Here is a 57,671-nt window from a genome sequence, read left to right on the forward strand (position 1 = left end):
GCGATGGCGGTTAGGTTTTCTAACCCTAACCCGCGTTGAATCGGCGTGGCAGCGCTGTGGTTAGGCAGCGCTGCCACGAAACGAGCGACTCTGACGACTAGTCGTAAAACGCCTCAACCGCCACCCGGCTACCGACAAAGAAACTGTCCGCCACCAGGCGCAACGGCTGCACGTCCAGATCACTGGCCTTGGCGCCGATCAACTGCTGGAAGTGTCGATACACTGCGGCGTATTCGCCCTCTTCCGACACCGTCTGGCGCACGCCGTCGATGCTCAGCAACGCACCGCCGTTGTCGAGGCGCAGTACGCCCTCGGCGCAGCGCACTTCGATGCTCCAGAGTTCATCATGACCATGGTCAAAATCGAATTCGGCGCGGACGTCGAGGTGGCGTGCGTCGGACATTTTGATCGAGGCGGCAATCGGCGACTGGCAGTTGTTTGGCACGCGCAGCTCGGCGGCTTCGACAAACAGCGGCAGCGCCAGCAGGTGGGTGACGATCGACAAGGCGTTGATGCCCGGATCGAACACGCCGAGGCCGCCGGGTTGCCAGATCCACGTCTGGCCGGGGTGCCATTTGCGCACGTCTTCTTTCCAGTCGATCTGCACGCTTTGCAGGGTGCGCGAGGCGAGCCAGTCGCGGGCGGCTTCGATGCCAGGGGCGTAGCGCGAGTGCCAGGCGAACAACGCACTGACGCCTTGCGCCTGCGCCTGATCGACCAACGCCAAAGCCTCGCCCAAGGTGGCGCAGGGCGGCTTTTCGACCAGCACGTGTTTGCCCGCCGCCAAGGCTTCCTGGACCAGCGCAAAGCGACCTTGCGGCGGCGTGCAGAAGGCGATCGCATCCACCGCCGGGCCGTTGGCCAGCAGCTCGGTCAACGATTGGAAGTTTTCGACGCCGGCGCAGGGTTTGCCCTGGGTGGCGACCGCTACCAGCTGGAATCCGGAATTGGCCTTGATTGCCGGTACGTGTTGATCCTGGGCGATTTTGCCGTAGCCCACCAGACCGAGACGGATTGGTTGCATCAATGACTCCGCTTTTGTTTTGTTTTAGTCAGCTGACGCGTTTCTGTCAGCGCGTCGGCAGATTACCTGCAAATCGCCTGAGCGTCTGTCGGCGCAACGTCACAAGCTGACAAGGCCACTGGCGCCTCGCAGGATCAGGCAAGCATCGCACAGGATTGCACCATGACCGGACGCCACCGCTGCGCAAGAATAACTTCACGATAAACCAACGGAGGATGTTCCCATGCTTGTCCACGCTTACGGTGCCCATGCCGGCGACAAACCCCTTGAGCCGTTGCAGATCAAGCGCCGCGCGCCGGCCGCCCACGACGTACAGATCGACATCGCCTTCTGCGGCATCTGCCACTCCGACCTGCATCAGGTCCGGGCCGAATGGGCCGGCACGCAATTCCCTTGCGTACCGGGCCATGAAATTGTCGGCCGGGTTTCGGCGGTGGGTGCGCATGTTGCGGACTTCAAGGTCGGTGATCTGGTCGGCGTCGGCTGCATCGTCGACAGCTGCAAACACTGCGACGACTGTGAAAGCGGTCTGGAAAACTACTGCGACGGCATGATCGGCACCTATAACTTCCCGACCCCGGACGAACCCGGCTGGACCCTCGGCGGCTACTCGCAAAACATCGTCGTGCACGAGCGCTATGTCCTGCGTATCCGTCACCCTGAAGCGCAACTGGCGGCTGTCGCGCCACTGCTGTGCGCCGGCATCACCACCTACTCGCCGCTGCGCCACTGGAACGCCGGCCCGGGCAAGAAAGTCGGAGTGGTCGGCATCGGCGGGCTGGGGCACATGGGTATCAAACTGGCGCACGCGATGGGCGCGCATGTCGTCGCCTTCACCACTTCCGAATCCAAGCGCGAAGCGGCCAAAGCCTTGGGCGCCGATGAAGTGGTGGTGTCGCGCAACGCCGAAGAAATGGCTGCGCATGCCAAGAGCTTCGATTTCATCCTCAACACCGTCGCCGCGCCGCATGATCTCGATGCGTTTCTGGTTCTGCTCAAGCGTGACGGCGCCCTGACGCTGGTCGGCGCGCCCGCCTCGCCGCACCCCTCGCCCAACGTGTTCAATATGATCACCAAGCGCCGCACCATCGCCGGTTCGATGATCGGCGGGATTGCCGAGACTCAGGAAATGCTCGATTTCTGTGCCGAGCGCGGCATCGTTTCGGACATCGAACTGATCGGTGCCGAGCAGATCAACGACGCCTACGAGCGCATGCTCAAGGGCGACGTGAAGTATCGCTTCGTGATCGACAACGCAACGCTGGCCGACTAACCCCGCGCGCCCATCTCCAGCCTGGCGCTGGCGATGGGCGCAACGATTCTGTCGGCGCGATTTGACAGCTAAAGCGCAGCTCGCCAGAGTCGCACCCCTTTGCCTGCCGTCGAGCCGCAGGTTGTTGTTGAAAGGGGTTGCCGTTGAACGAACAGACATTGTCCCTGCGCCTTGAGCGCGTGGCTGCACACGTGCCGGTCGGTGCACGGCTGGCCGATATCGGCTCGGATCATGCTTATCTGCCGGTCGCCTTGCTGCGCCGGGGGCTGATCAGCGCAGCGGTGGCGGGCGAAGTCGCGTTGACGCCGTTCCACGCTGCGCAACGCACGGTGCGTGAAAACCACCTGCAGGCGCACATCAGTGTGCGTCGCGCCAACGGACTCACGGCAATCAGCGCCGACGACGACATCACCGCTGTCAGCGTCTGCGGCATGGGCGGCGAGACCATCCGCGACATCCTCGAAGCCGGCAAGGCCCACCTCAGCGGCCGCGAACGCCTGATCCTGCAACCCAATGGCGGCGAACAGCCTTTGCGTGAATGGCTGATGGAGAACGATTACCGCATCCTCAGCGAAGAAGTGCTGCATGAAAACCGTTTCGACTACGAAATCATCGTGGCCGAGCGCGACGGCCCGGTGAGCTACACCGCTCAGCAACTGTATTTCGGCCCGGTGCAGATGCAGACGCGCAGCCCGGCCTTCATCCGCAAATGGCAGCACCGACTGCGCCTCAAGCAGAAAACCCTCGCCCGCCTCACCCACGCGCGGCAGACCGTGCCGCAGGAAAAGCTTGAAGCCCTTGCGCAACAGACGCACTGGATCGAAGCCCTGCTCGCCTGAAATCCTCCCCGTTCGAACCGTGATCAGCACGCTTCGATTAGATACACCGCATCACAAATGAAGTACCGCAAGCCCCATTTATCAATTCAACCCTGCCCCCTAAAGTTCACTCCAACAGCGGCCCTTCACTCCGACGGGCCAGCGACTGGAGATAGCTCACATGCCTTTCATCAGCGTTCGTATCACCCGCGACGGCGTCACCCGCGAGCAGAAAGCCCAGGTCATTCAGGAAATCACCGAGACCATGACCCGCGTGCTGAACAAGGACCCGCACCTGACCCACATCGTCATCGAAGAAGTCGACACCGATAACTGGGGCTACGCCGGCATCAGCACCACCGAGTACCGCAAGCAGCTGGCGGATTCGCAGTCATGAGCCGCACGGTAAAAATCGATTTCGTCTCGGATGTCGTCTGCCCCTGGTGCGCCCTCGGCGCCACCGCGCTGGAACAGGCGATCAGCAATCTGGCCGGTGAAGTCCAGGTGCAACTGACCTACAAACCGTTCGAGCTGAACCCGGACATGCCCGCCGAAGGCGAGCACGCCATTGCCCACATGATGCGCAAATACGGGCGCAGCGCCGAGCAAGTGGCGGATCGCAACGCGATGATCATCGAGCGCGGCGCGCAGATCGGTTTTCTCTTCGACCTGGAAAAACGCAGCCACTTTCACAACACCTTCGATGCCCATCGCCTGCTGTTCTGGGCCGCAACACAAGGGCTGCAACGCCAACTGAAGCAAGCGCTGCTCAAGGCTTACTTCAGCGACGGCAAGAACCCGAATGACCACGCCACGCTGGTCACTCTGGCCGGCGCGGTCGGCCTCGACAGCCAGCGTGCGCAAGCCGTGCTGGCGAACGGGGAATTCGCCAAAGAAGTGCGCGAGCTTGAGCGGTTCTACCAGCAACGCGGCATCGACTCGGTTCCGGCCATGGTCATCGACGACCAACAGCTGATCGCCGGTTCGCAGTCCGTCGCTTATTACGAGCAAGCGTTACGCCAGGCCGCGCAGGTTCCGGCGCACGCCTGAGATTTTGCCAGTCGTTATCCAACCCATTCAGATTGCATAGAGGAAACATCATGAGCACGTCCAACAAAGTTGTGGTTATCACTGGCGCCTCGCAAGGCATTGGCGCAGGTCTGGTAAAAAGCTTCCGCGAGCGCGGTTATAAAGTGGTCGCAACCTCGCGTTCGATCCAGCCTTCGACAGACCCGGATATTCTCGCCGTCGCCGGTGACATCGCCGACCCGCAAACCGCCGAGCGCGTAATCCGCGAAGGCGTCGCCCGCTTCGGCCGGATCGACACGCTGGTCAACAACGCCGGGATCTTCGTCGCCAAACCGTTCACCGAATACAGCCACGCCGACTACGCCCAGGTCGTGGCGACCAACATGAGCGGCTTCTTCTACATCTCGCAACTGGCCGTCGCCGAAATGGAGAAAAATGCCAGTGGGCACATCGTCAGCGTCACCACCAGTCTGGTCGATCATGCGATTGACGGCGTGCCGTCGGTCCTTGCTTCGCTGACCAAGGGTGGCATCAACGCAGCGACCAAATCCTTGGCCATCGAGTACGCCAAACGCGGCATTCGGGTCAACGCGGTATCGCCTGGCATCATCAAAACGCCAATGCACGGCGAAGAGACCCACGCCGCCCTCGGCAGTCTGCATCCGGTCGGCCACATGGGTGAGATCGATGACATCGTCCAGGCGATCCTGTACCTCGACACGGCGAACTTCGTCACCGGCGAAATCCTCCACGTCGACGGCGGCCAAAGCGCTGGCCACTGATCGCTCCCCGCTTCACCGCCGGTGTGTACCGGCGGTGCTGCTTCGTGAGATAACACCGAGGATCACATGTCAGGCAAACCTCGGTGTACCCACATGAAGCGCCATTTTGATGACCTGCAACTGGGCAGTATCGAGCTGTTCTGCCTCGCTGCCGAGGCCGGCAGCTTCACCGCTGCTGCGCAACTGGCCGGGGTCACCCCCGCCGCTGTCAGCCGGTCGATTCTGCGGCTGGAAGAACGTCTGGGTTCACGCCTGTTTGCCCGCACCACACGGAGCATTCGCCTGACAGAGGCCGGGCGCAACTTCTTCCTCCAGTGCAGCCAGGCCCTGACCCAACTGGTCGAGGCACAGCAAGAAGTGATGGGCGCGCAGACCACGCCGTCGGGCTTGTTGCGCATCAGTCTGCCGACTACCTACGGTCATCACCGCATCCTGCCGCTGCTACCAAAATTCCGTGCGCTGTATCCGCAGGTCAGCGTCGATATCCACTTGGGCAACCGCAACATCGACTTCGTCGGCGAAGGCTATGACCTGGCGATCCGCGTCCGCGCCCAGCCCGATTCGAGCATGATCGCGCGCCTGCTCGAAGACGCGAAACTGGTGGTAGTAGCCTCCCCCGATTACCTGCACAAGGCCGGGACACCGCAAACCCTCGAAGATCTCGTGCAACATGACTGCATTCAGTTCGAACTGCCGAGCAGCGGCCGGCGCATCTCCTGGCTGTTCCAGGAAAACGGTGAGGACCGCGAAGTCATGTCCGACGGCGGCTACTCCTGTTCCGACGACGTCCTCGGCGGCGTGACCCTGGCCAAGCATGGCGCCGGGGTCTTTCAGACCTACAAGTTCATCGTCGAAAAAGAGCTGGCCGACGGCAGCCTGATCGAGGTATTGCAGCCCTACGCCGGGCGTTCACGACCTTACACCCTGCTCTACCCGCACGGCCGCTATGTGCCGCAACGGGTGCGCGCGTTTGTGGATTTTCTGTTGCAGTATCGCCAAGAGTGGGCGAGCGACTAGGCCGGCGAATTGAATGGATTCAGCCTGCAGATCAGGCCGCCCCCGGTCCGATCAACATGCTCTCAATCTCGGCGCCGGGCATCATTTGCTGCAGACCTTCGATGAGTTTGTCGCCGGCTTCGGTCAGTGCTTCCAGCGGCATCTCGGGCAGGCTCTCGAGGATGAACCACATCTGCTGCGCGTGTGCATCAAGGCGGGTTCTGACGCCCTGGCGCCAGTTCCAGCGGCGGCAGGTCACGCCTTGGTCGTCGCGCCAGACCACTTCGCCGGCGTCGGGAAATTCATGGGCCGGGGCGCCTTCCTTCATCGTGTCGAACGGTTCGCTGCCGTCGGCCACCACCAGGCGCGGCGCGCCGACGTAGGCCTGGGCATTTTCGCCACCGACCGGAATCGCGTAAGCCAGGCTGATGGCGTTGTAGAGATCGACCACCGGGTCGATGCTCGGCAGGCTGCCATCGCGCAACACGCGTTTGCGCAAGGCTTCGGCCGAACACGGCGTACGTTGCGGCTTGGCGCCGAAGCTTCGGAACACCTCGGCCCACGCCTGCAAGTGTGCCGCCGCCCAGTGCGGACCGCCTGCCATCACGGTTTGACAGGCGTTTGCCAGCGCTTCGCCAGCAATCAGCGGGCGGGTAATCGGCGCCGCTTGCACCACGATACTCAATGCTCTGAAGCCCGGCGCGAGTTGCGCAACAGCCGGATCGATTGACGGCACGACAGACAGCATCCCAGAATCCCCTCATCTGAATTTCAACCGATGCTAGCGACCAATGACCAAAAAAGTCAATATATCGACCGAGGCAGGCGCCGACGTGCAGACCGTGAGCGAAGCGGTTGCGCGGACCCTCAAGCACGCCCGTAAAACACAGAACATGACCCTCGACGAACTGTCGCGACGCGCCGGCGTGAGCAAAGGCATGGTGGTCGAAATCGAAAAATGCGCGGCCAACCCGAGCATCGCCATTCTGTGCAAGATTGCTGCTGCGCTGGGGCTTTCCGTGGCGGACTTCGTCAACGTCGCCGACACGCCCGCGGCGCACCTGATCGACAGTCAGGACATTCCCACGCTCTGGCACGGTGAGCTGGGCGGCTCGGCACGCTTGCTGGCCGGCACCAGCGGGCCGAACATGCTCGAATTGTGGCGCTGGGAAGTGTTTCCCGGTGAAAGCTACAGCTCCCCGGGCCACCCGCAAGGCACCACCGAACTGTTTCATGTCGAGAAAGGCACGCTGCGGCTCCAGGTTGGCGCGGTTGAACTGATCATCGGCCCAGGCTGCTCCGCCGTGGCCAGAACCGATGTGCCGCATCAATATGCCAATCACGGAAAATCGAAGCTGGTGTTCACCATGTCGGTGACGGAGATTCATCCGCCTGTTCGGGTGATGTAAGCGGGCTGTTATCAGCCCCCAATCCCACCAGATACTCCCACGGATAAATTCCTCGCTGATGTCCATCACTGAACACCAGTTGCACCCCATACCCCTGAGCGTTCACCTCGACCAGACGCACCCGGTCATCAACCACAGGCGCCATTGCGCGTAGCCGAAACGCCCGGCATTGCGAACATGGACACTGTCGGCGCAAATCAGCGTGACCAAACAGCGACTCGCGGCCATCCGGCCAGCTCAGGCGCAACGTCCGCTCGCGCTGCGAATTAGCCACCGACAACGGACTCATTGCAGCTGACTCAAGGCGATGCGCACGGCCTTGCGCACTTCCGGGTCGCCGTCGTCCTGTGCTGCCTGCAAGGCCGCCACGGCGCCGCGATCGTTCAGCTCGCCCAAGGCCAGCGCGGCTTCCTTGCGCAAGTTGCTGATGCCATGCCCCAGCGTATCGATCAACGCCTCCAGCGCCGGCACAAAACGCAAACGACCGAGGCTGCGGGTGGCACGCAGACGTACTTGCCAATAGTCATCGCTCAGGGCTTCGACCAGCGCGGGGCCGGCATCGCCATGGCCGACCTTGCCCAACGTCGTTGCAGCTTCTTCGCGCACTTGCCAGGCGCTGTCCTGCAAGGCCTGGCGCAAGGCTGGCAACACCTCGGCACTGGACGCCAACCCCAGCGCTCCGGTGGCCGCGCGGCGCACTTCGGTGTCGGGGTCATCACTGGCCAGACGCGCGAGCGCCGGCAGCGCGTCGAGTTGCTTGAGCCAGCCCAACACGCCGACCGCTTCGCGGCGCACATTGGCGTCGGCATCGTTCAGCGCCGCGAGAGCTGCGGGCGCCGCGTCGGCAAACCGCAACTCACGCAAGGCGCGAAACGCAGCCATTCGCACGCTGGCATTGGCGTGCTGCGTCCAAGGCAAAATCACTCGCCCCGCCGCTTCGGACTTGAGCAGACTCAGAGTTTGCGCAGCAGCAGCCTGCACAGGCGCTGACGGATCGGTCAGTGCCTCGCACAAGGCCTGCACGACCGAGTCATCCTCCCAGGCCTCAAGCAATCGCGCAGCTTCGGTGCGCACTTCTTCGGCAGGGTCATGACCAAGACGATCAACCAGCCAGAGCAAGCCATCAGGCTCTTCCAGATCGGCCAGCTCGATCAGGGCGATGCGCCGCACGCCAGGGTCGGCAGCGGTCAGGCGCGGTTGCAGGGTGAGGATTTCATCAATATCGGTCAGAGCAAAAATAGAGGTCATGGGCAAATCGCGGCAAAGGGTTTTCAGGAGGCAAACCGAGCGGGTTGAGGCGCGGCAGCGGTCGGTCGGTGTCGTGGCGCAGCAGGTCGAGGCAATGGCGTTTGAGACGGGCGAACTCGGCGCTGGTGACCAGCTCGCTGGTACGCGGGCGCGGGAAATCCAGACGCAGATCTTCGATGATCCTCCCCGGCCGTGCGCTCATCACCAGCAAGCGGTCGGCGAGGAATAGCGCTTCGTCGATGTCGTGAGTGACGAACACGACGGTGGTACGAACGCGCGTCCAGATATCCAGCAGCAGCTCCTGCATGTTCAGGCGGGTCAGCGCATCGAGCGCACCGAACGGCTCGTCCATCAGCAACAGCCGCGGGCGATTGACCAGCACCCGAGCGATTTCCACCCGTTGCTGCATGCCGCCGGAGAGTTGATCGGGCCAGCGCTCGGCAAAGCCTTCCAGACCTGCCAGTTTGAGCATGTCATCGGCCGCGCGATGCCGCTCGGCCTTGCCGATCCCCCGCATTTTCAAGCCAAAGGCAATGTTGTCGCGCACCGTACGCCACGGAAACAGCGTGTGATGCTGGAAGACCATGCCGCGCTGCGGCGACGGCCCGGACACTGCCGCGCCGTCGACTCTCAGACTGCCGGTGCTGGCCTTCAGGTGTCCGGCCAAGGCGCCGAGCAACGTCGATTTGCCGCACCCGGACGGGCCGAGGATGCACACGAACTGGCCGGGTTCGATCTGGCAATCGAGATTCTGCACTGCTTCGAAGGCGTCGCGACCTTCACCGAGCACGATCGACAACTGGCGAATGTCGATCCGCCCTTCCGGGGTTTGCATCACGCTCATCAGGCTTTTCCTCGCGGTCGATGCCAAGGCGTGAACACACCGCCCAGACGTTTGATCAGCAGGCTGCAGCCCATGCCCAGCACGCCGATCAGCAACATGCCGACGACAATGTCGGCGTAGTTCTGAATGGTGTAGGACTCCCAGGTGTAATAACCGATGCCGAACTGGCCGGAGATCATTTCGGCGGTCACCAGACAGAACCACGACGTGCCCATGCCGATGGCCAGACCGGTGATGATGCTTGGCGCCGCGCCGGGCAAAATCACTTCGAGCAGAATCGCCCGGCGCCCGGCGCCGAGGCTTTTCGCCGACGCGATCAGCCGTGGATCGACGCCTTCGACGCCGTGCACGGTGTTCAGCAAGATCGGGAACAACGCGCCGGTGAAGGTGATGAAGACCATCGACAGTTCCGAGGACGGGAACATCAGGATCGCCAGCGGAATCCACGCCACGGCGGGGATCGGGCGCAAAACTTCCAGCGGTGGCAGCAACACGTCTTCAGCCCATTTCGAACGGCCGATGGCCAGGCCCAGAGCGATGCCGATAACCAGCGCGGCGAGGTAACCGGCGAACACGCGGCTGAGGCTGGCGGTGAGGTGCTGCCAGAGTTTGCCGGAGTCGCCGAGGCCCAAAGCGGCTTCGATCACCGCGAATGGCGTGGGCACATTGGCGAAGGTCACCAGGCCGAGATTCCAGTGATGGCTGGCGGCGAGTTGCCAGAAAAGCAGGCAGAGCAGCAGTGAGGCGGCTCGGGGGATCCAGCGTGAAAACATATATCACCTCTGATCGTTCCCACGCTCTGCGTGGGAATGCATCCCGTGACGCTCCGCGTCACATCCAAAGCGGACGCAGAGCGTCCATTGAGGCATTCCCACGCAGAGCGTGGGAACGATCTACGTTTGAGTTAGCGGGCGGCGACTGCCTGAGTGGTGGCATCGCTGAAATCGAAAACCTTGCCACCCTGTGCCGAGGCATATTGCTGCGCCTGCCCCTTCAGCAGAAACGCACTCAACCGCCCCTTGGCATCACTGGCAAACCAGGCCTGTTCGGCGAGCAACTTAATCCCGCTGTCACTGGCCTGCGCATACACCGCACGGATGGTTTTGCCCTCTTGCTTCAACGCGGCGAGCGCGGTGAAGGCTTCTTCCGCCGAGGCGTATTGGCGCACCTTGTCCTCGCCGCGCACCCAGATTTCAGCAACGTGACTGAAGTCAGTGATGGCTTTACCGGTCGCCGCATCCGTGCCCTTCAGCGGCGTTTGTGTGTAGTTCGCCAATTGCGCGCTGTAATCCAGATTCGACGCCTTGAACGCCGCGCGGATGTATTGATCGTCTATGAAGTTGTTGAGATCGAGCCCGCGATCGGCTTTCTTCAGCAACTTCAAGGTGTCGATGGCGGTGCCGACGGCCTGGCGATATTCGGGTTTCCAGCTCAGGTCGCGGGTCTGCACGCCGAGCGGTCCGTGGAACAGGTAGGCGACCTCGGCATCGACTCCGGTGACCTTGGCGATCAGGTCGCTGTATTTCTCAGGCTCGGCCGCGAGCAGTCGATTGGCTTCCAGACTTGCACGCAAATAAGCGACGACGATCTCCGGGTATTTCTTCGCATAGGCCTGATCGACCAGCGCACCGTGGAATGTCGGCGCGTTGGCCTGAGAGCCGTCGTAAATCTTGCGAGCGAAACCGCGGCTGGTGAACAGTTCGGCGAACGGCACAAAATCCGCGTGGGCGTCGATCTTGCCGGCCTGCAACGCCGAGCCAGCGACTTCCGGTGGCTGGGCGGTGATGTTCACATCTTTGAGCGGGTCCCAGCCCTGCGCCGCCACCGCACGCAGCAACATCCCATGGGCCGTGGAGGCGAACGGCACGGAAATGGTCTTGCCCTTGAGCTCGGCCAGTGACTGCACCGTGGACGCGCTCGGCACGACGATGCCGTTGCCGCTGCCCTTGATGCTCCCCGACAACACGCTGATGAACAGGCTGTGTTTGCCCGCGGTTTCAAACGCCACGCCGTTGAACGCACCGGGGAAATCGGCCATGGCGCCGAAGTCGAGTTTGCCGGCGACCATCTCGTTAGTTAGCGGTGCGCCGCTGGTGAAATTCTTCCACTGCACGTCGTACGTGGCGTCTTTGTAGGCGCCGTCGTGGGGCAGGTATTTGTCGAGCAGACCGAGTTCACGAATCAACAAACCGCCGGCGGCGCAGTTGATGGTGGTGTCCTGGGTGCCGATGGCGATGCGGATGGTTTCGGCTGTCGCCGACACGGTGAATGAAGCCAGTAGCAGACCGGCGATTGCTGCACGCAACATGGGTATTTCCCCTCGAATCGTTTATTGGATGTTCGTCTCCGCCGCGATCAGGGCGCGGTGGGAAACGAGGGGTGTTGCTGGATTTAGCGTCCGGTGTTTCCGGGTGGCTATTGGATAATCACAATCGCAATGTGGGAGCGAGCCTGCTCGCGAAGGCGGCGGGTCAGTCACCATCATTGTTGAATGAACGATTGCTTTCGCGAGCAGGCTCGCTCCCACAGTGGATTTGGGGTCAACGCAATAAATAGGGGATGTCGACCTTGACGGCCCCGGTCGGGCAATCCTTCTCGCACGGCATGCAGTACCAGCATTCATCGAACGCCATGTAGGCCTTTTGCGTGGCCGGGTTGATCGCCAGCAAGTCCATCGGGCACACATCGACACACACGGTGCAGCCTTTTTCGGCGATGCATTTGTCCTCGTCGACGGTGACGGGGGCGTTGGAGCGGAAGAAGATTTCCTGAGCTTGATAGGCCATGGTCCGGACTCTCTTTTTAGTGGTGCATCAAGCGGCGAAGGCGCCCACGCGCAAGCGGTCGTAAGCCTGCATTTCTTCAGCATCGAGCGGGATGATGTAAGGCTCGACGGCTTTCTTGAAACTGGTCATCTGGCCGTCCTCGCCCTTCTTCAGGTGGCAATGGCAGAACCACTCGCTGTCGTCGCGTTGCGGGTGATCGACGCGGTAGTGATACAAGCCCCAGCGGCTTTCGGCGCGGAACAACGAGGCGCGCGCGGCCATTTCGGCGCAGTCGCGGATCACGCTGGTTTCCATCGCGCGCATCAGCTCGTGAGCGTTATTGGCTTTCATCTGCTCGAGATCGCGCTCGATGTCGCTGAAGCGTTGCAGGCCGATCTGCATCTTCTTCGTCACTTTCGGCGGTTGCAGGTAGTCGTTGACGAAGCGCCGCAGCTTGTACTCGACCTGCGCCGGCGGCAGTCCGTGTTCGCGATCCAGTGGTGCGTAGACCCGAGCTTTTTCCCTGGCGATCTGCTCGGCATCCAGTGCCGAGAACTCGCGCCCGGCAACGAATTCCGCCGCGTTGTGCCCGGCGAACCAGCCGTAAGTGAAGGCGCCGAGCATGTAGTTGTGCGGCACGGCGGCCATATCACCTGCCGAGTACAGGCCTTTCACCGAGGTTTCCGCGCGTTCGTTGACCCACACGCCAGACGCCGAGTGGCCGCTGCAAAAACCAATTTCGGAAATGTGCATCTCGACCATTTGCGTGCGGTAATCAGTGCCACGATTGGCGTGAAACTGGCCGCGACTCGGGCGCTCGTTGCTGTGCAGGATCTCCTCGATGTTCTGGATGGTTTCCTCGGCCAGGTGATCGAGTTTGAGGAACACCGGGCCATTGCCACTTTCCAGTTCCTGGTGAAACTCCCACATCATCTGCCCGCTCCAGTAGTCGCACTCGATGAAGCGCTCACCCTTGTTGTTGGCGGTGTAGCCGCCCAGGGGACCGGTGACGTAGGCGCAGGCCGGGCCGTTGTAATCCTTGATCAGCGGGTTGATCTGGAAGCACTCGAGGTTGGCCAGTTCGGCGCCGGCGTGATAGGCCATCGCGTAGCCGTCGCCGGCATTGGTCGGGTTCTCATAGGTGCCCATCAGGTAGCCTGACGACGGCAGACCGAGGCGCCCCGCCGCACCGCACGCCAGGATCACCGCCTTGGCCTTGATCACATGGAAATCGGCGGTGCGGCAATCGAAGCCCATCACGCCATTGACGGCGCCCTCCTCGTCGGTCAGCAAACGCGTGCAGACCAGGCGATTGGTGATGCTCACTCGCGCGCGTTTCAACTGCCGATACAGGACTTTTTTGATGTCGTGCCCTTCCGGCATTGGCAGCACATAGGCGCCCATGTGGTGGACCTTTTTCACCGCATAATCGCCGGTCTCGTCCTTCTCGAATTTCACCCCCCAGCGGTCGAGCTGTTCGATCGTTTCGAAACTGTGGGTCGCGTACGCATACACCGCTGCCTGATTGACGATGCCGTCGTTGGCGATGGTGATTTCCTTGGTGTACTGCTCCGGCGTCGAGTGCCCGGGAATGATCGCGTTGTTCAGGCCGTCCATGCCCATGCTGATCGCGCCACTGCGTTTGACGTTGGCCTTGTCGACCAGCAGAACGCGCAAGTCGCGATTGTTCTCTTTGGTCTTGATTGCCGCCATCGGCCCGGCGGTACCGCCGCCAATCACGACGATGTCGTATTCCTGTTCGAGCACATTGCGGGTCATGCCTGCTCCCCCTTTTGCCGGTCGATCCGCAGACGGTACTGGAAGGCATCGCCACGGTAGTAAAGGTGTTCGAAGTCCAGCGGCTGGCCTTGGGCATCGTGGGTCAGACGCTCGATACGCATGATCGGCGAACCGGCCTCGACGTTGAGCGCCTGGGTCAGGTCGCTGTCGGCGAGCACCGCATCAATGGCCAGATCGGCGTGGCCGAGGGCGATGCCGCAGTCGTTTTCGAGGATCAGGAAGATGTCGCGGGTGACCAGATCGGCCTTCTCCAGGCGCTCGCCCAGCGCTTTGGGCAGGTAGGTGATTTCCAGCGAAATCGGCTCACGGTTGATCAGGCGCACGCGTTTTATCTGCGCTACGGTTTCGCCTTCCGCCACCTGCAAACGCTCGGCGACACGCTTGTCCGCGGCAATGAATTTGAAACTGCGCAAGCGGTTGATCACTTCGTAACCGCGGCCGGTCATCGACTCGGCGAGGCCTTGCAAGCTGCTGACGTTCTGAAAGGTTTTCGGCTTGGCGACGAAGGTGCCTTTGCCGTGGATCTTGAAGATCAGCCCTTCCTTCTGCAGATCGCCGAGTGCCTGGCGCACGGTGATGCGGCTGACTTTGAACGACGCGCCGAGTTCGCTTTCGGAAGGCATCTGGCTGTCTTGCGGGTATTCACCGTCGAGAATTCGTGAGCGCAGCACATCGCGCAACTGGGTGTGCAGCGGGACGCTGCCAAGGGAGAGAACGTTATCGGTCATCTTCGGATCACTTGTCATAACGAGTTATGGGGTGATCTTAGAGTTGTTATGACAAGTGTGGGAAATATTGTTTGGGCATAACCTTAGATGCTTCACACGGTCGCTTTTGTAGGAGTGAGCCTGCTCGCGATAGCGGTGGGTCAGTCATTGAAGTGTTGTCTGACACACCGCTATCGCGAGCAGGCTCACTCCTACAGGGAATCGCGGTACAGCAATTGATCAGCCGATGCGCAAGGCGCGCAGATCGAGGTGGCCGTCCTTTAGTGGCGGGCACCAGTAGTATCCGCCGGTGATCGGCCGGCTGATGCGATACAGGCCGTCGGTGATGCCGTCTTCCAGGCCGCTCATGCGCCGCAGTTGCGCTTCGAAGGCATCCAGCGAGAAGCCGAACGCGAGGAACATCAAACCGGCGCGATCGCCTTCGATCCACGGCATCGAGCGGCGCACGACGAAGGCTTCCGGGGCGAAGCTTTCCTGCGCGGTGCGCTTGACGTGAGCCGAGACCGGCGCATCGTCGATCTCTTCGTTGTCGCTCAGGCGCCGGCCCATGATGTTGTCTTTGTCCTCGGCAGACAATTGGTGAAAGCCCTTGAGGTCGTGCTGCCATTGCTGGATCGCGGCGAAACTGGCGCCGACATGGCCGTCAGCCCCTTGGCTGAGCAATGCTGCGGCGATGGCGGCGTCATCGTGCGGGTTCTCCGTGCCGTCTTCGTAACCGGTGAGGTCGTGGCCGTCCTTGTGGCGGAAGGCTTCCTGACGATCAACCAGACGCAAGGCCGGTGCGAGTGCCGCTTCAAGGGCATTGGAGCGGTTGAGCAGTTCGCCACGGTCGACGCCGTGCAACCAGACCCACAATGCGTGCTGGGTCGCAGGGTTTTCGACGCCAACGCCGGCCAGTGCCGGGAAGCTGCGCAGGCCGTCGATCTGCACGTTGAGCACCTTGACCAGCGGTTCACCGAAACCGACCACCGCCGACGCGCCATCCACCTGATTGAGCAGGTTATCGAGCGCCTGCGGCAGCGCTTCCACCGACTCAAGGGTGAAGAACAGGTGACGTGCCTGCGCAGGAACTGGGGTGGCGAGAATGCCCGGCTGGTAGTAACTCATGTGAACTCCTTGAAAAAGTGCGCGGAGTTTACCTGTGGGCGGTGGGTTTGTGGGGGTTTGGTGAGTGCAGGAGCCCCAAACCCTCACCCCAGCCCTCTCCCAGAGGGAGAGGGAGCCGAATGGGGGATATTGAGGTTCTGCGCCGACTCGAATCTACTGCTGTGAATCCATGATCAAAAGCCCCGTCGGACGCCGCCCGCCTAGCGAATCAACTGAAGATCTCAAGCCATGCGGTGCTTCTCCACTCAACAATGAGCGTTAGCTCGCGTGCTTTTGATCTTGCTTTTGACTCACCGGCGACGTCGGAAGGCTGAGTGGAGGGATTGATCCGGGCGTGGGAGCGCAGCGACCGTACGACGCAGTCGTACACAGCGGAAGGAGGTGCAGCGAAGCAAACCGTAGCCGCTGCGCCCGGATCGATCCCGGAGCGAAGGGACCCGAGCTTGCGAGGGCCGAACGTAGGAGCAAGCGTTTTTTTGCTTACTTTTTTTAGGCGTTTGTAAAAAAAGTGAGTCGCCGTCAGGCGAAACCATAAGCGGCCGTTACCGCAGTAACGGATATGCTCTGAATCAGAAAAATAAGGGCGACCCAACGGTCGCCCAAACATACCGCACGAGAGTCCTTTTACAACGTCAGTTGCCCACGCTCCTCCTCGGTCAACTGCTGCCTGGCCTGCTCATCCAACGCCCCCGCGCCCAAGACCTGCACCGGGCTGTCCGGGTTGTAGCCCGGGGCCGGTGCGCGGCTGGCGCCATCGCGCGAGGGTGTGAGTTGTTCGTTGCCGAAGCTCAGCACCTGCACGGTAAACACCGAAGCCTGATTCTGCCGCGCCGCCGCTTGTTGCTGCCGCGCCACGTCTTCGGCGGCTTGCGTGGCAGACGATGCCGCCGAGCTGGCCGAGGTGATCGCGCCGGTATTCACCGCCGATACCACTGGCACACCGGTCGCCTTGCCTTGCACCGAAATGTTCGCGGCGTTGACCACCGTCAGCGCGGCGATGTTGACGTTGCCCGACACACGAATCCCCGCCTCGCCTGCATCAATGGTACCCAGCGGCGCGATCAGGTCGATATCGCCCGGCGCCACTTCGGCAATCGGATTGAGCGTGGCAATACCGGCGCCGGTGCTCGGCACCGACGGCGACAGGGTTACGTTGCCCCAGGTGTCGTACACCCGTTTCGGCGGGGTGTAGACCACGGTGGTTTTCGAGCCGCGACCAGCGTTGATATCGCCCTCGGCCGACCAGCCGAGAATCGAGCCGCCAAACGTGGTCATGATGCGGCTTTGGCCGAGCAGAATGCTGCCCTGCGAATACAGCTGAATATTGCCCGAGCCCTGGGTGATGATCCCCGCTGTCGAGGGTGGTGCCGCACCCTCGATGCCGAACACCTGACCGCCGCCCGGCGTAAGCATCTGGATGTCGCCGCCAAACAGGGTCTTGACCCCTGCTCCACCGTACAGCGTGATATCGCCGTCGTAGCGGATCGCGTTGCCGGCGACATCGGTGGTCGGGAACAACGCCGCAATAGCATTGCGACCGCGCAGATAGCTGCCTTTGCGCGGGCCGTCGGCGTTGTTGTACTCCAGGCCACCGGCGCGCAGTTCAGCGAAGTACACCTGCCGGGCGAAGATTGCCTGCTCGACACTTGGCAGCGCGGTGAAAAAGGCTTGCGCCTGTTCTGCGTTGCCGCTGAAGCCGTAACCGAGGGTCAGCCAGCTCTGCAGCTCGTCGAGGTACGTCTTGATCACCTTGCCCGGTTGCGCGCTCAACGAGGTATCCGGATTGGCCAGATTTTGCGGATTCAGGTAATGCGCGATGAACCGTGAATAATCCGGCCCTTGCGCGCCGGTGCCGGCCTGCAAGACCACGCTGGCGCCCGGCCGCTGATCACCTGCCAGCAACGAACCGAGGCTGGTAATGCTGGCCCGGTCTTCCATGAGAATGTTACGCCCGGCACTCACCTCCAGGGTTCCAGGGCCGGCGATGTCGAAGCTGCTGTAGAGGATGTCGCGACCGGCCGATACTTTCGACACGTCCCTTGGATCGTTATGCACGAACAGGTTGCCGGTGGAGTAGATCGTGTCCTTGGTGGTGCCGACGCCATCCTTCGGCGACGTCGTCGGCTGGCCCAGATAGGTGCCAGAGGCGACGATGTCGCGACCGGCCATCATCCACACGGGCCCGGCGGCTTCGTACCAGGTGCGCAGCGAATCGCTCGCACGCAACGATTCGCCGCTGCGGATGCCAACCAGATCGCCGGTCAACGCGTAGATTCGCGCCGGGCCCATTACATCGCTGAGGCGGGAGTACGAGTTGCTGCCGAAAGCGAACAAGGGATAACGCAGATTCGGTTCTGCGGCGACACCATCGCTGCCGCTGTTGGAGATGAACGGGGTTTGCGCCGAGTTGCTGGCATAGCCGTTGAACGCCGGGGCAAACGGCGTGGCAATCGCCAATGGACTGGCCCCGGACTGGTTGATCGCATAGCCGCCGGCATAAATCGAGTCACCGGCCAACAGCTCCAGTTGACCTGAGGCCGACGGCGCCAACAACAGCGACCAAGCGGTCGCGGGAGCGGTGTTGCCGACGCTGTAAGCCGCCGACGAACCTGCGTAAATCGAACCCTGCCCCGCCACTGCGCGCAGAATCGATGGATAGACGAAACGGCTGTCGGTGGGCGAAGTGTTCTGCCCTTTGACTGGCCCGTTGGTATCGGTCTCGGCTAATTGAGTACTCGGGGTGAGATTGCCGCCGGCAGAGAACAGGTCGATCGCCGTGTGCTCGGTCCACAGCGAGAAGCCGCTCAATATCCCGCCCTGAGTGATGTCCCCCGCCTCGTCAAACAATGGCGTGGCGTTCTGCAGACGCACGCGGCCCGGGTCTGCCGCACCGCCGAGCACCAGATCGCCACGGGTGTTGATGCGCATGCCCGAGTCGCCGGGAATCAGCACCAGCCCGCCGGATGCGTTGCTGGTGGTCGCGGTGAACGGGTCAAGCGCACGGGTTTCACGGGCGTCATGCAGCACGCTGTTGGCGCCATATTGCAGATTGATGCCGCCGACCGCGCTGCCGCTCATCTGGGCCGCGCCGCGCAGGTTGATCAGTGCGCCTTGCAGATCATGTTTGGGCGGCGTGATCCCATCATTGCCGGCCCGCGCTTGAAGGGACGGGTTGAGCGTGCCACCGATGCGGATATCCATGTCACCGCCACCGGTCAGTTGCAGGCTGCCGTCGTTGCCGACGCGACCAGTGCTGCCCACCGCCACGATCAGCCCTTGACTGCGCGGATGGGTCCGCGAATCCCCCAGCGGTCTGAGCATGCCGGCGTCTTCGCCGGCGCGCAGGCGGATATTGCCGCCGCCCAGCGTACCGAAACCGGTGAAGCCCACCAGATACGGCGCAGCGTCCATGTCGGCATCCGGTAATGGCTGAGTCACATAACTGCCGAAGTTGATCCACCAGGCGGTCGGCACGTCAGTGTTGCCGGCGCCCTGACGCCATAACCAGTTGCCCACCGCCACACTCGGCACCTGCTCACGGTAGCCGCCGCTATTGGCGGCCTTGCGCCCAAGGGTATCGCCAGAAACCGAACCACCGGCACTGATCGTCAGGTTGCCCCCCAACTGTGGATACCAGGCCTGATAAAGACTGTCGCCGCCGCCGTTAACCCATTTTTCGACATCGCTGCCGGCGCTGCCCAATACCGAATCCTTGTCCGACAAGCGCCCACGCATCTGGTTGAAGCGCGGATCGACATCGGCCGACTGAGTGCCCGCGGTGTACACGCCAAATGGCGAGGCCATGCTCAGATTACCGGCGGCGATCAGATCCAGATCGCCAGTGCCGGTGCGCAAGACGCTGAACATCTGACTGTGGATGGCAGCGCTCTTCGCCGGATTGCTTTCGACGCACACCTCGGGATAACTGTCGCACAGCGTCAGGTATTCCTCGGGAATCGGCGCGTAATCCTGGAAACCGAACTGGTTGCCAGGCGCCCAGGTCCAGCGCGCCATGGGTGCACAGGCACCGGGATCGGTGTCGCAGAGAATCAGGTATTCCTCGGGCACCGGTTCGAAGGCAGGGAAACCATACTGGTTGGTTTCCGACCACACCGCGCGTGGGTTGCCTTCGGTGATCTTCGCCCCGTAATGGGTGTCCGCCAGGCGCAGATTGCCCTCGGCGGTGAGCGGTTGCACCGCACGACTGTCGGCTGCAGAAAGATCAGCTCCCGCCACCGCGCGGATCGACCACGACGCACTGCCGGACGGCAACATCGGCGCGAGCGCCCAGTTGGCGCCTTGGCTGGCGCCGTTCAAAGCGCGCAATTCGATGAACGCGACACCGTCAGCGAGTACCACATTGGTCATCGACGGAATCAGCGAGCCGCGCAACAGCGCCAGTGAACCGCTCAACATCAAATTCTTGCTACTGCCCGTGTCGGCATCGAAAGCGCCCGGCAACGGCACGCCTTTGGGCCAGTTCATGGCATTCAATGCCGTGTTGCGATTCAAGCGAATACCGGCGCCCAAACGGCTGTTGGCCGGTACCGTGACATCGTCGCCGAGCAGCGTTCCGGCGGCATACAACAGATTGCCCGAGGCGTCATGCACCGCCCCCGCCAGCACCGTGCCGGCGCTGAAGGTATAAGGTGCGGCCAGTTCTACCTGCACCGGCAGCAGCGTGCCGCTGACCAGCGTCGTCGCCTGAATCGGCAAATCGTAGTTGAGGGTCACGCCCGACGGAAACTGCGTACCCGGCGCCAGCGTCACCCCGGCTCCCGGCACAATCAGATCGCCGCCGAACGGCTGCACGCCCGGCAACAGCTTCCAGCCAGCGTCGTCGACGGTTTCGGGTGGCGGCGCGAAACCGTCGTTGATGCTGCCGTAGATATCCAGGTTGCCGCCGGCGCGGATCACCAGGCTGGCGGACTCACCAGAGCCATAAACACCAGCGACCTTGCTCGTGTGCGGATTGAGGCTGTCATAGCGGTAGCGCGACAGATCGATATCACCTTCCACCACCAGGTCACCGTCCGCTGTCTTGCTGGCGATTTCGACGCCGGGACGCAGGTGGAAAGCATCGGCGTAAGCCGCGTTGTTCAGACCGGCCAGTTTGCGTTGCAACAGGTCGGCGTTACTCAACGCAGCTTCGATGAAAGTCGTGCTGTCGCCGTCGATGCGGGTAAAGAGCGCCTGATCGATCACCTGATACGGCCGGCCACTGACTGCTGGATCGACGCCATCGCGCGCATCGGTATAGCGCCGCGTGCCATTGAGACCGATGGAACGCGCGCCTTGAATATTCACGGTGCCAGTCGCGTCGATGGCGATGTCACCGGCGCCCAGACGCGGTGCGTTGAGTTCCAGGGTACCGCGCAGCATCTGATCGTGCTGACCGGCGAGCACACCCGGCACCGCATCGGTACCATGCCGCAGGTCAATGCGCGTACCCGACGCCAGGGTCAACAACCCGGCGCCTGAATTCAGCTCGACCATGGCACGGTTCGGCGCGTCGATGATCTTGCCGTGACTGTCGACGCGCAACACCCGACCATGGGCATCGAGCACGCTGTCGCCGGTGAGCGTCAGGCCGTTTTGCGCCGACAGGCGAATGCTGCCGACCCGCTCGCCGCTGGCATCGATCAAACCGTTGACCGTCAGCCTGCCATTGTCCACCGAGACATTGACCTCGCTTGCCTTGAGCCCGTCGCCAATCCGCAGATCGCCTTGTTTGAGTTGCAAGCTGCGACTGCCGAACACCTGCCCGGCGTTCAGGCGCTGGTTGAGTGCCGCGAACTGCACGCTCGCGTCACCGCCCAACTGCTGCGCGCGAATATCCACGCCAGCGGCGTTGTACGGTACCCGCGTACCACCGGCGTCGTAGTAGCCGCTGCTGGCGCCGATGATTTCGCCCTGCAGATCGACAATGCCGGCATCGGTGGCCAATGCCACGGCGCTAAGGTTGCCGGCCTGATTGTTTTTTGCCGACAGGTCGATGCGCGACCCGGCAAGCTGGCGGATATTGCCGTTATTGCTCAACAAGGATACGTCGCCGCCCCAGCTGTATTTGCTGACGTCGTTGAACGGCAACGTACGCCCGGACATGTCCAGTTGCGCACCGTCGGCCAGCGTCAAGTCATGTTCGGCTTTGGCCGTGAGTTTGCCGCTGGCCAGCGCAATGCGGCTGTCGAGCACGATATCGCGGGCTTGCAGATTGAGCTCTGCGCCGAGGGCATCGGCCACACCCGAAGCAGCCGCACCGCCGAGCGTCAAGCGATTGCCGGCTTTGAGCAGATTGACCGACGCCGCCTCACCGGTCAGCAACGGTGTGCGCAGTGTGAGGTTGCCGCCCGTGTAGGCGTAACCCTTGAGCGGGTCGTAAGCGCCCTGCTGCTGATACACCGCCAGGCTGCCTTTGTGATTGGCGGTGATACGTTCGCTGGCGCTCAGGTTAACGTTGGCAAACCCCAGCGCCAGACGATTGTTCTGATCGAGGCCATTGGGTTGTGGCATAGGGCCGTAACCCAACTCGATGCGTTGTGCCTGAATATCCAGGGTACCGCTGCCGGTACCGGCGCCGCCGCTGATCACACCACCGGGGGCCTGAGTGGCCCCGTTCCAGATCAGGTTGGCGGTGCGGATCGTCGCGATATCCTCGGCAACGCCTGCGCCATAAATCGCCGGGGTGGCGAGCACGAGGTTTTGCAGCTTGCTCTGGCCTGTCTGCGCATCGAAGGTGTCGAGGGTCACGCTGCCGTAGAGATTGAAGGCATCACGCGTGGTCAGGCTGAGTGTCTCCAGAGCCGGCGCGCCGAACCGGGTATCACCGCGCAGCAAACGATCCAGAACATTCTGGTTCAAGGTCAGACCGGCCGGTACGCGATCGCCTGCAGCCGCCAGTGCCTGGGCACTGCCAGCGTTGAGCGCACCTACCGCCAGCGCCAGATGACGCGTGCCAAAACGCACGGCTTCACCAAGCTCGAACTGGTTATCCGTCGCGGCGGTGATACTGCCGTTTGAATACAGCAGCGCCGGGCTGGCACAAACCGTCGTGGTGCAAGTGCCGATCCGAATGCTGCCGGCACCGGTGAAACCGCCGCCCGTCTCCGGCGCCAGCACATTCGTCCAGCCGTTCGAGACCACCACCACACTGGACGCGCCCGGCTGGTAAATGTACCCGGCCGTCGAGTCATAAGCGGCGTTGCCAAGCCCCAGGGCGTTGATCCCGGCGCCCGCTTCGACGGTGATGCCGCCACTGATCGAGTTGGTGCGCAGCAACACTTCCGGCGCCGCCAGCAACGCTCCGTCACGCAGGACGATGCTGGAGGTGTCCCCGATGAATCCGATGATGTTGCCCGCCGTGCTGTAACTGACGGTCGGCATCGCGCCGAGGGTCAAACGTCCGGCGTTGAGGTTATTCAACGTTTCGGCGTATAGCGAGATACCGTTGAAGCCCTCGGTGGGCGTCTGCCCGCTGCCGAGGATTTCGAAGCTGCTGCGGGCGTTGCCACTGCGCACCACTGCCGTGCCCACCAGGCCACCCGCGGCGGCGCCGAAGCGCGCCTGTCCGTTGAACTGCAATGCGATGTCCTGCTCGCCACCGTCAATCAGACGCAGGTCCAGCGTCTTGCCGTCCTGCGGGGCCAGCGCCCGAGGGACTCCACGGCGCACGGCATCGCTCTGAATGAATTGGCCGAGACTGGTTTCGTTGTACTGCGAGTAACGGCGCAATACATCCGCCGGCGTCAGGATGATTTGTTGGGCGAGGCTGTCACGCAGGGGGGTGTTGGCAATCGACATTTGTCCGCTGCCAGTCCACGAACCATTACGCATCGGCAACGCACCCTGGCTTGCGCCCGGCGTTGCCTGACCGTTGACTTCGACCCGGAACGCCCCGGGCAGCAAGGCAAACGTCGACGGCAACAACGTGTATGTACCGGCCGCCAGACCCGGCACTCCGGCGCCAATAGTGACCTGCTGACCGATACGCGGATCGACTGCGCCGGCCTCGGCCAACACCGGTGCGTAAGTGCTCTGGTTGCCCGGAACGATTGCGTAAACAGGGTTGCTCGACAACCCCGGCAAGCTGAACGTGCCGTCGGTAGCGTTGCGCACCAGCGGATTGAAACGGGCATCTGTGGAACCGCCGCGCCCGGAAATGAAACCGGCACCGCGCAGGTCGCCACCCCCCGACAAATCGATGATTGCGCCGCTCTGCACATCGATGAACCGGCTGCTCATCGACACCCCGGTCGCTTCCCCGGTGACGCCGTTCAACACCACCGATCTGCCGCCGTAGCGGTAATCGATGCCATCAGTGGTTCCGCCGTATGGCATGACCAGCCCGGCACCGCTGACCGACGTCACGCTGCCCGGCAACAAACGAACCTCACGGGTGGTGGTCAACAAGTCGTCGCCAAGGACAATCTTGCCCAGCGGTGCACGCAACACACCGCCCTGCTCGATAGACGTCGCCGAGAAGGTCAGCTTGCCGAACGCCGAAAAAGGCGCAGCTGCCGGCGCCGCTCCGCGGCCGCTGATGCGCAGGGTATGTTCGGCCGGCGACTGCGCGCCCTGATAACCGACACGCACTTCTGCCTGAACATCACTGGCGGGATAAATCTGTGCCGCACGCAGGTTCAAATCACCTGGGGTCCACAGACGGCTTTTCTCCGCGCCATCGGTTGGTGCCAGAAAGCGCAGATCACCGCTGCTGTCGAGACTCACCTGGGCAAAACCACGGCGACTGTATTCGGCGGCCGCTGCCTTCAGTTGCAGGATCGAACCCTGAGCCCCGAACGACAGACCATTGCCCAGATCCATCAGGTTGGCCGACGCCGTGAAGCGGGCATCCGCCAGCCTGGCGGTCGGGCTGTTCGTCAGGCGCGGGCGCACGCTGCCGACCACGCTGTAATAGCTGCCGACGCCGGACAGGCGCAGATACGGCGCGCTCAGATCGACCCGTGCCGTGTTTTTGGCTGACTCGGCCAGGGACAACGCCCCGGCGTACAGGCTAAGGCTCTGCTGCATGTGCAGGTTGACGTCACCGTCGAACGACAACAGTCCGTTACTCAACAGGCTCAGGGTGTCGAAGCCGCCCGCCATCAGGCTGTCGGCATGCACACGAGCCTGACCATAGCGCAAACCGTCGTCAGCCTCGCCCGGGCGCAGGTCGGCGCCAAGCGTCAGCCCGGTCGATGTCTGGTCGATGATCAACTCGCGTGGCGCGCGCACACTGTTGTCCGCCGAATCGACGTACAACGGCGTCTCCAGCGCCACCTCCAGACGACCACCGGCTGCCCCGGCACCGCCGGCCAGTGCGCGCAGATCACCGTCAATGAACAGGCCGTTGTAAGAGCCGATCGCGATGCGTCCGCCATCCGTGGCTACGCGCGTCGGTCCCTGCCCGGCGATGTCCAGCAGCGCCTCGGCGCCCGAAGCATCGAGCTGCGCGCCCTGGCGCACCACCACGTAAGCATCGGCGGCAGTGGCCGTGGCGAGTTTCGCGTCGATCTCGCCACCGAGGATGATGCTGCCCCCCTTGCCGACCTGCCCATAGGTGCGACCCAAAGCGTCCACTGCGGTGTTCACGCGCCCTGCCACATCCAGCCGCGCGTGTTCACCGATCCAGATCGAACGGTCATGCGCGTTCGGCTCCGCGAGTTGATCGGAGGTGGCCGGTTTGATCGAGCCGAACTGCTGCTGGCGGATATCAATGGTGCCGCCCCAGGCATTGAGTTCACCGTCCACGGTGATCTGCCCGGCGCCGCGCAATGTGATGCTTTGCCCCGGGTCGACGCTGATGCGCGAGCCACGGCCAAGTGTCAGGCTGCTGTTGGCCGCATCGATCAGGCTGAGCAGGCTGGCCCCGCCTTGCAGCGTCAGGCTGGCACCGGCGCGTTGCGTCAGCACGCCCTCAGTCGGGTTTTGCTGGAACAGCGCCGGCGTCCACAACTCCAGCGCCGCTTGTGGATCGGCGCCGCTGAGCTGATTCGGCGCGGCATCGCTAAAACGGTACAGCGGCAGACTGACGTCCACGACACTGCCTTCAACCACGTCCAGACCGCTCAAGCCAATCAGGTTGTAAGCGGAGAAACCTTTGTTGAACAGATCGGCAGACAGTTGCAGGGTGTTGTCGGCCAACGGTTTGTCGCTCTGGCCGATCAGGATCTTGTTGGCCTGCACGGTCAAGGTGCCGCCACCCGTTACACCGTAGCCACGCAACTGGCCATCGAGGCGCAGGTGCGATTGGCCGGGCGTAGATATCGCGCTGGATTCCAGCGTCAAATCACCGCCCTTGCCGCCGCGGGTCTTGCCGTTGGCGAGGATCGCGCCACCGGACGACACATCGAGCACGCTGCCGGCACCGATATTGATATCGCCGCTGCTGCGGATCGACACCCGCCCACCGTTGAGCGAGGCCAGGCTCGCGCCATCGTCCGGCCGGGTACGCAGATTGCTCCAGACGCCGCGGGTATCGAGGTGAACGTCTGCGGCCACAGACACTTGCGTCGGCTTGCCGGTTTTCGCCGTGAGCCGGGTGTCGCTGCTCTGGGTACCGTTGAACTGATTGAGCACGTTGCCCAGACGCAGGCTGCCGCTACGCGCGGTCAGGTCTGCGCCGATCTGCACATCCGGCGCATACAGCGTGATGTCGCCAGCGGTATCAACGGTGATCGCGCCGTCGACGACGACTTGATCCCTGGCCGCCACCTTGAGCGCACCGAGACGCAAGCCGTTGAGCTGCTCGTTATCGACAAACAGCTTGCCCTTGCGCGTCTCTGACACTGCACTGGCGAGGTCCAGGTCATTGCCGGCCAGCGGCCTGTCGCCACCGATCTGCACCTGATCCAGCAACGGATTGAGCGTGTACAACACGCCGCCCGCTGCCGCGACATACGCCGGGTCATAACTGCCGACGATCAATTGCGCGCGACGTGCCAGTGCGGTCTGGCTCTGCTCATACCCGTCGAGCACCGGTTTGGGCGCCTGATTTTGCCGCTCGCCCTGATACACCTCGCCGAGCATCTGCCCGTCAAGCATGGCGTTGGCCGTGGCGATCACCAGTTGCCCGGCGTCACGCCCCACGGTGTAACCCGACTCGATACGCGAGCGCGGGGCAATCAGCGGGTTGTAAAAATAGCGGGTCTGACCCCAGCGTTCGCTGCTGTCCTCGAAACCGTTGTACAACCCGGTGTAAAGCAGATCGCCCGGCGCACGGGACACTTCATACAGCTTGCCGTCCGCACCGCGCAGCCAGCTCTGGCGAATCTCGCCGCTTTGCACATCCAGGGTGCCGCCGGACAAATTGATCAACGAGCCCTTCTCGGTGACCACATCGTTGCCGGCAAAACTCACCGTCCCACCCTGCGCCATCCATTCGCCGACGCTGTGCGTCTGGGTGCCGAGATAACCACCGACTTCAAGCAAGCCGCCGGCGGTGTACCAGCGATCCGTGGCATAGCCGTTGGTGCCCGCCGGCACGTAGACCAGTTCGCGTACATCCACCCAGATGTCATTGCTGTTGAGCGCGCCCTTCTCGCGGTTGACCGAGGCATCGCGCTGCTCGTTGCCTTGCACATTGATCTTGATGTTGTTGTTTTCCATCGCCACCTTGACGCCGAGTGCGCCCGACACGTCGATCATCGCCCCGTCGCGCACCAGGCTGCGGCGCTGCGCCGTCACTGCCACTTGCCCGCCGGTAGCGAGGGTGATCGAGCCGTTCTGGAACTCGACGCTGCCACCGCTCTGAATCTCGATACGCGACTGATCGCCCCGAATCCGGTTGTTCGCAGTGACCGCGCTGAGGGCCGCCTGATGCTGACTGTCGAGCGCGGTCAGGTCGCTGCTGTCGAGCATGATCGCCGTGACACTGCCTTGCGCCAGCGTGACGCTGCCGTTGGTGTCGCTGGCGGGGTTGGACAGGTGAACGGTGCCGCGAGCAGCCACTGAGGTGCTGGCGAGCAATACGCCGTTCTGCACGACTTCATGGCCGGCCAGAGTGATGTCGCCAGTGGCGGCCTGGATCAAGCCGTTGTTGCTGACCTTGCCGCTGATATCGCCGGCCTTGAAGCCCGGGGCGACTTCGTTGCCGAACGTGGTCGACAGCGCATTGCCCTCGGTGCCCGCGCCCTTGCGGATATAGAAGCGGTCACCGGCGCCGAGCACGGTCTGGCCCTTGGCGGTGCTGATGCTGCCGTCGTTCTGCACTTCGCTGCCGAGCAGCAAGGCATAACCACCGCCATCAGTAGACGTCGCGGGTGGGTGCGTGGCAATGCTCGCGCCGCGTTCCACCAGCACCTTGCCCGCGGCATCGGTAAAGGTCGGCTGCGTGGCGCTGCTGTCAAAGTACAGACCACGCTCGCGGAACTGGGAATCGGTGATGCTGGCCGCCGCTGCCACCAGGTTGCGCACATTGACCTGACTGCTGCCGCTGAAGACGATGCCGTTGCGGTTGATCAGCATCACCGTGCCGTCGCCCTTGATCTGCCCCTGGATCTGGCTCGCCCGGGCATTCGGATCGTTGACCCGGTTGAGCACCGCCCAGTTCGCTTGCTGGTCAAATTCAACCGTGGTGTTGCGCCCGACGTTGAAGGTTTGCCAATTGAGAATGGCCTTGTCGGCGGTCTGTTCGATCGTCACCGTGGTCTTGCCGTCGGCCTGGGTTTGCTGCGGGCCCTTGGCATTCTGCCAACCTTGGGTGAGGCTGTTATCGACTTTCAGACCGCCCTCGCCCAGACCGTCCGGGACAAACTGCACCGAGCCCAGCGCAGCGGCCCGACCCGCAGCCTGAGCCGCCTGCTGCGCGGCAATCGCGGCGACCGTATTGTTCAGGGTCTGAATCGAGCGCTGCAATTGCTGGTTGGCTTTTTGCTGCTGTGCCAGTGGCGGCGTCATGCCCGGCAAGCCGCCGCTGCTCGGCCGCGCGGCTGCACCTTGCTGCGCGGCCCCCTTGGCGGCGAACCAGTTCGAACTGAACGCCGTTGCCGCCTGCGCATTACCCGCCACCAGACACAACGCCACCGCTTGGGCCAGCGGTTTGAGCAACCACAGCGCCGGCTCCGCGGCTTCACGTTTGAACGGCTGGACGTTGGTACGACGGGATGGGCGAGCGAGCATCACTACGAGATCCTTTTGGGTTGCCACACTTTGGTTGCCACACAGGCCGCAGGCGTGCAAAAACCTGCTGTTACGTCATAGGCAGTTGGCGGCGGTCGCGACCGAACGGATGTCACACAAACTTCATGTTTGCGGAGTATCCGCGGTGTCTGTGGTTGTTTTGCAGGCAAAAAAATGGCAGCCCAGGGGGCTGCCATTGATTGGCACGCCGCTGTTTCAAAGAGGACGGCCAATCCCGTTGCACACGGAAGGGTTGTTGATGTCGAGGTTGTAGCCAGTGGTGTTGGTGATGAAGTTGGCGGTGACGGCGTTTTTCCAGCTCAGTGGCATCACCAGTAATTTGTGCGCCACCACCGCGGCATTGTTACCAGGATTGCTGTAGTGGGTGGTCAGGAAGGCGCGAATCTCGTTGGCCACGTTGGCATCCCTGTAGCACTGCCCGATGATCAAGTTGCTGTAGGCGACCATTTTGTAGCCGTTGAAAGGGTTCGCCACCACGGGCGACCAATTGGCGGGATTGGCTGCCTGAGACTCTGACGCCGGTGGCGCAACGGACGACAGTCCGAGCGCGACGTTGATCAGGGTTGGCAACACACCATTAAGACGCGCAACGACAGTGTTATCGCTCACCAGTACACCGTCAGGGCCGGAGTAACCGATCGAGCCGTCGACCTGATTGATCGTAGGCAAGACATCTCTGTCGCTCGACACCCCGACCCAGTTGCTCGGCAGTGTCGAACCTGACGGCTGGCGCGCCGTCGTGAACAACGAACTGGTCGAGAACTTTGTCGGGCAAACGGAATTGAGGTGGCGAGTGAGGATTTCCGAGGTGCCGCTGGCGTTGTTCCGGTAGACCACGCGAATCGGTGTGGTGTCGGCAGTGCCCATGAGATGGCCCCACGTTGGGGCCTCACCCGACAGCGCCCAGCACAACTGGCTGCTCGTCAGGTTGAGATTAGTGATACCGCTCTTCTTATAGGACACGGCGATTGCAGTGCCAACGGATGGCAGTTGAATCAGCGGACCATAACTGGCGTTAAAAGCGCTCTGGTATTGGCGGATTTCGCTTGCCGTCAGGATCGAATCGCTGCCAGTGAAATGCACAGTGCCTGTAGTGCCGAACGGCGCAGCATTGTTGCTTAAAAACGCGGCTTTGCCTGCCCCGCTGCCAACACCGACGTAGCTGAAACTGGCCGGCAAAATGCTGTCAGCCGAACCCTTGTACAGCGCGGCTGGCAACGTCGCCCCGCCACCGGTCACCGCCAGCACGTGGCCCGACATCAACGCCGCCGCCGACAACAACGCAACCTTCGCAATGTGTTTGTACATGTTCAATCTCCTTATCGAATGCCCCGCGAACGGGAGCCAAAAAAAATGGCAGCCCCGAAGGCTGCCATTCGTGTCGCAGAGTGAATCGAGCGCCTTACTGAGGACGACCGATGGTGTTGCAGACGCTGGTGTTGTTGATGTTCAGGTTGTAACCGTTAGCGTTGGAAACGAAGGTCTGATACACCTTGGTTTTCCAGGCCGATGGCACCGTCACGAAACCGTGGTTCTTGATGGCCAGGTCGTTGGTGGTGGTGTTGTAGTGAGTGGTCAGGAAAGCCTTCACGTCGTTGGCCACAGCTGCATCCTTGTAGCACTGACCCACGATGAGGTTGGTGTAGGCAGCCAGTTTGTAACCGATGGCCGGGTTAGCCACCACTGGCGACCAGCGAGTCGGATCAGCGGCCAGAGCAGCGGTCGCCGGTGGAGTCACCGAAGCCAGTGCCAGGGCAACGTTGGCCGAGGTTGGCTGGACGTTGTTGATGCGCGAAACCAGGGCGTTGCTGGTGGCGTCTACACCATCCGGACCGACATAACCGAGCGAACCATCAACGGCTGCAACGGTAGGCGCAACGTCAGCAGTGCCAGCGACACCGACCCAGTTCGAAGGCAAGGTGGAACCGGCTGGACGTGCGTTGACGAACGTCGAGTTGGTGGTGAACTTGGTTGGGCAGACAGCATTCAGGTGACGGGTGAGAATTTCCGAAGTACCGCTGGAAGTGTTGCGATAAACGATGCGGATCGGCGTGGTGTCAGCAGTGCCCAGCAGGCCGCCCCAAGTCGTCACGGTGCCCGAGAAGGCGTCGCACAGTTGAGCGCTGGTCAGGTTCAGAGCGGTCTGGCCGGATTTTTTGTAAGGGATGGCAACCGAAGTGGCAACCGAAGGCAGTTGGATCAGCGGACCGTATGAACCGCCGAAAACGCTGTTGTAGGTGCTGATTTCCGAAGCGCTGAGCACCGAGTCGCTGCCGGCGAAGTGCACAGTGCCGGTGGCGCCAAAGCCAGTGGCGACGTTGGTCAGGAAAGCCGTTTTGCCGGCGCCGCTACCCACAGCCGCGTAGCTGAAATTGGCTGGCAGGATGCTGTCGGCAGAACCTTTGTACAGAGCGGCAGGCAGCGTTGCACCACCACCGGTAACGGCCATGGCTTGTGCGGAAGCCAGAGCGGCGACGGTCAGGGACGCGGCGATCAGAGTGCGCTTGAACATGAAGAATCTCCTTTTCAACTAGGTTGTGAACACAGGTTTTCGGATGACTTGCATGACGCTTTTATTGAGGACTCACCGGGCCCTCGCTGGCTGGCCTGGGTTAAGTCGCACTGAGAAATTCGCAGTTTCCGGTGACAGATAAAGGAAAAAACCTCGGGAGCTGCGAGGTGTTTCCGAAGGGATTTTCTCGGGTGTTTGCAGGGTTTGGCGCAGTGTCTGGACCGCGGGTTTGGCGCAATCGGGCTGGAGCCGTTGGCGGGTGGTTGCAAATGACAGAAAGGAGAACCCGAGGATGGGGGAATTGAGGATCGGGTGATGCTGAAATGCTGGAAGAAAAATCCGAATTTAGTGATTGAACTGGCCCTTCGCGAGCAGGCTCGCTCCCACAGGGATTGATGGTGTTAATGCAATTTACTTCACAACACCGAACACTGTGGGAGCGAGCCTGCTCGCGAAGGGGCCGGGCGAGCCCCCCAGAAAACACCAGGCACACCGCTACTGGACCAACTGATTGATCTCAATGATCGGCAACAACACCGCCATCACAATCACCAGCACCACCCCGCCCATCACCACAATCATCAGCGGCTCCAGCAGTGCGGTCATGCCCATCGCCCGGCGCTCGATGTCGCGCGACAGGGTCTGCGCCGCACGCTCGAGCATGGGCGGCAACGAGCCGGTTTTTTCGCCGCTGGCGATCAAGTGAATCAGCACCGGCGGAAACACGTTTTCGACGCGCAACGCCGCGGCCAGATTCGCGCCCTCGCGCACTTTCGCGGTCGCCTCGCTGACGCTCAGGCTCAAGCGCTCGTTGGACAACGTCTGGCGCGCCGCCTCCAGCGCGCGCAACAGCGGCACCCCGGCGCCGCCGAGAATCGCCAGGGTCGAGGCAAACCGTGCCGTGTTCAAGCCCAAGATAAATCGCCCGAACAGCGGCAACTTCAGCACCCGGTGATGCCAGCTCAACCGTGCCGCCGGGTTGCGCAAATACAAGCGCCAGCACCAGAACGCCCCGGCCATGAGCGCCGCACACAACCAACCCCAGGCACGAATGAAATCGCTCGCGGTGAGCATCGCCAGGGTCAGCCCCGGCAAATCCTGGCGCGCCTGGGAAAACGCACTGACCACCTGCGGCACCACGTAACTGAGCAGGAAAATCACAATGCCGATCGACACCAACCCGACCACGCCCGGGTAGATGAACGCGGTGAGAATCTTGCCGCGCAGGTTGTTACGCTCCTCGATGTAATCCGCGAGGCGCTCCATGACCTGCGCCAGATCGCCGGATTCCTCCCCCGCGGCAATCAGCGCCCGGTAGATCTCGGGAAAGTCCCGTGGTCGCGCCGCCAGCGATTCCGCCAGGCGCATGCCGCTGCGCACATCGGCGCGCACGGCGCTGAGGGTGTGAGCGATGTGTTTTTTCTCCGCCTGCTCGACCGTGGCACTCAGCGCCGCTTCCAGTGGCAGACTCGCGCCGAGCAGGCTCGCCAGTTGCCGCGTCGCCCAGGCCAGATCGTTGTCTGACAGCCTGGCGCTGAACAGTCCACCGCCGCCATGCTGAGCAACGTTGCTTTCCTTGTGCACCGACAATGCGGTCAAGCCACGCCCGCGCAAGGCACTGAACGCGGCGCCCTGGCTGTCCGCCTCCAGGTGCCCGGACTCGATCTTGCCGCTGGCATCGGCGGCCTCAAAACGATAGCGATTCATCAGGCGTCCCGGGTCACACGCAGGATTTCTTCCGGCGCGGTGGCGCCGCTGCGGATCCAGCGCTCACCGTCCTCACGTAAACTGAACATCCCCGCTTTCGCGGCCGAAGCGCGCAGAGCCTGCTCGCCTGCCCCTTGGTGAATCAGCGTACGAATGTCGTCGTCGATGCAGAACAACTCGTGGATGCCGGTGCGGCCGCTGTAACCGGTCTGGTTGCACGCGGCGCAGCCGATCGGGCGCCAGGTGCCGGGCGCTGCCGGATCTTCCTGTTTGCATTGGTTGCACAGGCGCCGCACCAGTCGCTGCGCGAGTACGCCGAGCATCGATGAGGCCAGCAGAAACGGCTCGACACCCATGTCGATCAAGCGGTTGACCGCCGACACCGCGTCGTTGGTGTGCAGCGTCGCCAGTACCAGGTGACCGGTCAGCGAGGCCTGCACGGCGATTTGTGCGGTTTCCAGATCGCGGATCTCGCCGATCATGATGATGTCCGGGTCCTGCCGCAGAATCGCTCGCAATGCCAGGGCGAAAGTCATGTCGATCTTGGCGTTGACCTGAATCTGGCTGATCCCGGGCAAGTCGTACTCGACCGGATCTTCAACGGTGAGAATGTTGCTGGTGCTGGCATCCAGTCGCGCCAGTGCCGCGTAGAGACTGGTGGTCTTGCCGCTACCGGTCGGCCCGGTGACCAGCACGATGCCGTGGGGCTGGCGGATCAGATGATCAAGCTTGGCCAGCACCTGCGCGTCCATGCCGAGGGTTTCCAGTTGCAGGCGCCCGGCCTGTTTGTCGAGCAAGCGCATCACCACGCGCTCACCATGGCCGGTCGGCACCGTCGACACGCGAATATCGATCGGCCGCCCGGCCACGCGCAAGGCGATCCGGCCGTCCTGCGGCAGACGTTTTTCGGCGATGTCGAGCTGGGCCATGATCTTGATCCGCGACACCAGCGCGCCGTGCAGCGCCTTGCGCGGCGAGACCACATCACGCAGGGTGCCGTCGACGCGGTAGCGCACCACCGAATGGGTTTCGAACGGCTCGATGTGAATGTCGCTGGCCTCATCGCGCGCCGCCTGGGTGAGCAAGGCGTTGATCATGCGGATCACCGGCGCGCCGTCCTGGGTGTCGAGCAGGTCGGTGATTTCCGGCATGTCCTGCATCAGGCGGTCGAGGTCGACTTCGTTTTCCGCAGCACCGACCACCGCGGCGGCACTGCCAGTGTCGGAGTACGCGGCGGCGAGCAAGCCGTCGAGTTCGTCATCGCGCACTCGCTCCAGCCGCGCCACGCCAAACTGGCGCCGCGCTTCGCTGATCGACCAGCCCGGCGTCGACGGGCACACCGTCAGCACGTCATCACGCAGCAGAATCCGCTGCGCCTTGGCCCAGGCGTACGGCAAGCGGCTCAAGACACACACCTGCCCGTAGGAACTTGATCGTTCCCACGCGCAGCAAAGGAATGCAGCAAGGGACGCTCTGCGTCCCAAAGCCGACGCAGAGCGTCGCAAGAGGCATTCCCACGCAGAGCATGGGAACGATCAACATCGCAACGGGACGTGGTGTTCATCGGATGGGCACTGCCTTGATGGTCGCGCGCGGGCCGGAGGCGGGTAAGAGCGCCGGCACGCCTTGCGCTGCCGAGGGCAACTGCGGCGCCTGCATGTCCGGCATCGCCCAGCTGCGCTCAGGTTGCAGACCGCCCTGCGCGCGGCGCATGAAGTCGTAGCGGTTCAGCGTAATGCTGCGCCCCGCTTCGCTGTCGCGAATGATGTACGGGCGCAGGAACACCATCAGGTTGGTCTTGGTGATCGCCCGGCGCTCGTTGCGAAACAGCGCGCCGATCCCGGGAATCGTCGACAGCCACGGCACCGCGTCGTTGCTCTGGCTGTAGCCGTCCTGCAGCAGGCCGCCGAGGACCATGATCTGCCCGTCGTCGAGCAGAATGCTGGTGTCGATCGCGCGCTTGTTGGTGACGATGCCGGCCGCGTTAGCGCTGGCGGAAGCGCGTTCGTCGATGCTGCTGACTTCCTGATAAATGTCGAGCTTGACCGTGCCGCCCTCGGAAATCTGCGGGCGCACGTTGAGCTTGAGGCCGACCTCTTCACGGGTCACGGTCTGGAACGGGTTGTTGCTGGTGCCACCGCCGCCGGTAACGTAACTGCCGCTGACAAACGGGATGGTCTGGCCGACGAAAATGCTCGCCGCTTCGTTGTCCAGGGTCAGCAGGTTCGGCGTCGACAGCACGTTGGTGCCGCCCTTGCTCTTCAGCGCGCGGGCCAGCACTTTCAGGTCGAGAATCTTGCCGATGCCGGGGATGTCGACGGTGCCGTTGACGTAGCCGAGATTCAGCCCCTGTGGCAACACATCGAGGCTGGTCTTGCCGCTGAGGTTGATCCCCGAGCCGCCAAGATTGGCGCCGCCGATCACGCCTTTGCCGCCGAGATCGCCGGTCTGCCATTGCACGCCGAATTCGCTGGCATCGTCCTCGCCGACTTCGACGATCAGGCTTTCTATCACCACTTGCGCGCGGCGCTGGTCGAGCAAATCGATCACCTCGCGCAGGTTGCGGTACAGCGGCTCCGGCGCGGAAATCAGCAAGGTGTTGGTGGTGGCGTCCGCTTGAATGGTCACGCCGCCAGCGGTGAACGCGACGTTCTGCTCGCTGCTCTGCGCCCCGCCACTACTGCTGCTGGCGCCGCTGCCCTGAGCGTAGCTGCCGCCGCTGCTGCCGCTGTTGGTGGTGGTCGTCGCTGTGTTGCCGCTGCTGGACGCGCCGTTCTGGCCACTCTGCCCGGCGTTGCCACCGGTGCTGCTGCCCATGCTGCTGAGCACCGAGCGCGCACTGTCGCTGCTGCCGCTGTCGCTCTCACCGGTCAGCAGGCCGCGCAGGGCTTGCGCCAGTTTCGCCGCTTGCGCGTTGCGCAGGTAGACCACATGCAGGTTGCTCGGATTGCTCTGCGCGTTGTCGAGTTTGTAGATCAGGTTGCGCGCCAGCTCGGTGCGCTCGGGGCTGCCGGCGCGAATGATGATGCTGTTGGAACGCGGATCACCGATCACGGCGATTTTCTGCGTCGGATCGTTGCCCTGTGCGTCGAGCAGGTCGGCAACCATCGGCGCGATGTCGGCGGCGATACCGTTCTGGATCTGCACCACGTCGGTGTCGATCGCGCTCGGCGAATCAATGCTGGCGATCAACTGCGCGACGCGCTTAAGGTTTTCAGCGTAATCGGTGATGACAATGGTGTTGTTACCGGGATAGGCATTGATCGGATTGTTCGGCGAGACGATCGGCCGCAGCACCGGAATAAGGTTGACCGCGTTCTCGTATTGCAGGCGAAAGGTGCGGGTGAGCATGCCGTTGCCGGCCGGTTTGGCAGCGTTGTACACCGGCCCGCCGAGCAGCTTCGCATCTGCCTCCGGGACCACCTGCGCAACGTCGCCGACGTCGACCACGCTGAAGCCCTGCATGCGCAGCGCGGCCAATAGCATGTCGTAGGCTTGCCACGCCGGCACCTGCCCTTCGGACACCAGGGTCAGATTACCCTTGACCCGCGGATCGACCAGAAACTGCTTGCTGGTCGAACGCGACAGCGCGCGCACCACAGCCTGGATATCAGCGTCGACAAAATTCAGCGTCACCGGTTGATCGCCCAACGGGTTATTGGCCGCCGGGTTGCTTGCCGGCGCTGCGCCCGTGCGGGCGCTTTTGCTGATGTTATGCAGCTGTTTGGGTGCCGAGCGCGCCTGCGCTTGGGCGCGTTCGCGGTCGAGCACCGGATCACCGCTGCGCTGGGTGCTCGCCAGTGGTCGCCCCAATTCACTGTCGACCAGCAACGGCGGTTGATTCTGTGGCGACCCGGTGTTGCTGCATGCACTCAACGCCATCAGCAACAACGGCAACGCCAGTTGTGCCGGTTTGGATCCTGACCCCTTCATGAAGCTTCCTTAGCGCCCAGCGCCTGATCCATGCGAACGGTGCCTGACAACGTGCCGGCCGTGACTTCGGTCGAGGGGCTGTCTGCGCGTTGCAAACGAGCCTCGACCACTTGCAGAGAAAGTTGCGACGGCGTGCTCAGCAGCCAGTCAATTACGGCGTCCGCTGGCGCGCCATCGAAGCTCAGTTGCCAGGCACCGGCCTCGCCGGGTTGCAATTGATAGTGCCCGGCCAGGCTGCTGGCCTGCAGGGTTTGCTCCAGCGCCTGGGCCACGCTTTGCCCCTCCGGACGCACATTGACTTCGCGCAGCAGCACTTCCAGCGCTTCGGTCTGCGCGCGCAGCTTCGGCGTTTCGGCTTGCCAATAGCTGATTTTCTTCAGCGGCGGCTGAATCAGCGCGACCCACAGCAGCAAGCCGAGCAGCGCCACAGCCATGCCGCCGACCATGCGTTTCTCGCGCGGTGCCAGCGGCTGCCAGCGCGCCTGCAACTGAGCGTTGAAGCGCTGCCATTTGGCGCGGTAAGGCGCGAGCTTATTCATCTTCTTCCGCTCCGCTGCTGTCGTCGCTGTCGCTTGGTGCGGCTTCGCTGGACGGGCGCAAAATCCAGCCCTCCTCGTCAGCGGTTACGCTAATGCCGGCCTGCGCCAACGTGCTTTGCCACTCCTGATTGTTGGCACTGCGTCGGGCTTCGCTGAGCAACGCCAATTGCAACGTGCCGTCGGCAAAGGTCAGACGCTCGACCGTACCGGCCATGGACGGCATGCCGCTGCCAGCCTGCAACACCAGACGATTGAAGGTTTGCGCCGGATCATCGGTTGCGCCCTTCTGCCGCTCGGCCAGTTGCTGCCGCGCCTGTTGCAGCGGGTTCAGGATCACCGGCAATTGCGGGAAAGCCTGTTTGACCCGTTGACTCATCTGCGCCTTGAGCTGCTGGCCCTGACTGGCTTCGCGCGCGGCGTACAGATTCAGGCCGACCACCCACACCGCGACGGCCAGCGCCGATAAGCCGATCGCCCGGCCCCAGCCACGATGTTCGGTGGTTTGCGACTGCACCGCGCCATGCAAGCCCCAACCCGGCAACGGTCCGGTCCAACGCTGGGCATCGGCCATCGGCACCTCGGCAGTCGCCGGCGCTTGTTCGCCAATCCAATGCAGCGTGGTGCCCGGCTCCCACATCGCAGTGTCCACGTCCTCGCCGAACAATGGCTGCACCCGCGCCGCCTGCACACTGTCGCGCAGCAGCAGATGCCCGTCCTGCACGCAGGCGACGGTGCCCGGCAACACCGGCAAGCTGTAGGCCGCCGGGTAAAGACCACGCAGGTTCAGATTCGCCTGTTTCAACAACTGCGCCAGTTGTAGCAACGGTTGCCGCGGTGCCCAGGCGATCTGCACCCGCCCGGCCTCGTCGCGCGGCCCGTGGGCAACGTGCATCTCGCTGAGGTCGCCAAGCACCAAGGCCTGCGCCGCGCACTGCACCGCCGCTGCGGTTTTATTGGCCGGCAGCGGCGGCAGGTCGATACTCGCCAACAGGCTGTCCGTCGGGTGCAGAAAACCCAGCAGCGGCGGCAGTTTCGGCACTTGGCTCAACTGCCTCAATGTCATGGATTGTTCACGACTGACCTGACCGGCACGGTCCAGCCAGGCAACGTGCAGCTCGCTGTCCAGATCAAGATTCGCCAGTGGCGGCAGCGCAACTCTGAGCTGAGTCATGCGCCCACCCGCGACCAGATCACCTGCGGCAAACGGTCCTGACTGCGATGCAGCAACGCCTCAAGACTGACCCGACGCTGATCGCGCCGCGCTTCGCCGCGCAGGCGAAACCAGTCGCTGGTGATGCCAACGCGCACAGTGGTCAGCTCCAGCTCAGGCATGCGCAAGCGGTTGACGAAATCGCCCCGGTTGATGAACCAGCGCCCGGCATCGCGCTCATTGATCAGCGCCTGCGCGCGCTCCAGCGACAACCCCGGCACGTACGCCGCCAACACTGGCGCGGTGGCGGTGTTGCCGTTGAGCCAGGTCGTCGCCGGAATCACCGTCAAGTACGCCGCGAGTTTGCCGATCAGCGCGTCATTCACCCCCTCGACGCTGCGCAAATCCTCGAGGCTGCGCAGCATCGGCAGTGTCGGGTTTTGTGGTTTGCGTGAAGCGTTTGGCGAGGTCAAGCGGCCGCTGTCGAAGGTGTTTTTCGTCGTCTCGGCGATCTGCGCATTGAGCAGTCGCGGGTAAGCGCCGATCACCCGCTGGATGATGCGCTGGCTCAGCCCGGCGTTCACACCGAGCAACCCGCACAAGCGCTCGAACGCTTGCACCTGCTCATCATCAACGCGTTCGTTGGCCACCAGATTGCGCAGGTTGAACTTGCCCTGCTCATCCTCCAGCCGCCCTTCAAAACCCTGCGCATTCAAGCGGTGCGCCCACGGCTGATCGAGCCGGGTCAACGGGTCTCGCTGGCGCGCATCCCAGAGCAAATGGCGGCTGATCTCCAGCCCGCCCTGCGCCAGCCAACGCCCCTGAATCCGTTGCTGATCGGCTTCCAGCGCACGGGTCGACACGCTCTGGCGCGTCAACATCCCTGCCGCGATCACCGCCACCACGGCAGCAATCAACAACGCGCTGATGATCGCCATGCCTCCCTGCTTCGCCCCCTTGGACGAACGGCGATTCATGACCAGCCTTACAACTGCCAGGAACCGATATCGGCATTCACGCCGTCACCGTCCGGCTGACCATCGGCACCGAGGGAAAAGATGTCGATCTCGCCATTGGCGCCGGGGTTGAGGTACTGATAAGGACGGCCCCACGGATCGTTCGGCAAGCGCTCCAGGTACGAACGCCAGTTGCTGTTCTTCGCGTCCGCCGGCCGCTCGACCAAGACTTTCAGCCCCTGATTCATGCTCGGGTACGTGCCGTGGTCGAGGCGATACAACTTCAACGCCTGCATCAAGCCGCCAATGTCCTGCTTCGCCGCCGTCGCCCGCGCCTGATCCGGCCGATCAAGCACCTTGGGCACCACCATCGCCGCGAGAATCCCCAGAATGACCACCACCACCATGATCTCGATCAGGGTAAAACCCTGCTGACCACGCGGCGTGCGCAGCGGTTGTTTGCGCGAAGTGAAAGGTGCGATATCCATCTCGACAGTCCCTGGCTTGGTTCGATTCGACGCGCAGTGTTGCAAGAAGATATGTCAGGGATGTTGAAAATCCTCGGGAGTTTTCGTCGTCAAGCCGTCAAGGACGCGGGTTAGCGTCGAGGGCTGTTTTTTGCTTTTGGGCCTTTTATGCCTGCGCGCTCCCGAGAATCCGGATTCACCCTGATTGAAGTGCTGGTGGCGCTGGCGATCATCGCCGTGGCGATGTCCGCGGCCGTACGTGTGGCGGGGTTGATGACGCAGAGCAATGGGCTGCTGCGGGATCGGTCGATTGCGCTGGTGGCGGCGCAGAGCCGGATGGCGGAGTTGCGGTTGGAGGGGCGGTTGCCGACGGGCATGAAAGCCGTTGAGTGTGATCAAGGGCGGTTGTTGTTGCGCTGCGAGCAGGTGATCGCGACCGCAGAAAACGGACGGCTGCTCAAGATTGGCATTCAGGTGTTTGACCGTAGTCAGGATGCGCCGCCGTTGGCCAGGCTGGAGACATTGTTGTCACGGACGGACAGCCCCTCACCTTAGTCCTCTCCCTCAGGAGAGGGAACTGATTCGGGGATATTCGAGGGTTGCGGCGGCCTGGACGTGGCGCATTGAATCCATCATCGACACGGTCATTCAGGTCGATGTGCAGAGACCGCTCATCACCCGATTAATCTCCCCAACCACCCGCCTCGTCGCCTCCCCAATCGTTCCCTCATTCCGGCATAAAAACCAACCCTGATCCGCAACCGCTTGCTCAAACGCCTGAGTACACGCGACATGTTCCTCCAGCCTGCGAAGCACAGTACTACTCAAGCCGCGCCGTCGTGCAGCCGCCCTCGCCCAGGAAACCTCTGCCGCTGTGACCACGCCGATATGCAGGTCTGGCACCTGGACGTCGCGATCAAGATTCAACTGCAGGATTTCGGCGAACGGGACTGTGCGGCGAAACGCGGCCTCGGACGGGTACCAGCGATCGATCAGGATAATGCTGTCGATGGGCTGTCTGGTCAGCACGTGCTGGGAAATCCAGCGGCGGCTATCAGCCATGCGCTCGCAAACTTGAAATTCCAGATCCCGGTCAGGCTGGCGAGCGAGCCGGTTCACCAAGTGCATGGTCTCGCCCCGGAACGGGTCGCTTTTTTTCTCGCAAAGCCGGATGACTTTCTGGTTGTCGGCCCTCAGGACTTCGGTGATGGCCTCCAACAGCGAGGTCTTGCCGACGCCTTTGGGGCCATCCAGCGCGACAAACAGCGGACGATTCATTATTCACGGGCTTCAACGGGGATGAGTGAGCACTGTAACGGATTTTCAGGTTGAACCTCTGTTGCTCAGGCGTACTCCGAAACCTGAATACAGGAGAAAGATATGACTCAGACAGCTTTGGTCGTGGGCGCCAGCGGTATCGTCGGCAGCGCCATCACGCAATTACTCATCGACAACCAGTGGCAGGTCGCCGCGCTGTCGCGCCACCCCTCGCAAGCGTCAGGCGTGATCCCGGTCGCGGCTGATCTTCAGGATCCGGCTTCACTGGAACGTGCACTCGCGGGGTTGAAACCCACCCATGTGTTCATCACCACATGGTCACGACAAGCCACGGAAGCCGAGAATATTCGCGTCAATGCCGCCATGGTACGCAACGTCCTCAGCGCCGTTCGCCCAGCCAAGAGCGTTGAGCACGTAGCGCTGGTTACCGGCCTCAAACACTACCTCGGCCCCTTCGAAGCGTATGGAAAAGGCAGCCTGCCGCAAACACCGTTTCGCGAAGAGCAGGGTCGTCTGGATGTCGAGAATTTCTATTACGCCCAAGAAGACGAACTCTTCGCCGCAGCCGAAACGGATGGTTTCACCTGGAGCGTTCACCGCCCACATACCGTCACCGGAGTTGCCGTTGGCAACGCGATGAACATGGCCACCACCCTCGCCGTCTATGCCTCGATCTGCAAACACACTAATCGCCCATTTGTGTTTCCGGGATCAAGGGTGCAGTGGGACAGCCTCACCGACATGACGGACGCGCGGCAGTTGGCGAAACAGCAACTATGGGCGGCAACGACGCCGGCGGCGGCCAATCAGGCATTCAATGTCACCAATGGCGATGTGTTTCGTTGGAAATGGATGTGGGGGCGGATTGCCGAATACTTCGAGGTGCCCGCTGCCGAGTATCCCGCGGCACTCTCACCTCTGGAGGAGCAGATGGCCAACGACCAGGCCGTATGGACGCAAATAGTTGCCGACCATGGTTTGAAGGAATCCGATATCGGTCGCCTGATCTCGCCATGGCACACCGATGCCGATCTCGGCCGCCCCATCGAAGTGGTCACGGATATGTCGAAAAGCCGTGCCATGGGGTTCACGGCCTACCAAGCGAGCGATCAGGCTTTTTTCGACGTGTTCGACAAACTGCGCGAGATGCGCTTGATACCTTGAGTGATTCCCGAGCGAACAGGCTCAGATGATTGAGGGCGACGAAAAGGCAAGTGAATCAGACTTTGCTGGAAAGGACGTACCAGAATCAGCTCAACGCTAGTCGAAAAAAGCCCCGCAGGTGCGGGGCTGACTTTTTGAACTCAGGCAACTTTTCGTTGCTGAGAAAGCTGATTGTAGTACGTGATCAAATCCACTGTTTGAGCGCCGGCCATGGCTGACTGCACCTGAGCCGAAGTCATGCCATATTCGAGGTTGGCATTGTTCACCTGCAGATCAAGCTGCAACGAACCCGCTTGAGCATAGGAGTCGTTCCATTCGCTTATGGCTTCATTGACGTCATTGAGCACTGCCGTGAAATTGGTAGAGCCGGCGTCAGAAATGGCTGTTCTGATGTCAGTTACCGCGGCGTTCACATCATTTTCCAGCGTTTGCCATTCAGCCAATACTGCCTGGAGATTCGTCTCGATCGCTACCGACTGCGTCGCCAGATCAGCAAAGTTATGCGCTAACACGTGCAAGGTTGCGACATCGGCAGTTATACCCTCAATGGTGCCAAGGGTCTGTTTGATGCTCGCTTGATCAGCCTCTATTTGTTTGGCGTCCAGCGCAATATAAGTGCTGGCAACAGCTATCGCTGGGCCAAGCATAAACCAGACAAGCGCGCCAACCGGCCAAAGTGCAATTGTCGCAACCGTCCCCAATGTCAATGCAATGCCGTCAGTAATACCAAGCGCAATAATGGCAGCGGTGAGGCTTTTGATGTCGGCCTTCAATTGATCGATTTGAGCATTGAGCTTGTCAATTTGGGCTTGGTCCGCATTGGCATCGACGGTCGACTTATCAGCGATGCTTTGTAGCTGGGCGGCCATATCCGGCAGCGTATCGCGTGATGTTTGTAAGGCGACGATTGCTCCGCTGATGAACGAGGTTACCAAGCCTAGTTGGTTAGTGAGCGTAGTCAGATCTTGATTGAGCGTAGCCAGCGCTATTTGATTTGTCGGCTGTGCGACCAGTGTTTCGCTTTGGCTTTTTGCGTCCTGAAGAACCTGGCTGATCACTGCGTTGTAACCGACCACCTCTTGAGGGACGTTCAGCAAACGGGCCATAACGGTATTGACCCAATTCAACGCGTCGCCATTGGCCGCTTCAAAAGCGCTGACAAAGGACTGCCAATCCGGCGGCGCTTGATGGAGAGTAGGCAGGCTTGACCCCAAGACACTGGTCATTACGGTATTGACCGCAACTACGTTCTGCTTGTAGTCGGTTTGTACTTGAACGAGAGAGCCGGAACTTTTACGAATTGCATGGGCGAGAGACAGCATGACGTGTTGCTCCTTTGGGTGCTGCGGTTGGGTGATCCTTCAACTGAAAACCAAGCTTAGTAACAAAGAATCGGAGCAATGGAATGTTTGGGTTTATGGATGAGAGCCAAAGGAAATAACCGGGCTGGATACGAGAGACAAGACCGCTAAACACGAAGGGACGCTACAGCTATTAGACGCCCTCGGCGTCGTCAACAAGCGTAAGCGCAATGGTGGAACCACCACGATGGACACAGACATCGAATCGAAGACGGGCTTCCCCATTGTCGTCGCGAAAGGCAACGAAGGGCTGACCGAGCAAACGTACTGCCGCCAGTTTGCTGGTCAATTGCGACGACGGCAGGACGACGTACCAAAGGTTTGTGAGCATGTGAACGTGGACTCAATCCAGGAACAGGAATGGCTCACACCGCGAGCGAGAAGACGCGTCATGAAGAGTGCGCCTTATCGTTGCCAACGCGAGCCCAGAATTCTTCCGCTGACGGACTGATGGGTGCCGTCGGACGCGTGAGGTGAATTTCCAGAGGGATATCCCAGCTTTGGTCCAGCGCCCGCACCAGGCGTCCGTCAGTCATTTCCTGTTCGGTCAGACTCTTGGGTAACCAGGCGACCCCCTTGCTCTCCAACGCCATCGACATCAGCACCGCCGCCAGATGGCTGCTGAAAAGAGGCTTGAGGTGGAGATAATCTTCTTTGCCATGGAGTCGATGAGCGACGATTCGGCCGAGGCCCGATTCGTGGGTGTAGGCCAGATAAGGCAGGGTTTCAGGGGAGGTACCGAAATGGGCAGAAGGACTCGCCAGCGGCACCAGCACATCCTCGCCGATCTTCTTTCCAATGAACTGATCAGGGGCTAGCAACGGCGGTACATCGGGATGGCGATGACACAGGAGAAATTGAACCTGGCCCTGGATCAGCATCTGCTCGCAAACCGCCATGCTGTCTGAATGCAGACGTACCGCTTCTATCGGCGCGCCGTTTTCGGCGCTTCTCAACCATCGCGGGAAGAAGGTGAATGACAGAGAATGAGTGGCTGCAAATTGCAGCGTTTTCGCAGCCATGCCCGCCACTTCCTGTGCCTCGGAGCGCATCCGGTACAGGCGCCTGGCCGCCTCTTGGGCGCTAGGCAAAATCTGTCTTCCCGCCTCGGTCAAGGTCGCGCCCTGCGGGGTGCGCACGAACAGTTCGACGCCCATCCAATTCTCCAGCGAACGGACTCTGCGGCTGAAGGCAGGCTGCGTCACGTGGCGCGCTTCAGCGGCACGAACAAAGCTGCCGTATTCCGCAAGCGCTGAAAAATCCTCTAGCCAAACGAGTTCCAAGGGCAATGCCTCCTGTGCATAGGGCGCGGCATTAATAGCATTGGGCGGGTGTCATCGCAAAGCATAACGTGGGGCCACAAACAACAAGAGGAACCCGTCATGCGTATCGTCGACATCCGTGAAAAAACCGTTTCCATTGCCTCGCCGATTGCCAACGCGTATATCGATTTTTCCAAAATGACCTGCTCGGTCGTCGCGGTTATCACCGATGTGATTCGCGATGGAAAACCGGTCATCGGCTACGGTTTCAACTCCAACGGTCGTTATGGTCAAGGCGCTCTGATGCGTGATCGCTTCCTGGCGCGCATCACCGAAGCTGATCCCGACACACTCGTCGACCACGAAAACAACAACCTCGATCCGTTTGCCATCTGGAAAGCCCTGATGACCAACGAAAAGCCTGGCGGTCACGGCGAGCGCTCGGTTGCGGTGGGCACCATCGACATGGCGGTATGGGATGCCGTCGCCAAGATCGAAGGCAAACCGCTCTATCGTCTGCTCGCCGATCGCTACCGTAACGGCGTGGCGGATGACAAGGTCTGGGTCTACGCAGCAGGCGGCTATTACTACCCAGGCAAAGACCAAACCAAACTCAAAGCGGAAATGCAGAGCTACCTGGATCGTGGCTACGACGTTGTCAAAATGAAGATCGGTGCGGTGCCACTCGACGAAGATATCCGTCGCATCGAAGCGGTACTCGAAGTGGTTGGTGACGGTCGTCGACTGGCAGTCGATGCCAACGGTCGTTTCGATCTGCAGACCGGTATTGCTTACGCCGAAGCCATCAAGAAGTACAACCTGTTCTGGTACGAGGAAGTCGGCGACCCGCTCGACTACGCACTGCAGGCCGAGCTTGCCAATCACTACGAACTGCCCATGGCCACCGGGGAAAACCTGTTTTCCCACCAGGACGCTCGCAACTTGCTGCGTCACGGCGGCATGCGCCCGGATCGCGACTTCCTCCAGTTCGACTGCGCGCTGTCCTATGGGCTCGTGGAGTACATGCGCACCCTGAAAGTGATGGAAGAAATGGGCTGGTCGTCGCGCCGCGTGGTTCCGCACGGTGGTCACCAGATGTCCCTGAACATCGCCGCCGGCCTGCACCTGGGCGGCAATGAATCGTACCCCGACGTGTTCCAGCCTTTCGGCGGCTTCGCCGACGGCATCAAGGTAGAAAACGGTTATGTCGGCCTGCCGGATATTCCAGGTGTCGGCTTCGAAGCCAAATCCGCTTTGTACGCCGTCATGCGCGAACTGGGCGAAGGCTGATCCCGATCGATCTGCGGTTTCTTTAAAGGGGCCGCAGATTCCGGCGTCTTTCGCAGACGCCAAACCACACGCCCATCACAACAATAAAATGAGGTGCTTCCGTGGAAACGTCCAAGTCCCGCTGGTACAGCCAGCTGTATGTGCAAGTGCTGATCGGCATCGTGATCGGTGCCGCGATCGGTTACTTCGTACCCGATATCGGCGCCAAGCTCCAACCCTTTGCCGACGGCTTCATCAAGCTGATCAAAATGCTCTTGGCGCCGATCATCTTCGGTACGGTCGTGGTCGGTATCGCAAAGATGGGCAGTATCAAAGAGGTCGGGCGGATTGGCGTGAAAGCGCTGATCTACTTCGAGATTCTTTCAACCATCGCCCTTGTCGTCGGCCTGATCGTGGTCAACATCGTCAAGCCTGGCGTCGGCATGAACATCAACGTCAGCGCGCTGGATGCCAATGCGATCAGCAAGTACAGCCAGGCCGCGACTGAGCAAGGCGGCACCGTTGAGTTCTTTCTGAACATCATCCCTCACACCTTCCTCGGCGCGTTCTCTAATGGCGTCATGCTGCAGGTCATTCTGCTTTCGGTATTGATGGGTGTGGCGCTGGTTCAGATGGGCGAGACCAGTAAACCCTTGATCAATACCATCGATCTGTTTCTGCAGGGTCTTTTCAGGATCGTGGCGATGGTCATGCGCCTGGCGCCACTGGGTGCCGGTGCTGGCATGGCGTTCACGATCGGCAAATACGGGATTGGCACGCTGCTGTCGCTCGGGCAGTTGTTGGTCGCCCTCTACATCACCACCTTGATTTTCATCGTCGTGGTACTGGGTACGGTGGCCAGATGGTCGGGCATGCCGCTGATGCAGTTTTTGCGCTACTTCAAGGATGAAATTCTCATCACGCTTGGCACCTGCTCAACCGAAGCCGTGTTGCCACGCATGATGGTGAAACTGGAAAAACTTGGCTGCAAAAAATCGGTAGTCGGCATGGTGCTGCCGACGGGGTACACCTTCAACGCAGACGGCACCTGCATCTATCTGACCATGGCCGCCATCTTCATTGCCCAGGCGACCAATACGCCACTGACCTTTATGGATCAGATGATCTTGCTGGGCGTGTTCCTGCTGACCTCAAAGGGCTCGGCCGGGGTGGCGGGCGCAGGCTTTGTAACGCTGGCCGCAACGCTCACCACCATTCACTCCATTCCTCTGGTGGGCCTGGTCTTGCTGCTGGGCATTGACCGGTTCCTCAACGAAGCGCGGGCCGTGACCAACCTGATCGGTAACGGCATCGGCACCATCGCTATTGCCAAGTGGGACAACTCGTTTGATGTCGAGGCGTGCGAGCGTGAAATCGCCGCCATGAAAGACGAGAAAGCGGCCAGGAAGGCATTGCTGGCGCAGAAATAATCTGCAAAGGGACCCGGTCATCTCGCCTTCAACGGTGATGACCGGTAGCGCCTTCCAGGTCTCGTTCAACTCGAATGAGACCTCGCACATTACTGGTAGATATTCGATGGAGCCGAGAATGATTGAGCGATCACATCATCAACTACGCCAGGCGTTTGGTGATCTACTCAGAGGAAACGTCTGCAAGTTTGCTGCTTCAGTATTCGACCCTATCTCGGTTCGCATGGCTTGCGACCTTGGCTTTGAGGTGGCCATTCAAGGAGGTTCGGTTGCCTCGCTTCAGGTACTCGGGGCACCGGACATCGCGCTGCTCACGCTGGATGAATATGTCGAGCAGGTTTCCAGAGTCGGCCGGGCCAGCCAGATCCCGATCATCGCGGATGCTGACCATGGATACGGAAACGCGCTGAATGTCATGCGCACCGTGACCGAGCTGCAGAAAGCCAGTGTCGCGGCCCTGACGCTGGAAGACACTCACCTGCCGGCCAGGTACGACGAGCAATCGCCTGTGCTTATCGAGCGGGAAGAAGCCGCGAGCAAGATTTACGCTGCGCGGTTTGCCCGATCAGATGATGCCCTCAGCATCATCGCCCGAACCAACGTGGCCGTGACCACACTGGAAGATTCCATCGCACGCACCACCGCGTATGAAAAGGCTGGGGCCGACGCGATTTGCCTCGTCGGGGTTAAAGACTTCGAACATCTGGAAGCCCTCACCGCACATCTGAGTGTGCCGATCATGTTGATCAACTATGCAAATCCGGCGCTGAGCGATGTTGAGCGACTGAGTGCTGCCAATGTGCGGGTTGTGGTCAATGGGCATGCCCCGTATCTGGCCGCCATCGAAGCGACGTACGCGGCGTTGCGTGAACAAAGCGGCGCAGAGGGACGCGAGCTCTCGCTTTCTGAGTTGCTTGCTAGATACACACTCTCGGACCATTACCGGGAGTGGGCGAAAACCTATTTGAGGTCGGGTCGTGATTCGTGAGTTTGAAGCCGGTGAACTAAAGTGTCATGGGGCGAGGCTGGAGACATTGTTGCCGCAGATGGACAGCCCCTCACCCTGGCCCTCTCCCCCAGGAGAGGGAACCGATTGGGGAGGATTAGAGGGTTGCGCCGACCTGAACGTGGTTCATTGAACCCAGAGTCGCTGAGCTCACAAAAGCCATAATCACTATGGTCTTGCAGGTCGATGTACCCCTAAAGACACCTCGGTCGGCTCCCTCTCCCTCCGGGAGAGGGCTGGGGTGAGGGCTTGCACGCCACTCGCACCAACGCCAATCAGTTTGATAAACACCAAGTAGAACCCCCGCCAGCAAGAGGGGTCTGCTCTTGTGTACCCTCTCTGGAATACATCGAATGTCCGCGCAACATAGCCTGGTAATACTCGCTCGGGGCGGTTACGCCGCTCGTGGCGTGCTGTATTTGATCATCGGTATCTTCGCCCTGCTGGCAGCACAGGACTCGACAAAACCCAAGGACAGCCACAAAAGCCTGGAGGCACTGCTCAGCCAACCCTTCGGCTATTTCCTGGTGGGGCTTGTGGTAGCAGGCTTGCTCGCCTTCGCAGCCTGGCGCGTCCTGCAAGCGACGCGTGATGTCGATCATCATGGCAAGGACCTCAAAGGCCTGGTCATTCGCGCGGGTCTGTTGGCGGGCGGTATGGTCAACGGCGCTTTAGCGATCTTTGCATTGGGTTTGCTCATCAGCGGCATCAAAAGCTCGGGCGATTCCGGTGGGCAGACCAAAGACTGGCTGGCGCATCTGTTGTCCTGGGATCACTCGAATCTTTTGGTGTACCTGATCGCACTCGTTCCGCTGGGGGTGGGTATCGCGCACATCATCAAGGGCTGGAAGGCGACGTTCGAGAAATACTTTGAGGCTGACGAGGAAGTGATGCGGTATGTCCGCCCAGTCTCCAGGTTCGGCCTGATCGCCCGTGGGGTAGTTTTTATCGAGATTGCGGTGCTGCTGGCTGTCAGCGGTTCCACTTATCAAGCGATGGATCCGCCGGGTATGAAAGAGGCTCTGGACGCGCTGCAGAATCTTCCAGCGGGCTGGTTGATCTTGATCATGATGGCGTTGGGGTTGATTGCATTCTCGGTTTACAGCTTTTCTGAAGCGTTCTGGCGAAAGATCAATATGGATGTGCCCGGGGTACCGAGATCGTAGCGCTAACACTACGTCTGCTATCAACGCCCTACTTTCACCCCGCCGATTGATGACCAGGTTGACGGTACCCGCGATAAGCGGGCACCGCTTCCTGGCAAATAAGAAGGCTGAAATGCCCACTTACCAGTTGTAACTCACTTTGGCAGTAATCTCGCGACCTGGGTTGTAGAAGTTCGCTGTGCCGGAACCGACCACGTGCTGCTCATCCAGCAAGTTGCTGACGTTCACCGCCAGGTCGGTACCCTTGGCGATCTTGTAGTTGAAGGCAGCGTCGAACAGCGTGGTGCCATCGCTTTTGCCGGAGTTGGCGGCATCGAAGTAATAAGAGCCGACGTAGCGCGCACCCAAACCAACGCTGACATCCGTGCCGGGCAGGTCGTAATAACTCCAGAGCGAAGCGGAATGCTTGGGTGCCGTGGCGAACTCGTTACCCTTCAGCGAACTGCCGTCGTACAACGAACCGCGCAGTACCTCGGATTCCATATAGGAATAGCCACCGATCAGGCTGAGGTTCTGCGTCACCTGCGCCTTGGCCTCCAGATCGAGGCCACGTGCACGCGACTCGCCCACCGTTTGTTGCTCGATGATGCCGCTCGGCAGCACCACGGCGATGGTGACGTTTTCCTGGGTCAGGTCATAAACGGCGGCGGAGAACAGTGCGTCCATCCCCATCGGCGCATACTTCACGCCCACTTCATACTGCCGGCCCGTCTGCGGGGTGACACCAACTTGCGGCGGCGAGACGGATTCCACCATGCTCACATAAGTGGACACTTCGTCGTTGACGATGTAAGTCAACGCACCGCGGTAAGAGGTTTCGGAGAAGGTGTCTTTCTCGTTCGACTGCAAGCCTTTGCTGGTCAGGTCCATCGAGTCGTTGCGCACACCCCCGGTGACGATGAAACGCTCGTAGAACGACAGGTTCTGTTGAAGGAATACCGCCTTGGTGGTCGCGTCTCGCTTGTTCACGGCATACGGCGCGATCGAGCGCGAAACGCCGGTAAACACGGGATTGGCAATATCAATCGGAGTCGTCAGGGCATAGACCGAGCTTTCCTTGGTGGTTGAATCGAGATATTCCACACCCACCAGACTGCTGCTGTCGATGTTCTCGAAGCGCGCATCGTATTGCAGCATCAGATTGCCGTTGAACTGGTCGGCCTCGGTGTCTGTGCCGAACAGATAGCGGTCGACGGTCGTACCGACACGTGCGGCGCTGTCGCTTAAGTAAACGTAGCCAAAATCATCGGTCAACTTGCTGTAACGCAGGTTGCTGCGCAGCACGAAGCCGTTGTCGAAATCATGGGTGACGTTACCGCTGAGACTGGTGCGCTCGACATCGTGGAAGTTGTAGCTCGGCTCACCATAAAACTTGCTGCGGTCGTATTCCTTGTCCAGCGGATAACCGCCACTGTTGGGCGAACTTTCGGTTTTCAGGTAATCCAGAATCACCGTCGCCGACGTGTAATCCGACGGAGCCCAGGTCAGGCCACCCATAAACAACTGGTTGTCGTCCTGTGAGTGATCGTACTCGCGGTCGCTGTTCTGGCCTTTGGCAGTAAAGCGGCCAGCCAGGGTTTTCTCGTTGTTCAGCGCATCCCCTACATCGATGCCGGTCTCGACATGGTCAAACGAACCGTAAGTCACATAGCCTTGGCCAAACTTCTCGAAGCGCGGCTGTTTGGTCACGAAGTTCACCGAACCGCCGGGGTCTGCAGGGCCAAACAGGGTGGAGTTGGCGCCGCGCAGAATCTCGATGCGCTCATAGGCGAATGGATCTTCGCGCACGCCGCGCATCGAACTCAGGGTCAAGCCGTCACGGTAGGTAGTGGCCTGGAAGCCGCGGATCTGGAAATAGTCGTTGCGGTCATCCGTGCCATAAAAGTCACTGACCACGCCCGGCGTGTATTGCAGCGCCTCTTCGGTGGTGCTGACGCTGCGTTGCTGCATTTCCTTGTTGGTCACCACCGACACCGACGCCGGTGTGTTGAGAATGCTGGTCGCCACCTTGCCGCCCACCCAGAGTTCCTTGGCGACCACCGAGTTGGTGTCGTCATCGGCACTGACCCGAACCTTGGCATTGATGATGAGAGGCGCAAGGCGGTAGTCCTCGACATCCGTTGCGTCGAGCTCCAGCGGGCCGGCGGGCTTTGCCTGAGGGACCAACTGGTAAGCATTCGGGCCTTGCTGTTCGGTTTGCAATCCGCTGCCCTGCAGCAACGATGCCAGCGCTGCCGACGTATCGAGCGTGCCATTCACGCCAGCCGTGGTGCGGTTCGCGACACTCGACGCATCGAATGAAAGACTGATGCCCGCCTCGCGCGCAAAGCGATCAAGCGCCGGCGCCAGTGGGCCCGCAGCGATGTTCCACGGTTTGACTTGATTGCTCGGGTCAGCGCTCGAGGTTTGCGCCAGCGACGGCAATGCGTAGCTGCTGACGATCAAACCCAAAATCGCCGCGTGCAACGCGCGATTCAATGGATGGCGCTGTGAAACCGGGGACGAACTCATTTTCTCGCTCCAAGAAAGGACATCGACAGACTGGCCTGTATTCCGGCCTTCCAAAGAGGTCGAACGAGAATGAGAAACCACCTCATTATTTTTCACGCAGTGTGAAGTTTTGTTGAATTCAGCTGGCAGCGGTCAGGGTCACCCAATAACGGGTTCGATAATCGACGTGCAAATGCAGTGATTGCGCGATCAACGCCAGGACCTGATCGTTGTCGGCAAGCTGGAAGGTCCCGGACACGCGACGGTCCGCGACCTCTTCGCTGCAGCGCAACACCCCGGGGCGATAACGCGACAACTCCGCAATGAAATCACCGAGGCGCATGTTGCGCGCACTGATCACCCCGTCCCCCCAGCTCCAGGGATCAAGGCCCTGGTCGCTGAACGTTCGCACGCCACTGGCTGTGAACAGCAGCTGATCACCTGCCTGCACGCTGCGGCTTGCCGGCGTTTGACGGGCGCCGGGGAACAACGTGACGGCCCCTTCCTGAGCCGCGACCAGCGTGCCATCGTCACGCTCGCGGACCAGAAAGCGCGAACCGTGGGCCTGCATGAGGCCGTCGCGTGATTGCACCCAGAACGGCCGCACCGGATGCGAGTGCGGGTCCGCGCCGACATTCACAATGATTTCACCCCGTCGCAGGATGATCAGGCGTCGCTGGGCGTCGAACTCGCTGTCGACCGCGCTATCGCTGTTGAGCTGGACAAGGCTGCCATCATCAAGCTGGAAGCGGCGTCGCTCGCCGGTGCTGCTGCGTTGCTGCGCAAGCATGGCGGGGACCGGCGTGTAGTCCCGGCCGAGCCAGGCTGCCGTGCCAACAGTCGCCAACACGCCCAGCAGCTTCAGGCTTTCGCGCCGGCGCATTCCCTGACGGCTGCCAGCAAGGGTTTGTCGGGCCAGTTGCGCGGGCACGCCTTCGAAGTCATCGCCAAGGGTTTCCACACGCTGCCACGCCAACCCATGCTCCGGGCGCTGCTGCAGCCAGTGTTCAAAGTTGCGCTGTGTCTGTTCATCGGCTTGATTGAAGCGAACGCGCACCAGCCATTGGATCGCCTGCTCGACAATGGCCGGATCGAGCGCCTGCGGCTCAGGCCTCGACATAACGCAAGCGATAGCAATGTTGCAGGGCCGTGGCCAGATCGCGCTCCACCGTCGCACGGGAAACACCGAGCTTTTCGGCTATTTGCGCGCAGGTCAGACCGTCGAGCCGGGCAAACAAGAACGCCTGGCGAACCCGTGGTTTAAGCGTACCGAGCATGCGGTCTATACGCTCGAGCGCATCCAGAATCACCAGCCGGCTCTCTTCCGAGGGCACCTCGTGGGGCGGCAGCAACATGACGCTTTCCAGATAGGCACGTTCGAGCTCGCGACGACGATACTGATCAATCATCAGTCCGCGGGCGATACTGCTCAGATAAGCGCGTGGCTCGCGCAAAGGGCTGGATTGACGGGATTTGAGCAGACGCACAAAGGTGTCCTGCGCCAGATCGGCAGCGTTATCGCGACATCCAGTGCGCCGGATCAGCCAGCCCTGTAACCACGAATGGTGGGTGCGATAGAGCAGCCCTAGATCAGCAGTGCCTAGTGTTTCGTCGCTGCGCATCGGAATCCCGGCGAATACATGATTGATAATGAATCGCATTCTACTCACGGGATGAGGACTTAGGCAAATACCCCTTTCCGCCCACTCAAACCAAACTGAAAACCTCCCAGGATGTTGACGGCGGCCATCGTGTGGATTGACGCGCCGTCAGCAGAATCAATCTCAGACGATGCTGTCGATCACCCCGCCGTCGACGCGCAACGCTGCACCGGTGGTGGCGGACGCCTGTTCGGAGCTGACGTAGATGATCATGTTGGCGACCTCCTCAACGCTGGCGGCACGCTGGATGATCGAGGAACTGCGGTGGGCGTTGACGAAATCGGCGGCGACCTTCTCCAGGCTTTCGCCGGAGCTTTCGACGGTGGAGCTGAGCATTTGCGCCACGCCTTCGGACAAGGTCGGCCCGGGCAGCACGGCATTGACCGTCACCCCAGTGCCCGCCAGACGCTTGGCAAGGCCGCGCGACACAGCGAGTTGCGCGGTTTTGCTGAAGCCGTAATGGATCATGTCAGCCGGAATATTCACCGCCGACTCCGACGAGATAAACACGATCCGCCCCCACTTGCGCTCCACCATGCCCTGCGCATAGGCGCGTGACAGGCGCACGCCGGACATGACGTTGATGTCGAAAAAGCGTTGCCACTCGCTGTCCGGTATCTCGAAGAAATCCTGCGGATTGAACACGCCCAGATTGTTGATGACGACGTCGAAAGCACTGTGCTCCGCGACCAGTTTGTCGACCCCAGCCTCACTGCCCAGATCACCAGCAAAACCGATGGCCTTGCCGGCCAGCTCGCCCAGCCGTTGCAAAGCGCCGTCGACGCTCTCCTGGCTGCGACCGTTGATCACCACCTGCGCCCCCGCTTGCAAAAAGCCCTTGGCCGTCGCAAAACCGATGCCGCTGGTGGAACCCGAAACCAAAACCTTACGTCCGGTGAAATCAATGTTCATGATGACCTCGCAATGGGGTGAATGGCTGGATGTTGCAGTGTTTGTAGCGCTTTGATAGTCCGCTTGGATTAGAGATGACTTTTGGCGTTTGTCGAATGATCGTCGGTGCGTCGCTCCTGAAGATTAATAGCTAATGGACACAGGGGTAAGCGCACAACTGGTGTGTCGAAAATGCCGAGCGTCATAGCGACGCATTTGATTACGATTATTGGGGTTGGATGCCGAAAAAATAAATCAGTCCCCATCTCGCTAAAGTCAGGACGCCGCCCTTGACCAGGCTGGAGACTTTGACACGAACGGACAGCCCCTCACCCTAGCCCTCTCGCCCAGGAGAGGGAACCGATTCGGGGATATTCGAGAGTGACGGCGGCCTTTACGTAACGCTTCGAATCCAGAATCGCCGAAACTCACAAAGCCATAATCGTTGAAGTCTTACAGGTCGATGTATCACGAAAGACACCTCGGTCGGCCCCCTCTCCCTCCGGGAGAGGGCTGGGTGGGCCGCGCTTGTTCACGACCCCCAAGTCATCCCCCAGCCAACTGCGGCACTTACATCACTCCGGCAACTGCAAATTATCCAAAGTCCGATTCACCGCCAGCTCCCCGAGCATGATCAACTGCGAAATCCCCAACAACGCCCGCCGCTGCGACGCCGGCAACAGACTGGCGACGTTCTGCGCGAGGGTTTGGGCCGAAGCGAGCGTTTCACTGGCATCGATGAGCAGTTCTTCGTTTTTGTTGTCCGCGGTTACCGCATACATCCCACGGTGTTTACGCGGCGGCGGCGTGGAACCGGGCTGACAGAGGTAATGGTCGAGCGCACGGTCGGCGGCTTCGTGAAGTTTTTTGGAGTGGGTGGATTCGTAGGGGGATGTGGGGTTGGATTCGGGTGGGTTGGGGGTTGGTTTGATCATAGTAAAGCTCCCTGATTATTGGAGCCGCCACATTTCGCTGCGAAACGAATGGAGGTGGCAGCTGTACGCAGGTTCGCAGACCGGGAATCAAGGAACCCGGCATACCCGAAGGTATCCCGCGCACAGCCGCCATAAGCACCATTACCAAATTTTTGATGGCAACAATCTGGAGCGCTGTGCGCCTTGATTAACCGGGCTGCGAAACCCGATCGCTGATTCGTCAGCGACCGGACCACAATAGAACCCGACCCAAAAGCGCACAAGCCGGCGGATTCTGGCGTAGCTGTAGGCAAAGGCGCAAGGAGGTGTAGCCAGGGAGAGTGTTTGGAGATGTCTTTTTAAACGTTGGTGTTTAACGAGGTCATGCCGGTGCCAACCGTACGATTTGCGAGGTGCCGCAGTCCTATAGGAAGCCAGATTTAATAGCTATCCCAAAGCTGATCATGACCAGTAACAGCCCAATCACGCTCCATTGCAGCACTGCCAGCTTACGTTTGAGGGGCGCCGGGAAGCGTGCCAAATCCTCTGAATTCAGCTCGCCCCTTTTCAAGTGAAACTTAGGGAACGTCAGGAGTCCCGAGATACCACCTACGAGCAGAAGCTTTCCCCAAGGCCCACCATGCTGAAGCGGAGCGCGCGACCTGATGGCTGGGCAATTCTTCAGGTGATCCAACATTAAATCCATCTTCGAATACGCCAAGTGCAAACAGACACCTATCCAAAGAATGAGCCCCGCCAGATCAATCACAGCGATGGATAAAAGGACTTTCTCTGCAGTGTTCAAACTCATTTGCCTGTTGCCTCTGCGCGCTTACAAACGGGGCTCAGCAGACCTTTGATCGGGTCACTTTAGTACCCCTGATTTTCCCACTGCGACCAGCACAACCATCGAAGAGAGCAACGCTAATGCGCTCCATTGCATCAGAACAAGCTTCTGCTTAAGCGCAGAAGGGAAATTTTTCGCATCGTCGGTGCTAAGCGTTCCGCGCCTGATATAAAAATTGGTGAACGTAACGAGACCAGAGGCACCACCGACTAAAAGTAACCGCCCCCACGCACCTCCGTGCTTCAGCGCTGCCAACCTGATGCCGGCAGAGCTGTTTTTGAGGTGTTCAAGAATCACATCCATTTTGTTGTGTGCAATGTAGAGAGCAATCCCGATCCAGATGATCATTGAGATAATCACTACGCCACACAACCCTCCGACTATCAGTTCAGCGGTATTCATTTAGTTACCTCGTAAATCACTTCGCCGAACATTTCGCCACCGGCCCCTCCTATCGCCCCGCCAGCGTAGGAGCCTGCCGCTACAACTACCACGCCGCAAGCGAGGGTTCCCAACCCACCAGTAGGCACGCCAAGCCCGACACAGATCGCACCGACCGCCGGACCTGTAAGTGCCGCACCTGTCATAGCTCCACCGGCGACACCACCAATAAAACTACCACCCTCGGTATATTTAATCTTTTCGCAGGCATCTTTATTCCCAGCCGCACAGACTTCCTGAACCTTCAGGTAAGACGCACCGCCC

General features: G+C 61.1%; 46 protein-coding genes (1 of these 46 running past the window's edge). 13 read left to right on the forward strand and 33 right to left on the reverse strand.

Annotated elements, in window-relative coordinates:
- Window positions 1-97: 97 nt before the first annotated feature.
- Window positions 98-1,024 (reverse strand): Gfo/Idh/MocA family protein, encoded by a 927-nt coding sequence (locus ACGSLL_RS03140; protein ID WP_394503107.1) that lies wholly within the window; start codon window positions 1,022-1,024, stop codon window positions 98-100.
- 223 nt (window positions 1,025-1,247) lie between these two features.
- On the opposite strand from ACGSLL_RS03140, the gene ACGSLL_RS03145 reads away from it, so the two are divergent.
- From ACGSLL_RS03145 to ACGSLL_RS03170, 6 genes are all read left to right on the forward strand, one after another.
- Window positions 1,248-2,297 (forward strand): NAD(P)-dependent alcohol dehydrogenase, encoded by a 1,050-nt coding sequence (locus tag ACGSLL_RS03145; RefSeq protein WP_394503109.1) that lies wholly within the window; start codon window positions 1,248-1,250, stop codon window positions 2,295-2,297.
- Between the two features lie 143 nt (window positions 2,298-2,440).
- Window positions 2,441-3,136: a tRNA (adenine(22)-N(1))-methyltransferase gene (locus ACGSLL_RS03150; RefSeq protein ID WP_394503111.1), complete on the forward strand. Its 696-nt coding sequence runs from the start codon at window positions 2,441-2,443 to the stop codon at window positions 3,134-3,136.
- Window positions 3,137-3,296: 160 nt separating this feature from the next.
- Window positions 3,297-3,512, forward strand: coding sequence for a tautomerase family protein (locus ACGSLL_RS03155; RefSeq protein WP_090284001.1), 216 nt, complete (start codon window positions 3,297-3,299; stop codon window positions 3,510-3,512).
- A complete protein-coding gene (locus tag ACGSLL_RS03160; protein WP_394503114.1) occupies window positions 3,509-4,165 on the forward strand; it encodes a DsbA family oxidoreductase in 657 nt (218 codons plus the stop codon). The genes ACGSLL_RS03155 and ACGSLL_RS03160 overlap by 4 nt, the downstream gene beginning before the upstream one ends.
- 50 nt (window positions 4,166-4,215) lie before the next feature.
- A complete protein-coding gene (locus ACGSLL_RS03165) occupies window positions 4,216-4,926 on the forward strand; it encodes an SDR family NAD(P)-dependent oxidoreductase (protein ID WP_394503116.1) in 711 nt (236 codons plus the stop codon).
- Between the two features lie 93 nt (window positions 4,927-5,019).
- A complete protein-coding gene (locus ACGSLL_RS03170) occupies window positions 5,020-5,943 on the forward strand; it encodes a LysR family transcriptional regulator (RefSeq protein ID WP_394503118.1) in 924 nt (307 codons plus the stop codon).
- A gap of 31 nt (window positions 5,944-5,974) precedes the next feature.
- On the opposite strand, the gene ACGSLL_RS03175 is transcribed toward ACGSLL_RS03170, so the two are convergent.
- Complete coding sequence (locus tag ACGSLL_RS03175) at window positions 5,975-6,670, reverse strand: B3/B4 domain-containing protein (protein WP_394503120.1); 696 nt, start codon at window positions 6,668-6,670, stop codon at window positions 5,975-5,977.
- 43 nt (window positions 6,671-6,713) lie between these two features.
- Between ACGSLL_RS03175 and ACGSLL_RS03180 the strand changes: the two genes are divergently transcribed.
- The gene (locus tag ACGSLL_RS03180; protein WP_394503122.1) at window positions 6,714-7,331 is read left to right on the forward strand and encodes a helix-turn-helix domain-containing protein; all 618 of its coding nucleotides are present in this window, start codon (window positions 6,714-6,716) and stop codon (window positions 7,329-7,331) included.
- Here ACGSLL_RS03180 and ACGSLL_RS03185 read toward each other — a convergent pair.
- The 19 genes from ACGSLL_RS03185 to gspG form a co-directional block, all read right to left on the reverse strand.
- Window positions 7,285-7,620: a DUF971 domain-containing protein gene (locus ACGSLL_RS03185; RefSeq protein ID WP_394503124.1), complete on the reverse strand. Its 336-nt coding sequence runs from the start codon at window positions 7,618-7,620 to the stop codon at window positions 7,285-7,287. The genes ACGSLL_RS03180 and ACGSLL_RS03185 overlap by 47 nt on opposite strands.
- Window positions 7,617-8,579 (reverse strand): HEAT repeat domain-containing protein, encoded by a 963-nt coding sequence (locus ACGSLL_RS03190; protein ID WP_394503126.1) that lies wholly within the window; start codon window positions 8,577-8,579, stop codon window positions 7,617-7,619. Before ACGSLL_RS03190 ends, ACGSLL_RS03185 begins: the two co-directional genes overlap by 4 nt.
- The gene (locus ACGSLL_RS03195; protein ID WP_394503128.1) at window positions 8,548-9,423 is read right to left on the reverse strand and encodes an ABC transporter ATP-binding protein; all 876 of its coding nucleotides are present in this window, start codon (window positions 9,421-9,423) and stop codon (window positions 8,548-8,550) included. The genes ACGSLL_RS03190 and ACGSLL_RS03195 overlap by 32 nt, the downstream gene beginning before the upstream one ends.
- Window positions 9,423-10,196 carry an ABC transporter permease gene (locus ACGSLL_RS03200; RefSeq protein WP_394503130.1) on the reverse strand — a complete coding sequence of 258 codons (774 nt, stop codon included), beginning with the start codon at window positions 10,194-10,196 and terminating at the stop codon, window positions 9,423-9,425. The genes ACGSLL_RS03195 and ACGSLL_RS03200 overlap by 1 nt, the downstream gene beginning before the upstream one ends.
- Before the next feature lie 131 nt (window positions 10,197-10,327).
- Window positions 10,328-11,731: an ABC transporter substrate-binding protein gene (locus ACGSLL_RS03205; RefSeq protein WP_394503132.1), complete on the reverse strand. Its 1,404-nt coding sequence runs from the start codon at window positions 11,729-11,731 to the stop codon at window positions 10,328-10,330.
- A 232-nt stretch (window positions 11,732-11,963) separates the two neighbouring features.
- Entirely contained in the window at window positions 11,964-12,209 is a 246-nt protein-coding gene (locus ACGSLL_RS03210; protein WP_003225615.1) for a 4Fe-4S dicluster domain-containing protein, read from the reverse strand.
- Window positions 12,210-12,236: 27 nt separating this feature from the next.
- Complete coding sequence (locus ACGSLL_RS03215) at window positions 12,237-13,967, reverse strand: fumarate reductase/succinate dehydrogenase flavoprotein subunit (protein WP_394503135.1); 1,731 nt, start codon at window positions 13,965-13,967, stop codon at window positions 12,237-12,239.
- Window positions 13,964-14,716 (reverse strand): GntR family transcriptional regulator, encoded by a 753-nt coding sequence (locus tag ACGSLL_RS03220; RefSeq protein WP_394503137.1) that lies wholly within the window; start codon window positions 14,714-14,716, stop codon window positions 13,964-13,966. The genes ACGSLL_RS03215 and ACGSLL_RS03220 overlap by 4 nt, the downstream gene beginning before the upstream one ends.
- Before the next feature lie 219 nt (window positions 14,717-14,935).
- Window positions 14,936-15,823 (reverse strand): Dyp-type peroxidase, encoded by an 888-nt coding sequence (locus ACGSLL_RS03225; RefSeq protein WP_394503139.1) that lies wholly within the window; start codon window positions 15,821-15,823, stop codon window positions 14,936-14,938.
- A gap of 624 nt (window positions 15,824-16,447) precedes the next feature.
- Entirely contained in the window at window positions 16,448-28,942 is a 12,495-nt protein-coding gene (locus ACGSLL_RS03230) for a filamentous haemagglutinin family protein (RefSeq protein ID WP_394503141.1), read from the reverse strand.
- A 216-nt stretch (window positions 28,943-29,158) separates the two neighbouring features.
- On the reverse strand, window positions 29,159-30,271 hold the full coding sequence (locus tag ACGSLL_RS03235; protein WP_394503143.1) for a substrate-binding domain-containing protein: 1,113 nt from the start codon (window positions 30,269-30,271) through the stop codon (window positions 29,159-29,161).
- 94 nt (window positions 30,272-30,365) lie between these two features.
- Window positions 30,366-31,475 carry a substrate-binding domain-containing protein gene (locus tag ACGSLL_RS03240; protein WP_394503145.1) on the reverse strand — a complete coding sequence of 370 codons (1,110 nt, stop codon included), beginning with the start codon at window positions 31,473-31,475 and terminating at the stop codon, window positions 30,366-30,368.
- A 495-nt stretch (window positions 31,476-31,970) separates the two neighbouring features.
- Window positions 31,971-33,182 (reverse strand): type II secretion system inner membrane protein GspF, encoded by a 1,212-nt coding sequence (gene gspF / locus ACGSLL_RS03245; RefSeq protein ID WP_208937695.1) that lies wholly within the window; start codon window positions 33,180-33,182, stop codon window positions 31,971-31,973.
- Window positions 33,182-34,588 carry a type II secretion system ATPase GspE gene (gene gspE, locus ACGSLL_RS03250; protein WP_394503148.1) on the reverse strand — a complete coding sequence of 469 codons (1,407 nt, stop codon included), beginning with the start codon at window positions 34,586-34,588 and terminating at the stop codon, window positions 33,182-33,184. The genes gspF and gspE overlap by 1 nt, the downstream gene beginning before the upstream one ends.
- 154 nt (window positions 34,589-34,742) lie before the next feature.
- The gene (gene gspD / locus ACGSLL_RS03255; RefSeq protein ID WP_394503150.1) at window positions 34,743-37,115 is read right to left on the reverse strand and encodes a type II secretion system secretin GspD; all 2,373 of its coding nucleotides are present in this window, start codon (window positions 37,113-37,115) and stop codon (window positions 34,743-34,745) included.
- On the reverse strand, window positions 37,112-37,654 hold the full coding sequence (gspM, locus tag ACGSLL_RS03260; protein ID WP_394503152.1) for a type II secretion system protein GspM: 543 nt from the start codon (window positions 37,652-37,654) through the stop codon (window positions 37,112-37,114). Before gspM ends, gspD begins: the two co-directional genes overlap by 4 nt.
- Window positions 37,647-38,825: a type II secretion system protein GspL gene (gspL, locus tag ACGSLL_RS03265; protein ID WP_394503154.1), complete on the reverse strand. Its 1,179-nt coding sequence runs from the start codon at window positions 38,823-38,825 to the stop codon at window positions 37,647-37,649. The genes gspM and gspL overlap by 8 nt, the downstream gene beginning before the upstream one ends.
- Complete coding sequence (gspK, locus tag ACGSLL_RS03270) at window positions 38,822-39,781, reverse strand: type II secretion system minor pseudopilin GspK (protein WP_394503156.1); 960 nt, start codon at window positions 39,779-39,781, stop codon at window positions 38,822-38,824. The genes gspL and gspK overlap by 4 nt, the downstream gene beginning before the upstream one ends.
- 8 nt (window positions 39,782-39,789) lie before the next feature.
- Window positions 39,790-40,248 carry a type II secretion system major pseudopilin GspG gene (gene gspG / locus ACGSLL_RS03275; RefSeq protein ID WP_090282977.1) on the reverse strand — a complete coding sequence of 153 codons (459 nt, stop codon included), beginning with the start codon at window positions 40,246-40,248 and terminating at the stop codon, window positions 39,790-39,792.
- A 147-nt stretch (window positions 40,249-40,395) separates the two neighbouring features.
- Between gspG and gspI the strand changes: the two genes are divergently transcribed.
- On the forward strand, window positions 40,396-40,782 hold the full coding sequence (gspI, locus tag ACGSLL_RS03280; protein ID WP_394503158.1) for a type II secretion system minor pseudopilin GspI: 387 nt from the start codon (window positions 40,396-40,398) through the stop codon (window positions 40,780-40,782).
- Window positions 40,783-40,875: 93 nt separating this feature from the next.
- Here the strand turns inward: gspI and ACGSLL_RS03285 are convergent, their stop codons facing one another.
- Entirely contained in the window at window positions 40,876-41,505 is a 630-nt protein-coding gene (locus ACGSLL_RS03285; RefSeq protein WP_394503160.1) for a dTMP kinase, read from the reverse strand.
- A 102-nt stretch (window positions 41,506-41,607) separates the two neighbouring features.
- Between ACGSLL_RS03285 and ACGSLL_RS03290 the strand changes: the two genes are divergently transcribed.
- Window positions 41,608-42,669 (forward strand): SDR family oxidoreductase, encoded by a 1,062-nt coding sequence (locus ACGSLL_RS03290; protein ID WP_394503162.1) that lies wholly within the window; start codon window positions 41,608-41,610, stop codon window positions 42,667-42,669.
- 140 nt (window positions 42,670-42,809) lie between these two features.
- On the opposite strand, the gene ACGSLL_RS03295 is transcribed toward ACGSLL_RS03290, so the two are convergent.
- The 3 genes from ACGSLL_RS03295 to ACGSLL_RS03305 all read right to left on the reverse strand — a co-directional run bounded on the left by ACGSLL_RS03295 (window position 42,810) and on the right by ACGSLL_RS03305 (window position 45,313).
- Window positions 42,810-43,991 carry a hypothetical protein gene (locus ACGSLL_RS03295; protein ID WP_394503164.1) on the reverse strand — a complete coding sequence of 394 codons (1,182 nt, stop codon included), beginning with the start codon at window positions 43,989-43,991 and terminating at the stop codon, window positions 42,810-42,812.
- Window positions 43,992-44,163: 172 nt separating this feature from the next.
- Window positions 44,164-44,361, reverse strand: coding sequence for a Rieske 2Fe-2S domain-containing protein (locus ACGSLL_RS03300; RefSeq protein ID WP_208937704.1), 198 nt, complete (start codon window positions 44,359-44,361; stop codon window positions 44,164-44,166).
- Between the two features lie 58 nt (window positions 44,362-44,419).
- Window positions 44,420-45,313 (reverse strand): LysR family transcriptional regulator, encoded by an 894-nt coding sequence (locus ACGSLL_RS03305; protein ID WP_394503167.1) that lies wholly within the window; start codon window positions 45,311-45,313, stop codon window positions 44,420-44,422.
- A 99-nt stretch (window positions 45,314-45,412) separates the two neighbouring features.
- Between ACGSLL_RS03305 and ACGSLL_RS03310 the strand changes: the two genes are divergently transcribed.
- The 4 genes from ACGSLL_RS03310 (at window position 45,413) to ACGSLL_RS03325 (ending at window position 50,163) form a co-directional block, all read left to right on the forward strand.
- On the forward strand, window positions 45,413-46,582 hold the full coding sequence (locus tag ACGSLL_RS03310; protein ID WP_394503169.1) for a mandelate racemase/muconate lactonizing enzyme family protein: 1,170 nt from the start codon (window positions 45,413-45,415) through the stop codon (window positions 46,580-46,582).
- Between the two features lie 101 nt (window positions 46,583-46,683).
- Window positions 46,684-47,991 carry a C4-dicarboxylate transporter DctA gene (gene dctA, locus ACGSLL_RS03315; RefSeq protein ID WP_394503171.1) on the forward strand — a complete coding sequence of 436 codons (1,308 nt, stop codon included), beginning with the start codon at window positions 46,684-46,686 and terminating at the stop codon, window positions 47,989-47,991.
- A gap of 118 nt (window positions 47,992-48,109) precedes the next feature.
- Window positions 48,110-48,979, forward strand: coding sequence for an isocitrate lyase/PEP mutase family protein (locus ACGSLL_RS03320; RefSeq protein ID WP_394503173.1), 870 nt, complete (start codon window positions 48,110-48,112; stop codon window positions 48,977-48,979).
- Between the two features lie 371 nt (window positions 48,980-49,350).
- On the forward strand, window positions 49,351-50,163 hold the full coding sequence (locus ACGSLL_RS03325; protein WP_394503175.1) for a DUF1206 domain-containing protein: 813 nt from the start codon (window positions 49,351-49,353) through the stop codon (window positions 50,161-50,163).
- Window positions 50,164-50,283: 120 nt separating this feature from the next.
- Here ACGSLL_RS03325 and ACGSLL_RS03330 read toward each other — a convergent pair whose 3' ends face one another.
- The 8 genes from ACGSLL_RS03330 to ACGSLL_RS03365 all read right to left on the reverse strand — a co-directional run.
- The gene (locus ACGSLL_RS03330; protein ID WP_394503177.1) at window positions 50,284-52,674 is read right to left on the reverse strand and encodes a TonB-dependent siderophore receptor; all 2,391 of its coding nucleotides are present in this window, start codon (window positions 52,672-52,674) and stop codon (window positions 50,284-50,286) included.
- Window positions 52,675-52,792: 118 nt separating this feature from the next.
- A complete protein-coding gene (locus tag ACGSLL_RS03335) occupies window positions 52,793-53,773 on the reverse strand; it encodes a FecR domain-containing protein (protein ID WP_394503179.1) in 981 nt (326 codons plus the stop codon).
- On the reverse strand, window positions 53,760-54,275 hold the full coding sequence (locus ACGSLL_RS03340; protein WP_332767240.1) for a sigma-70 family RNA polymerase sigma factor: 516 nt from the start codon (window positions 54,273-54,275) through the stop codon (window positions 53,760-53,762). The genes ACGSLL_RS03335 and ACGSLL_RS03340 overlap by 14 nt, the downstream gene beginning before the upstream one ends.
- Window positions 54,276-54,437: 162 nt before the next feature.
- Window positions 54,438-55,226: an SDR family NAD(P)-dependent oxidoreductase gene (locus tag ACGSLL_RS03345; protein WP_394503181.1), complete on the reverse strand. Its 789-nt coding sequence runs from the start codon at window positions 55,224-55,226 to the stop codon at window positions 54,438-54,440.
- Between the two features lie 554 nt (window positions 55,227-55,780).
- The gene (locus tag ACGSLL_RS03350; protein ID WP_394503184.1) at window positions 55,781-56,140 is read right to left on the reverse strand and encodes a DUF6124 family protein; all 360 of its coding nucleotides are present in this window, start codon (window positions 56,138-56,140) and stop codon (window positions 55,781-55,783) included.
- Between the two features lie 403 nt (window positions 56,141-56,543).
- The gene (locus tag ACGSLL_RS03355) at window positions 56,544-56,930 is read right to left on the reverse strand and encodes a hypothetical protein (RefSeq protein WP_394503186.1); all 387 of its coding nucleotides are present in this window, start codon (window positions 56,928-56,930) and stop codon (window positions 56,544-56,546) included.
- A gap of 54 nt (window positions 56,931-56,984) precedes the next feature.
- On the reverse strand, window positions 56,985-57,368 hold the full coding sequence (locus ACGSLL_RS03360; RefSeq protein ID WP_394503188.1) for a hypothetical protein: 384 nt from the start codon (window positions 57,366-57,368) through the stop codon (window positions 56,985-56,987).
- Window positions 57,365-57,671, reverse strand: the end of a protein-coding gene (locus ACGSLL_RS03365; protein WP_394503190.1) for a hypothetical protein. It continues 842 nt past the right edge of the window; 307 of the gene's 1,149 nt are visible here — the last part of the coding sequence; the start codon falls outside the window, past its right edge; it ends in the stop codon at window positions 57,365-57,367. The genes ACGSLL_RS03360 and ACGSLL_RS03365 overlap by 4 nt, the downstream gene beginning before the upstream one ends.

The organism is Pseudomonas retamae (assembly GCF_043496865.1).
Classification (GTDB): Bacteria; Pseudomonadota; Gammaproteobacteria; order Pseudomonadales; family Pseudomonadaceae; genus Aquipseudomonas; species Aquipseudomonas retamae.

Bases quoted from the DNA above. Each gene is read 5' to 3' on its own strand.
- ACGSLL_RS03140 (WP_394503107.1), bottom strand. From the start codon at position 1,024: ATGCAACCAATCCGTCTCGGTCTGGTGGGCTACGGCAAAATCGCCCAG.
- ACGSLL_RS03145 (WP_394503109.1), top strand. From the start codon at position 1,248: ATGCTTGTCCACGCTTACGGTGCCCATGCCGGCGACAAACCCCTTGAG.
- ACGSLL_RS03155 (WP_090284001.1), top strand. From the start codon at position 3,297: ATGCCTTTCATCAGCGTTCGTATCACCCGCGACGGCGTCACCCGCGAG.
- ACGSLL_RS03160 (WP_394503114.1), top strand. From the start codon at position 3,509: ATGAGCCGCACGGTAAAAATCGATTTCGTCTCGGATGTCGTCTGCCCC.
- ACGSLL_RS03165 (WP_394503116.1), top strand. From the start codon at position 4,216: ATGAGCACGTCCAACAAAGTTGTGGTTATCACTGGCGCCTCGCAAGGC.
- ACGSLL_RS03170 (WP_394503118.1), top strand. From the start codon at position 5,020: ATGAAGCGCCATTTTGATGACCTGCAACTGGGCAGTATCGAGCTGTTC.
- ACGSLL_RS03175 (WP_394503120.1), bottom strand. From the start codon at position 6,670: ATGCTGTCTGTCGTGCCGTCAATCGATCCGGCTGTTGCGCAACTCGCG.
- ACGSLL_RS03180 (WP_394503122.1), top strand. From the start codon at position 6,714: ATGACCAAAAAAGTCAATATATCGACCGAGGCAGGCGCCGACGTGCAG.
- ACGSLL_RS03185 (WP_394503124.1), bottom strand. From the start codon at position 7,620: ATGAGTCCGTTGTCGGTGGCTAATTCGCAGCGCGAGCGGACGTTGCGC.
- ACGSLL_RS03190 (WP_394503126.1), bottom strand. From the start codon at position 8,579: ATGACCTCTATTTTTGCTCTGACCGATATTGATGAAATCCTCACCCTG.
- ACGSLL_RS03195 (WP_394503128.1), bottom strand. From the start codon at position 9,423: ATGAGCGTGATGCAAACCCCGGAAGGGCGGATCGACATTCGCCAGTTG.
- ACGSLL_RS03200 (WP_394503130.1), bottom strand. From the start codon at position 10,196: ATGTTTTCACGCTGGATCCCCCGAGCCGCCTCACTGCTGCTCTGCCTG.
- ACGSLL_RS03205 (WP_394503132.1), bottom strand. From the start codon at position 11,731: ATGTTGCGTGCAGCAATCGCCGGTCTGCTACTGGCTTCATTCACCGTG.
- ACGSLL_RS03210 (WP_003225615.1), bottom strand. From the start codon at position 12,209: ATGGCCTATCAAGCTCAGGAAATCTTCTTCCGCTCCAACGCCCCCGTC.
- ACGSLL_RS03215 (WP_394503135.1), bottom strand. From the start codon at position 13,967: ATGACCCGCAATGTGCTCGAACAGGAATACGACATCGTCGTGATTGGC.
- ACGSLL_RS03220 (WP_394503137.1), bottom strand. From the start codon at position 14,716: ATGACCGATAACGTTCTCTCCCTTGGCAGCGTCCCGCTGCACACCCAG.
- ACGSLL_RS03225 (WP_394503139.1), bottom strand. From the start codon at position 15,823: ATGAGTTACTACCAGCCGGGCATTCTCGCCACCCCAGTTCCTGCGCAG.
- ACGSLL_RS03230 (WP_394503141.1), bottom strand. From the start codon at position 28,942: ATGCTCGCTCGCCCATCCCGTCGTACCAACGTCCAGCCGTTCAAACGT.
- ACGSLL_RS03235 (WP_394503143.1), bottom strand. From the start codon at position 30,271: ATGTACAAACACATTGCGAAGGTTGCGTTGTTGTCGGCGGCGGCGTTG.
- ACGSLL_RS03240 (WP_394503145.1), bottom strand. From the start codon at position 31,475: ATGTTCAAGCGCACTCTGATCGCCGCGTCCCTGACCGTCGCCGCTCTG.
- gspF (WP_208937695.1), bottom strand. From the start codon at position 33,182: ATGAATCGCTATCGTTTTGAGGCCGCCGATGCCAGCGGCAAGATCGAG.
- gspD (WP_394503150.1), bottom strand. From the start codon at position 37,115: ATGAAGGGGTCAGGATCCAAACCGGCACAACTGGCGTTGCCGTTGTTG.
- gspM (WP_394503152.1), bottom strand. From the start codon at position 37,654: ATGAATAAGCTCGCGCCTTACCGCGCCAAATGGCAGCGCTTCAACGCT.
- gspL (WP_394503154.1), bottom strand. From the start codon at position 38,825: ATGACTCAGCTCAGAGTTGCGCTGCCGCCACTGGCGAATCTTGATCTG.
- gspK (WP_394503156.1), bottom strand. From the start codon at position 39,781: ATGAATCGCCGTTCGTCCAAGGGGGCGAAGCAGGGAGGCATGGCGATC.
- gspG (WP_090282977.1), bottom strand. From the start codon at position 40,248: ATGGATATCGCACCTTTCACTTCGCGCAAACAACCGCTGCGCACGCCG.
- gspI (WP_394503158.1), top strand. From the start codon at position 40,396: ATGCCTGCGCGCTCCCGAGAATCCGGATTCACCCTGATTGAAGTGCTG.
- ACGSLL_RS03285 (WP_394503160.1), bottom strand. From the start codon at position 41,505: ATGAATCGTCCGCTGTTTGTCGCGCTGGATGGCCCCAAAGGCGTCGGC.
- ACGSLL_RS03290 (WP_394503162.1), top strand. From the start codon at position 41,608: ATGACTCAGACAGCTTTGGTCGTGGGCGCCAGCGGTATCGTCGGCAGC.
- ACGSLL_RS03295 (WP_394503164.1), bottom strand. From the start codon at position 43,991: ATGCTGTCTCTCGCCCATGCAATTCGTAAAAGTTCCGGCTCTCTCGTT.
- ACGSLL_RS03300 (WP_208937704.1), bottom strand. From the start codon at position 44,361: ATGCTCACAAACCTTTGGTACGTCGTCCTGCCGTCGTCGCAATTGACC.
- ACGSLL_RS03310 (WP_394503169.1), top strand. From the start codon at position 45,413: ATGCGTATCGTCGACATCCGTGAAAAAACCGTTTCCATTGCCTCGCCG.
- ACGSLL_RS03320 (WP_394503173.1), top strand. From the start codon at position 48,110: ATGATTGAGCGATCACATCATCAACTACGCCAGGCGTTTGGTGATCTA.
- ACGSLL_RS03325 (WP_394503175.1), top strand. From the start codon at position 49,351: ATGTCCGCGCAACATAGCCTGGTAATACTCGCTCGGGGCGGTTACGCC.
- ACGSLL_RS03330 (WP_394503177.1), bottom strand. From the start codon at position 52,674: ATGAGTTCGTCCCCGGTTTCACAGCGCCATCCATTGAATCGCGCGTTG.
- ACGSLL_RS03335 (WP_394503179.1), bottom strand. From the start codon at position 53,773: ATGTCGAGGCCTGAGCCGCAGGCGCTCGATCCGGCCATTGTCGAGCAG.
- ACGSLL_RS03340 (WP_332767240.1), bottom strand. From the start codon at position 54,275: ATGCGCAGCGACGAAACACTAGGCACTGCTGATCTAGGGCTGCTCTAT.
- ACGSLL_RS03345 (WP_394503181.1), bottom strand. From the start codon at position 55,226: ATGAACATTGATTTCACCGGACGTAAGGTTTTGGTTTCGGGTTCCACC.
- ACGSLL_RS03350 (WP_394503184.1), bottom strand. From the start codon at position 56,140: ATGATCAAACCAACCCCCAACCCACCCGAATCCAACCCCACATCCCCC.
- ACGSLL_RS03355 (WP_394503186.1), bottom strand. From the start codon at position 56,930: ATGAGTTTGAACACTGCAGAGAAAGTCCTTTTATCCATCGCTGTGATT.
- ACGSLL_RS03360 (WP_394503188.1), bottom strand. From the start codon at position 57,368: ATGAATACCGCTGAACTGATAGTCGGAGGGTTGTGTGGCGTAGTGATT.